This window comes from Paenibacillus sp. GSMTC-2017, from assembly GCF_016019935.1.
Classification (GTDB): domain Bacteria; phylum Bacillota; class Bacilli; order Paenibacillales; family Paenibacillaceae; genus Pristimantibacillus.
The window spans coordinates 1-57,671 of record NZ_JAECMT010000010.1; the positions used below are offsets into that span (position 1 = coordinate 1).

Annotated in this window: 49 protein-coding genes, 7 tRNA genes, 1 rRNA gene and 1 other RNA gene (1 of these 58 running past the window's edge); 49 read left to right on the plus strand and 9 right to left on the minus strand. The window is 42.5% G+C overall.

The window, feature by feature from the left end:
- The 31 genes from I6N90_RS23925 to I6N90_RS24075 form a co-directional block, all read left to right on the plus strand.
- Positions 1-463, plus strand: a 23S ribosomal RNA gene (locus I6N90_RS23925); the annotation flags it as partial.
- A 212-nt stretch (positions 464-675) separates the two neighbouring features.
- Positions 676-752: transfer RNA gene (locus I6N90_RS23930), tRNA-Met, on the plus strand.
- A gap of 3 nt (positions 753-755) precedes the next feature.
- Positions 756-831: transfer RNA gene (locus tag I6N90_RS23935), tRNA-Val, on the plus strand.
- Positions 832-843: 12 nt separating this feature from the next.
- Positions 844-920 (plus strand) — tRNA-Asp (locus I6N90_RS23940).
- Positions 921-938: 18 nt separating this feature from the next.
- Positions 939-1,014: transfer RNA gene (locus I6N90_RS23945), tRNA-Phe, on the plus strand.
- A 35-nt stretch (positions 1,015-1,049) separates the two neighbouring features.
- A tRNA-Tyr gene (locus tag I6N90_RS23950) sits at positions 1,050-1,134 on the plus strand.
- A 12-nt stretch (positions 1,135-1,146) separates the two neighbouring features.
- Positions 1,147-1,222 (plus strand) — tRNA-Lys (locus tag I6N90_RS23955).
- Between the two features lie 512 nt (positions 1,223-1,734).
- Positions 1,735-3,969, plus strand: a complete 2,235-nt coding sequence (locus tag I6N90_RS23960) for a DUF4434 domain-containing protein (protein WP_197938398.1) — start codon at positions 1,735-1,737, stop codon at positions 3,967-3,969.
- 176 nt (positions 3,970-4,145) lie between these two features.
- Positions 4,146-5,288, plus strand: coding sequence for a PucR family transcriptional regulator (locus tag I6N90_RS23965; protein ID WP_197938399.1), 1,143 nt, complete (start codon positions 4,146-4,148; stop codon positions 5,286-5,288).
- 91 nt (positions 5,289-5,379) lie between these two features.
- Positions 5,380-6,501 carry an ABC transporter ATP-binding protein gene (locus I6N90_RS23970; RefSeq protein ID WP_197938400.1) on the plus strand — a complete coding sequence of 374 codons (1,122 nt, stop codon included), beginning with the start codon at positions 5,380-5,382 and terminating at the stop codon, positions 6,499-6,501.
- Positions 6,502-6,642: 141 nt separating this feature from the next.
- A complete protein-coding gene (locus I6N90_RS23975) occupies positions 6,643-7,212 on the plus strand; it encodes a sigma-70 family RNA polymerase sigma factor (RefSeq protein WP_197938402.1) in 570 nt (189 codons plus the stop codon).
- On the plus strand, positions 7,175-8,644 hold the full coding sequence (locus tag I6N90_RS23980; RefSeq protein WP_197938404.1) for a DUF4179 domain-containing protein: 1,470 nt from the start codon (positions 7,175-7,177) through the stop codon (positions 8,642-8,644). Before I6N90_RS23975 ends, I6N90_RS23980 begins: the two co-directional genes overlap by 38 nt.
- A 121-nt stretch (positions 8,645-8,765) precedes the next feature.
- The gene (gene hprK / locus I6N90_RS23985; protein ID WP_332262511.1) at positions 8,766-9,704 is read left to right on the plus strand and encodes an HPr(Ser) kinase/phosphatase; all 939 of its coding nucleotides are present in this window, start codon (positions 8,766-8,768) and stop codon (positions 9,702-9,704) included.
- A 57-nt stretch (positions 9,705-9,761) separates the two neighbouring features.
- A complete protein-coding gene (gene lgt / locus I6N90_RS23990) occupies positions 9,762-10,769 on the plus strand; it encodes a prolipoprotein diacylglyceryl transferase (protein ID WP_197938408.1) in 1,008 nt (335 codons plus the stop codon).
- A gap of 132 nt (positions 10,770-10,901) precedes the next feature.
- A complete protein-coding gene (gene ppaX, locus I6N90_RS23995; RefSeq protein ID WP_197938409.1) occupies positions 10,902-11,540 on the plus strand; it encodes a pyrophosphatase PpaX in 639 nt (212 codons plus the stop codon).
- Between the two features lie 15 nt (positions 11,541-11,555).
- Positions 11,556-12,059 (plus strand): acyltransferase, encoded by a 504-nt coding sequence (locus I6N90_RS24000; protein WP_197938411.1) that lies wholly within the window; start codon positions 11,556-11,558, stop codon positions 12,057-12,059.
- 215 nt (positions 12,060-12,274) lie between these two features.
- Positions 12,275-13,501 (plus strand): ATP phosphoribosyltransferase regulatory subunit, encoded by a 1,227-nt coding sequence (locus I6N90_RS24005; protein WP_197938413.1) that lies wholly within the window; start codon positions 12,275-12,277, stop codon positions 13,499-13,501.
- Positions 13,498-14,148, plus strand: coding sequence for an ATP phosphoribosyltransferase (gene hisG, locus I6N90_RS24010; protein ID WP_197938415.1), 651 nt, complete (start codon positions 13,498-13,500; stop codon positions 14,146-14,148). The genes I6N90_RS24005 and hisG overlap by 4 nt, the downstream gene beginning before the upstream one ends.
- A gap of 34 nt (positions 14,149-14,182) precedes the next feature.
- Positions 14,183-15,490 (plus strand): histidinol dehydrogenase, encoded by a 1,308-nt coding sequence (hisD, locus tag I6N90_RS24015; RefSeq protein WP_232243311.1) that lies wholly within the window; start codon positions 14,183-14,185, stop codon positions 15,488-15,490.
- Positions 15,491-15,577: 87 nt separating this feature from the next.
- Positions 15,578-16,177: an imidazoleglycerol-phosphate dehydratase HisB gene (hisB, locus tag I6N90_RS24020; RefSeq protein WP_197938419.1), complete on the plus strand. Its 600-nt coding sequence runs from the start codon at positions 15,578-15,580 to the stop codon at positions 16,175-16,177.
- Between the two features lies 1 nt (position 16,178).
- Positions 16,179-16,817 (plus strand): imidazole glycerol phosphate synthase subunit HisH, encoded by a 639-nt coding sequence (hisH, locus tag I6N90_RS24025; RefSeq protein WP_197938421.1) that lies wholly within the window; start codon positions 16,179-16,181, stop codon positions 16,815-16,817.
- Positions 16,818-16,845: 28 nt separating this feature from the next.
- Positions 16,846-17,604 (plus strand): imidazole glycerol phosphate synthase subunit HisF, encoded by a 759-nt coding sequence (gene hisF, locus I6N90_RS24030; RefSeq protein WP_197938423.1) that lies wholly within the window; start codon positions 16,846-16,848, stop codon positions 17,602-17,604.
- Complete coding sequence (hisIE, locus tag I6N90_RS24035) at positions 17,601-18,296, plus strand: bifunctional phosphoribosyl-AMP cyclohydrolase/phosphoribosyl-ATP diphosphatase HisIE (protein ID WP_332262512.1); 696 nt, start codon at positions 17,601-17,603, stop codon at positions 18,294-18,296. Before hisF ends, hisIE begins: the two co-directional genes overlap by 4 nt.
- Before the next feature lie 135 nt (positions 18,297-18,431).
- On the plus strand, positions 18,432-19,382 hold the full coding sequence (locus tag I6N90_RS24040) for a ribose-phosphate diphosphokinase (protein ID WP_197938425.1): 951 nt from the start codon (positions 18,432-18,434) through the stop codon (positions 19,380-19,382).
- 165 nt (positions 19,383-19,547) lie between these two features.
- The gene (locus I6N90_RS24045; protein ID WP_197938426.1) at positions 19,548-21,299 is read left to right on the plus strand and encodes a tetratricopeptide repeat protein; all 1,752 of its coding nucleotides are present in this window, start codon (positions 19,548-19,550) and stop codon (positions 21,297-21,299) included.
- Between the two features lie 20 nt (positions 21,300-21,319).
- Positions 21,320-22,267, plus strand: coding sequence for a thioredoxin-disulfide reductase (gene trxB / locus I6N90_RS24050; protein WP_197938503.1), 948 nt, complete (start codon positions 21,320-21,322; stop codon positions 22,265-22,267).
- Between the two features lie 211 nt (positions 22,268-22,478).
- Positions 22,479-23,429: an ROK family glucokinase gene (locus I6N90_RS24055; RefSeq protein WP_197938429.1), complete on the plus strand. Its 951-nt coding sequence runs from the start codon at positions 22,479-22,481 to the stop codon at positions 23,427-23,429.
- A gap of 14 nt (positions 23,430-23,443) precedes the next feature.
- On the plus strand, positions 23,444-24,331 hold the full coding sequence (gene rapZ / locus I6N90_RS24060; RefSeq protein WP_197938431.1) for an RNase adapter RapZ: 888 nt from the start codon (positions 23,444-23,446) through the stop codon (positions 24,329-24,331).
- 14 nt (positions 24,332-24,345) lie between these two features.
- Positions 24,346-25,332: a gluconeogenesis factor YvcK family protein gene (locus I6N90_RS24065; RefSeq protein ID WP_197938433.1), complete on the plus strand. Its 987-nt coding sequence runs from the start codon at positions 24,346-24,348 to the stop codon at positions 25,330-25,332.
- 6 nt (positions 25,333-25,338) lie between these two features.
- Positions 25,339-26,280, plus strand: coding sequence for a DNA-binding protein WhiA (gene whiA, locus I6N90_RS24070; protein ID WP_197938435.1), 942 nt, complete (start codon positions 25,339-25,341; stop codon positions 26,278-26,280).
- A 94-nt stretch (positions 26,281-26,374) separates the two neighbouring features.
- The gene (locus I6N90_RS24075) at positions 26,375-26,644 is read left to right on the plus strand and encodes an HPr family phosphocarrier protein (protein ID WP_197938437.1); all 270 of its coding nucleotides are present in this window, start codon (positions 26,375-26,377) and stop codon (positions 26,642-26,644) included.
- A gap of 481 nt (positions 26,645-27,125) precedes the next feature.
- Here the strand turns inward: I6N90_RS24075 and I6N90_RS24080 are convergent, their stop codons facing one another.
- The 6 genes from I6N90_RS24080 to I6N90_RS24105 form a co-directional block, all read right to left on the minus strand.
- Positions 27,126-28,094, minus strand: coding sequence for an ABC transporter ATP-binding protein (locus I6N90_RS24080; protein WP_197938438.1), 969 nt, complete (start codon positions 28,092-28,094; stop codon positions 27,126-27,128).
- Between the two features lie 4 nt (positions 28,095-28,098).
- Positions 28,099-29,079: an ABC transporter ATP-binding protein gene (locus I6N90_RS24085; RefSeq protein WP_197938439.1), complete on the minus strand. Its 981-nt coding sequence runs from the start codon at positions 29,077-29,079 to the stop codon at positions 28,099-28,101.
- A gap of 16 nt (positions 29,080-29,095) precedes the next feature.
- Positions 29,096-30,022, minus strand: a complete 927-nt coding sequence (gene opp4C, locus I6N90_RS24090) for an oligopeptide ABC transporter permease (RefSeq protein WP_197938440.1) — start codon at positions 30,020-30,022, stop codon at positions 29,096-29,098.
- Positions 30,023-30,033: 11 nt separating this feature from the next.
- Positions 30,034-30,990: an ABC transporter permease gene (locus tag I6N90_RS24095; RefSeq protein ID WP_197938441.1), complete on the minus strand. Its 957-nt coding sequence runs from the start codon at positions 30,988-30,990 to the stop codon at positions 30,034-30,036.
- 56 nt (positions 30,991-31,046) lie between these two features.
- Positions 31,047-32,786 carry an ABC transporter substrate-binding protein gene (locus I6N90_RS24100; RefSeq protein ID WP_197938442.1) on the minus strand — a complete coding sequence of 580 codons (1,740 nt, stop codon included), beginning with the start codon at positions 32,784-32,786 and terminating at the stop codon, positions 31,047-31,049.
- 232 nt (positions 32,787-33,018) lie between these two features.
- Complete coding sequence (locus tag I6N90_RS24105) at positions 33,019-33,930, minus strand: ArsR/SmtB family transcription factor (protein ID WP_197938443.1); 912 nt, start codon at positions 33,928-33,930, stop codon at positions 33,019-33,021.
- Between the two features lie 177 nt (positions 33,931-34,107).
- Here I6N90_RS24105 and I6N90_RS24110 point away from each other — a divergent pair, with 177 nt between their 5' ends.
- Entirely contained in the window at positions 34,108-36,768 is a 2,661-nt protein-coding gene (locus I6N90_RS24110; RefSeq protein WP_197938444.1) for a hypothetical protein, read from the plus strand.
- Positions 36,769-36,832: 64 nt separating this feature from the next.
- On the opposite strand, the gene clpP is transcribed toward I6N90_RS24110, so the two are convergent.
- Positions 36,833-37,414: an ATP-dependent Clp endopeptidase proteolytic subunit ClpP gene (clpP, locus tag I6N90_RS24115; RefSeq protein WP_197938446.1), complete on the minus strand. Its 582-nt coding sequence runs from the start codon at positions 37,412-37,414 to the stop codon at positions 36,833-36,835.
- A gap of 807 nt (positions 37,415-38,221) precedes the next feature.
- A tRNA-Arg gene (locus I6N90_RS24120) sits at positions 38,222-38,296 on the minus strand.
- 349 nt (positions 38,297-38,645) lie between these two features.
- On the opposite strand from I6N90_RS24120, the gene I6N90_RS24125 reads away from it, so the two are divergent.
- The 13 genes from I6N90_RS24125 (at position 38,646) to ssrA (ending at position 52,820) form a co-directional block, all read left to right on the plus strand.
- Positions 38,646-39,680: a sugar-binding transcriptional regulator gene (locus I6N90_RS24125; protein ID WP_197938448.1), complete on the plus strand. Its 1,035-nt coding sequence runs from the start codon at positions 38,646-38,648 to the stop codon at positions 39,678-39,680.
- Between the two features lie 129 nt (positions 39,681-39,809).
- The gene (gene gap, locus I6N90_RS24130) at positions 39,810-40,814 is read left to right on the plus strand and encodes a type I glyceraldehyde-3-phosphate dehydrogenase (protein WP_197938450.1); all 1,005 of its coding nucleotides are present in this window, start codon (positions 39,810-39,812) and stop codon (positions 40,812-40,814) included.
- 179 nt (positions 40,815-40,993) lie between these two features.
- Complete coding sequence (locus tag I6N90_RS24135; RefSeq protein WP_197938452.1) at positions 40,994-42,178, plus strand: phosphoglycerate kinase; 1,185 nt, start codon at positions 40,994-40,996, stop codon at positions 42,176-42,178.
- Positions 42,179-42,234: 56 nt separating this feature from the next.
- Entirely contained in the window at positions 42,235-42,990 is a 756-nt protein-coding gene (gene tpiA / locus I6N90_RS24140; protein WP_197938454.1) for a triose-phosphate isomerase, read from the plus strand.
- 1 nt (position 42,991) lies between these two features.
- Entirely contained in the window at positions 42,992-44,533 is a 1,542-nt protein-coding gene (gene gpmI, locus I6N90_RS24145; RefSeq protein ID WP_197938455.1) for a 2,3-bisphosphoglycerate-independent phosphoglycerate mutase, read from the plus strand.
- A gap of 52 nt (positions 44,534-44,585) precedes the next feature.
- Complete coding sequence (gene eno, locus I6N90_RS24150) at positions 44,586-45,878, plus strand: phosphopyruvate hydratase (RefSeq protein WP_197938456.1); 1,293 nt, start codon at positions 44,586-44,588, stop codon at positions 45,876-45,878.
- A gap of 172 nt (positions 45,879-46,050) precedes the next feature.
- Positions 46,051-46,743: a copper homeostasis protein CutC gene (locus I6N90_RS24155; RefSeq protein WP_197938457.1), complete on the plus strand. Its 693-nt coding sequence runs from the start codon at positions 46,051-46,053 to the stop codon at positions 46,741-46,743.
- A gap of 88 nt (positions 46,744-46,831) precedes the next feature.
- The gene (locus I6N90_RS24160; protein WP_197938458.1) at positions 46,832-47,602 is read left to right on the plus strand and encodes a sugar phosphate isomerase/epimerase family protein; all 771 of its coding nucleotides are present in this window, start codon (positions 46,832-46,834) and stop codon (positions 47,600-47,602) included.
- A gap of 96 nt (positions 47,603-47,698) precedes the next feature.
- Positions 47,699-47,935 (plus strand): preprotein translocase subunit SecG, encoded by a 237-nt coding sequence (gene secG, locus I6N90_RS24165; RefSeq protein WP_197938459.1) that lies wholly within the window; start codon positions 47,699-47,701, stop codon positions 47,933-47,935.
- Positions 47,936-48,105: 170 nt separating this feature from the next.
- Positions 48,106-51,024, plus strand: coding sequence for a ribonuclease R (gene rnr / locus I6N90_RS24170; protein ID WP_197938504.1), 2,919 nt, complete (start codon positions 48,106-48,108; stop codon positions 51,022-51,024).
- Between the two features lie 286 nt (positions 51,025-51,310).
- On the plus strand, positions 51,311-51,511 hold the full coding sequence (locus I6N90_RS24175; protein ID WP_197938460.1) for a cold-shock protein: 201 nt from the start codon (positions 51,311-51,313) through the stop codon (positions 51,509-51,511).
- Positions 51,512-51,692: 181 nt separating this feature from the next.
- A complete protein-coding gene (gene smpB, locus I6N90_RS24180; protein ID WP_197938462.1) occupies positions 51,693-52,175 on the plus strand; it encodes an SsrA-binding protein SmpB in 483 nt (160 codons plus the stop codon).
- 279 nt (positions 52,176-52,454) lie between these two features.
- Positions 52,455-52,820: a transfer-messenger RNA gene (ssrA, locus tag I6N90_RS24185) on the plus strand.
- A 192-nt stretch (positions 52,821-53,012) separates the two neighbouring features.
- On the opposite strand, the gene I6N90_RS24190 is transcribed toward ssrA, so the two are convergent.
- Complete coding sequence (locus tag I6N90_RS24190; protein ID WP_197938464.1) at positions 53,013-53,717, minus strand: hypothetical protein; 705 nt, start codon at positions 53,715-53,717, stop codon at positions 53,013-53,015.
- A 937-nt stretch (positions 53,718-54,654) separates the two neighbouring features.
- Here I6N90_RS24190 and I6N90_RS24195 point away from each other — a divergent pair.
- The 4 genes from I6N90_RS24195 to I6N90_RS24215 all read left to right on the plus strand — a co-directional run.
- Positions 54,655-55,476 carry a hypothetical protein gene (locus tag I6N90_RS24195; RefSeq protein ID WP_197938466.1) on the plus strand — a complete coding sequence of 274 codons (822 nt, stop codon included), beginning with the start codon at positions 54,655-54,657 and terminating at the stop codon, positions 55,474-55,476.
- Positions 55,477-55,533: 57 nt separating this feature from the next.
- Positions 55,534-55,926, plus strand: a complete 393-nt coding sequence (locus tag I6N90_RS24200) for a hypothetical protein (protein WP_197938468.1) — start codon at positions 55,534-55,536, stop codon at positions 55,924-55,926.
- 3 nt (positions 55,927-55,929) lie between these two features.
- Entirely contained in the window at positions 55,930-56,436 is a 507-nt protein-coding gene (locus tag I6N90_RS24205) for a hypothetical protein (protein WP_197938470.1), read from the plus strand.
- Positions 56,437-56,849: 413 nt separating this feature from the next.
- Positions 56,850-57,671: the beginning of an MrcB family domain-containing protein gene (locus tag I6N90_RS24215; protein WP_232243312.1), read on the plus strand. Its footprint extends 1,935 nt past the window's final position; the window shows 822 of its 2,757 coding nt (coding positions 1-822); its start codon is at positions 56,850-56,852; its stop codon lies beyond the right edge, outside the window.

The window sequence follows — 57,671 nt, forward strand, 5'->3', positions numbered from 1 at the left end:
GATAAAAGCTACCCTGTGGATAACAGGCTTATCTCCCCCAAGAGTCCACATCGACGGGGAGGTTTGGCACCTCGATGTCGGCTCATCGCATCCTGGGGCTGAAGTAGGTCCCAAGGGTTGGGCTGTTCGCCCATTAAAGCGGTACGCGAGCTGGGTTCAGAACGTCGTGAGACAGTTCGGTCCCTATCTGTCGCGGGCGTAGGAAATTTGAGAGGAGCTGTCCTTAGTACGAGAGGACCGGGATGGACGTACCGCTGGTGTACCAGTTGTTCCGCCAGGAGCACCGCTGGGTAGCCAAGTACGGACGGGATAAGCGCTGAAAGCATCTAAGCGTGAAGCCCCCCTCAAGATGAGATTTCCCAGTATGTAAGACCCCTTGAAGACGACGAGGTTGATAGGTTCGGGGTGGAAGTGCAGTAATGTACGGAGCTGACGAATACTAATCGGTCGAGGGCTTATCCTAATACGCTTATATAGGTCATACAACTTATAAGCAAACAGCTAAAGACATTCAAGCAATCTTTCGTATCCAGTTTTCAGGGCGCAATCTCAATGTTAGTACGGACAAGCTTCGTAATAACAAAGTGATTTGCACATGACATTTGGTTATGTCATTTCTTGACCTTGATAGCGACCCCGAGCGCTTCAAGTGACACTTATCGGGGTGCAAAATGTGGCGGTGTAGCTCAGCTGGCTAGAGCGTACGGTTCATACCCGTGAGGTCGGGGGTTCGATCCCCTTCGCCGCTACCATATGGAGGATTAGCTCAGCTGGGAGAGCATCTGCCTTACAAGCAGAGGGTCGGCGGTTCGATCCCGTCATCCTCCACCATCTTTACAATGCGGAGCTGTGGTGTAGTGGCCTAACATGCCTGCCTGTCACGCAGGAGACCGCGGGTTCGAATCCCGTCAGCTCCGCCATTTTTATCTTGAATGTAAGGCTCGGTAGCTCAGTCGGTAGAGCAGAGGACTGAAAATCCTCGTGTCGGCGGTTCGATTCCGTCCCGAGCCACCATATTTTCTTTCTGCTTTTGGCAGTCAGACATACGTGGAGGATTAGTGAAGTGGCTAAACACGGCAGACTGTAAATCTGCTCTCTCCGAGTTCGGTGGTTCGAATCCATCATCCTCCACCACTTTTACATCAAGAGCCATTAGCTCAGTTGGTAGAGCACCTGACTTTTAATCAGGGTGTCGAAGGTTCGAGTCCTTCATGGCTCACCAGTATTTTAATCCATGAACGTTTAATAAAAGAGAGGCGCTGCCTCTCTTTTTTGTTTTCTAAATAATTATATTAAACAATCCACTATCGACGTGAACTGCAAACCAATTGTCTGACACCACTAACAATTGTAGAGCTATTCGCTATAGGTAGTGGATTTTTTAGTTTATTATACTGTTCAAAAATAGTGTTAATTACTGCTAATAATGATTGCTAACTGATTGGAATAATAGTAAACCAATATTATAATTGTTTGTGGGGTTATTTTCCAATTAACCTACATGAAAATATTACAAGTCATTTCAAAATCAGATGGGAAAAGGAGCGGATGTGACATGAAATAGAAACAATAAGTAGTCTAAGGAAGACTTGGAAAAAGAAAATGTATCACTTAATTGAAGCATAATTGAAAAAGTAGCAGCGGATCTTTGCCTGAGAATCAGAACATACTTCATGACTAGTCTAGCGTATTTTCTCGCAAGATCGTAAATCCTAATCCGAAGGAGAAATCGATATGAGAAATACAATATTATGGGGAAGAATTCAAATTCAGACGTGCAAGGTATTATGTATATTAATAGCAATGACATGCCTTATTCCGCTCGTTCCGACCCAGGTGAATGCGAATGCAGTAAATCTGCTTACTGGCAGAAGCTACACGTCAAGCGTGACAGCAGATGCTTCCTATACAGATAATGGGGGAAAAGAGTTGACGGACGGTATAACAGCTTCACCATTTCTTGCAGATGCAGCTTGGCAGGGGCGATTTAATCAAACTAATTATACGATCACAGTAGACCTAGGCAGCGCAAAGACATTTCAACAATTCGATGCTGGATTTTACAAATATACCGGGGCTGGGATTCAAACACCTACAGGTGTAACATTTAACTATTCCACTGACAATGTCACGTTTACTCCTGCTTGTTCATTGGCAGAGCAAGGACAGAACAATGATATCGTTCGTGTCTCTTATCAATGTACTGCGGCTTCACCCGTTACGGCTCAGTATGTGCAAATGAAAGTTATCGGTACTCCTAGCACATGGTCATTTCTTGATGAGTGGACTGTTTTGCAAGCGATTCCAACGTCAAATGGAGCTATTCAGCTAAGTGGAACTTTTGTACAACCACAACTTGCTGATAAATGGAGTCCAGCAGAATGGGATAAGGAATTTCAATATATGAAAAGTGTCGGAATGGATCACCTTATATTACAGTGGTCTGCAGATACTAAACGTGGAACAGCTGTCTATCCGACCTCGGTACCGGGATTAACACAGAATACATCTAACGATCTTGTAACAAAGCTACTCCAAAAGGGAGCCCAATATGGAATCGATATATACATTGGTTTACAGGTTAATGATGATTGGTTTAACCAATATGCCAATAATGTAGCCTGGCTTAACAATGAATCGGGATTGGCTGGACAATTGGTAGGAGATTTGTGGACCCAATATGGAAGTTACACCTCCTTCAAAGGTTGGTATCTGAGTTTTGAGGTAGATAATTGGCATTTACCTTCTGCCACAGAATGGCAGAGATTAGTTGACTTTTATAACAGTGTAACAACTGCGGCAAGTGCAATAACTCCTGGACTACCTGTTATGATTGCACCATTCTATAATGTATCTGGCGGTTTGAATCCTGCTGCATGGGAAACGATGTGGAACTACATATTAAGTCGAACGAATATCGATATTATTGCATTGCAAGATGGAGTAGGTGCAGGAAATGCAAATACATCAGACTTGGCAAGTTGGTTTGCAGCGACCAAAAACGCAATACTCACATCCAGTCCAAACACCTCTCTATGGGCAGATACTGAAACATTCAGAACGGGCAATAATCCGATGGATATGAAGTTAATGATCGATAATATGGTGGCAGTAAAACCATACGTCAGTAAATATACGAGTTTCAGTTTTAATCATTACATGAGTCCTCAAGAAGTGAATCCGTTATATTTTGAAACGTATACTAACTACCTTGCAACAGGATTAATGGATGCTCTTGTTCCAACAGTACCAGTAGGATTGACAGCGACGACAGTAGATTCTAAAACGGTGAATGTTAACTGGTCAGCATCGTTCGATAATTCAGGCGTCGTAGGCTATCATGTCTATCGTGATGGAGTTATTATTCATACTAGTTATAATGGAGCTACAGGCTACACTGACAAATCTTTGTTACCGAGTACTTCATATACGTATGCCGTAAGAGCATTCGATGCTGCAGGCAACCAGTCACCTATGTCAGTTGCGACATCTGTAACGACGCCATCAGTTGCTTATCCTAATATTTTGTCGGTAAACAAATCCTATACATCATTGACTCTAGCGGACGTTTCATACCCGGATACGGCTGTCACAGAGCTGACGAATGGAATATTTGGCACAACAGATTACGGGCATGTAGCTTGGCAAGGTCGAAATACGGCTACGCCATACAGCTTTGTCATTGATTTAGGACAAGTACGACCAGTTGCTGAAATGACTGCAAACTTTCTGCAAGTCGAATCCGTCTTTATTTTCTTACCTCATGAAGTTCGATTTGCGGTATCTTCAGACAATAGCAGTTTTACAGACGTAGGAACGGTATTGAAACCTGCGCATAGTAACAATGATTTGACACATACGTTTCGTTTAACCGATTTAACCGGGATAGCAGGTCGTTATGTTAAAGTAGAAGTCATTCCTGCTAACGGAGCATGGACGTTTATTGATGAAATAGAGGCAAGAAACTAGAAATCAACAACTTTAAAAAGCTGTATGTAGAGTTTTACGACTCCCATGCAGCTTTTATTATAAAAGAGTATCATGAGTACTTATCTGACTAAACGTTTCATCTAAAGCTGATTAAGATGAGCTCTTGTGGTACAATGTCGGAAAAGAGCGCCTTTCATGGAGAGTGGAGCACAAATATGAGTACGACAGACTGGTTAAAGCCGCTGGAGCATATATTAAACTGTCCAATTCAAGTCACCACAAAAGACGTATCCGAATGGAAATCATTTATTGAAGAGGCAGATTCGGTGTCGAATCAAGGTGATTCGAGTAACATTTTGACTGCTGGTGTGTGGGCATTGAAGTTGAACTGTCTATGGTTTATTACTGAAGTTGATCGAAATACATTAACGGTACTGGAAGTAAGTAATAATGCAATCAACGAAAAAGAAAAAGAACTGATTAGTTGGACATTACAGCTTACGAACAAACATAAATTGCACAAGCTCGCAACCTCGATGTCGGATTCTGAGCGTTTAGCGATGAAACTTAGTGAATGGATAGAAAAACAACTGGAGTCTGATGAACCTATTTATTCATTGCCGGATCATCTTGTTGCTGGAAGCCGATTTTATCAAGAAATGATACCTTTCCTACTTATAACAGAGCAAGCAGGCACGAAACAGGCATCCTATTTAGAGTTAGAAAAGCTTCTGAAATCTTTCCTATCGGATGATATATTGTTAATTCCGCTCAAAAGCCAAGAATGGCTTATATGGGGACCTCTCACATTACTTAAAGATGCTGATGCAGATTTGTACGATCAATCCGAAGAAGAATCAGTTGAAGATAGTTTGTCCTCAATTGCGCTTGGTTTGCATGAAATGTTAGCGAGCGAATGGCTTGGGGAATGTCATCTTGCAGTTATTCATCCCGTATCACCAGCGAGAGCTATTATAGAGACGACATTAACACTTAGAGAAACGATTAATTTAGGTCGTAAGTTTCACGTTGGTACAAACATTCATCTCCCTTGGAAGATGCAATTGGAACGATTGTTAAACGCTATCCCAGAGATGCATCGATCCAAATATTTAGAACAATCTCTTAAACGAACGGATCTATTCGTAGAGGTAGAGATGCTTGCTACGTTAGAAACATTTTTCTCGCTGGACTGCAATGTCAGTGAAACAGCTAAGAAACTATACATACATCGAAATACACTGTTGTACCGCTTGGACAAGCTGAAGCAAGAAACGGGGCTTGATGTTAGGCTGTTTAGAGATGCAGTTTTGGTAAAGATTATATTACTATTGTACAAAGTTACGAAAAGGAATTAATTTTTTTGTAAAGTATGTGCATAGTCATACATCTTCCTGTGGGATAAGATAGATCCATAAACGAAATTTCTTTTTAGGGGGAAAACATATCATGGCAGGCGTACGCTTAGAAGGCATTTACAAAAAATATCCGGGATCAGACAAGGCATCAGTAACGGATGTAAACCTAGACATCAAGGACAAAGAATTTCTCGTATTGGTCGGACCGTCCGGCTGCGGTAAATCCACTACTCTCCGTATGATTGCAGGTCTTGAGGAAATTTCGGAAGGTAAATTGTTCATCGGCGACCGTCTCGTGAATGATGTAGCTCCTAAAGATCGCGATATCGCGATGGTATTCCAATCTTATGCTCTTTACCCGCATATGAACGTGTACCAAAACATGGCGTTTGGTCTTAAACTTCGTAAATTCAAAAAAGCAGACATCGACAAACGTGTTCGTGAAGCTGCTAAAATTCTAGATATCGAGCATTTGCTTGACCGTAAGCCAAAAGCACTTTCTGGTGGTCAACGTCAGCGTGTTGCACTAGGTCGTGCGATCGTTCGTGAACCGCAAGTATTCTTGATGGATGAGCCTCTTTCCAACTTGGATGCAAAACTTCGTGGACAAATGCGTGCTGAGATCAGCAAACTGACAAAACGTCTTGAAACAACTACTATCTACGTTACGCATGACCAAATCGAAGCAATGACGATGGGTGACCGTATCGTTGTAATGAAGGATGGTTTCATTCAACAAACGGCTTCTCCAGAAGAGCTTTATAACAACCCAGTAAACATTTTCGTGGCAGGCTTCATTGGAGCTCCTTCCATGAACTTCATTACAGGTTCGCTTGCTGAGCAAGGCGGCGTAGTTCGTATCAAAGCTTCAGGCGTTGACGTTGTCGTTCCTGAAGGTAAAGCTGCGATTCTTCGTTCTAAAGGATACATCGGCAAAGAAGTTATCCTAGGCATTCGCCCAGAAGATATTCATGAAGAGCCAGTATTCCTTGAAGCATCCCCTAACACAATCGTTAATGCGATTGTAGAGGTTGCAGAAAACCTTGGTCACGAAATGTACCTATACCTTAACGGTATCGGCACAGAAACAGTAATCGCACGTGTTGATGGTCGTTCAGGCCTTCGCGATGGCGCAACTGTTAAACTAGCTCTTGATATGAACAAGGTTCACTTGTTCGACAAAGAGACTGAACTTAACATTTTTGAGGGCTAATACCTCTTACAACAAAGAGTCTTCGGTTAATTCCGAAGGCTCTTTTTTTGTTTTTTTCTAAATAAGAGAAAACCGTTTGATGGCTACGAACGTCTAATGAATAACAACCGCAAGCTAGCTGCTAGGGCCGGGAGGGAAGGCATGAACGGGATGGATGAAAACGAGTTAACCGTTAGTGGCATACGCGGAGATGACGAAGCGCTCTTAAGGCGAATAGAGCAGGAGAAAAGCAAGATGTACGGTATCGCTTTTTCATATATGAGAAATGAATCAGATGCACTAGAAGCCATTCAAGAGACAGTATGTCGAGTATGGATGAAACGAAAGAGTTTGCGGCAAGAGAGATTATTTACTACTTGGATGATAAGGATTTTAATAAATGTATGTATGGACGAACGGAAAAAAAGGAAGCGAGAAAAGCCGATACCTTCTGAACAATTAGATTTAAAAGTGACGAGAAACGAGTCGATCGAAAAATTAAGTATGGCGGAAGAGATCATGAAACTGTCACCAAACCTCAGAATGGTCATTGTACTAAAATATTATCGAGATATGACAATAACAGAAATTGCAGACTTGCTTGAAAAACCGGATGGAACGATTAGGACATGGTTGCATAAAGCATTGAAGCAGATGAGGAAGGATATGAAGAGCGGAGAGGAGGTAACGCTTCATGAACAAATGGTGGAAGAAGGATGGGGAAGAGGGTAATAAGCTTTTACATCGAGAGGGAATTAGTGTAATGGATATAAGTGAGAGTGAGCTCGAAATAGAGAATAAGTTAGTGATAGATCGATTGATGAAAGATAAAACGGAGAGTAATCTATCGATTAAAGTCGAAAAAGGAGAGAAGTTAGATCAAAAGCTGGATGAAGCAATTTTACAAGGAATAAAAGAGGGACGTAGAAGGTCTATAAAACAAGCAAGAAAGCGTAAAAGTTTGTTGCTGGGAACTACGGCTGTATGTATGTTGTTGATGCTGACAGCATTTGTTCGAATTTCTCCTACCTTTGCCGCTATGATTAAAGAGATTCCAGGTTTAAGTGGTTTTGTTGAGTTAGTCAGACATGACAAAACATTAATGTCAGCAGTAGATAATGAGTTCATCCAGCCTGTGAATCGCTCAGATGAAAGGAATGGATATAAACTGACCGTCAACGGGGTAATTGCTGATTCACAAAGGGCAGTTCTACTATATACGGTAGCGGGACCCGGGATAAATGAGAAAAAGGTAAGGTCAATCCCCAAATTAAGTGACGAAAATGGTGGTGAAGTGACCGCGACTATCGTATCCGCCCACTACCCGAACGAAGAAGAAAAAGAACAGAGTAAGGTTCAAGATTATTTAGATATTGTAATGAGTACTGGAGTTCCAGTTCCACAAAAAATTGGAGTGAAGATGAAGGTAGGAACTGAGTGGCTAGAAGTTCAAGTTCCAATTGATCATGCAAAATTTGCTGAACTTAGAGAAGAAATTGAACTAAATGAAACGATAGAGGTTGCAGACCATCGTATTCACATCAAAAAAGCAGTAATTACCCCACTTCAAGTATCGATCACATTCGAAGGTGATGCAACAAATGTGAAACGGGTCAACGACTTTATCGATTTGGAGTTGGTTGATGACCGAGGGAGAACATATAAAACCAATATGGGAAGTGGGTATTTGGATACGGGTATTACGAGACATTTCCAGAGCGCTTATTTCCATAAACCTAAATCACTGAAACTAATTGCAAAAGGGGTCAAGTTATCGGAGCGGGACTTAACGGTGGTCATTGATACTGAGAAAAAGGTGGCACTTTCTGTTCCTGATTCGAAGCTTCAACTATCTAATATATATACATCGGATCAATATATCGATTTGGAATTTAAACTGCTCCAAAACGATGAACCGAGTGAACAAATTAGGCAATATTTGATTTTTAATTTTGATGCTATGTTTCGTGATGCTAGTGGTAAAACATATCCAATTGAACGCGGAGATAGAAAGGATAATGTAGCCACTTATGTTGGTGGAGATGAATTAACAGGAACATACTATTACCATATTGCAAACAAAGATTATGTTCAACCGCTAACTTTTGAGATATACGAGTATCCAGGCTACATACTCGAAGATATTTCTGTCGATATAAAATAAGAGTAGGCGCCATGCAATGGGAAACGTTGCGTTTGGCGCCTATTTGCATTACGATGAAGACATTGGAAATATCAACTACATTATATTGGTAACACATTGTTATACGAAGGAGGTCCATTTCGTGCCCAAAAAAGTAAAGGTGTCTGAACTCGTGAAACATTTCCAACTGGAAATTGTGGCAGGAGAGGACGGACTGAAGCGTAATATTCTTACTGATGATCTATATCGGCCTGGTCTTGAAATGGCTGGATACTTTCATTACCATCCAAGTGAGCGGGTACAATTGCTTGGAAGAACAGAAGTTTCGTTCCTAAACATGCTCGACAGTGAAGAACGGAAAAATCGGATGGAGCGTCTTTGTCATGAGGAGACTCCATGCATTATTTTGACTAGAGGGTTAGATGCACCTAAGGAATTGATCGAGCAATCTAATGAGACGAACATTCCAGTTCTTCGAAGCAATGTAGCGACTACGATTCTATCCAGTAGAATTACCGACTTTCTAGAGCGCAAGCTTGCTCCGACTGCTACTATCCATGGCGTTCTTGTTGATGTATATGGCGTTGGTATGCTTATAACTGGTGGAAGCGGGATTGGTAAAAGTGAAACTGCGCTGGAATTAGTGAAACGAAGCCATCGCTTAATAGCAGATGATGCGGTAGAAATTCGCCAAACGTCAGATGGGCAGCTACATGGAACTGCACCGGAACTTATTCGTCATTTGCTCGAAATTCGAGGTCTTGGCATTATAAACGTGATGACGTTATTTGGTGCGGGTGCTGTACGGACTCAGAAGAGGATTGGACTTGTTATTAAGCTTGAAAATTGGCAACAGGATAAACAATACGACCGGCTTGGCCTTGATGAAGAGACGACACGTATTATTGACACAGACGTTCCACTAGTGACTATTCCTGTTCGTCCAGGCCGTAACTTAGCTGTCATTATTGAAGTTGCAGCTATGAACTTCCGACTCAAACGAATGGGATACAATGCAGCATTACAGTTTACGAACAAGCTAACTGAAACGATTGCTGATGATGCAGATGACTTCGATTGATCGTAAAAAGATCGTAGAGGATAAGCTCAAAAAATGATAAAGGAGTAGGTTGAAGTAATGAATACACTCGCAATAGATCCAGTATTTTTCGAAATTGGATCGTTTCAAGTACATTGGTACGGCTTAATTTTGGGATTAGGCGCTTTAGTAGGTTTGGTATTGGCGATACAAGAAGGTAAACGGTTCAATATTAAACCTGACTTTTTTATGGATTTACTACTTATCGGTGCCCCATCTGCCATCATCGTAGCTCGTATTTATTATGTAGCCTTTATGTGGGATGAATATAAGGATAATCCGCTTGATGTATTTAAAATATGGCAAGGCGGTATTGCGATTTATGGTGCGATTATCGGTGCTTTTATTTGTGGAATTATTTACTCTAGATATAAAGGTTACAGTTTCTGGCGAATCGTAGATATTTGTGTACCTGGGTTACTTGTCGGTCAATTGATTGGTCGCTGGGGAAATTTCACGAATCAAGAAGCTTATGGTGGTCCTGTAAGTGAAGAGTTTCTAAGAAATACATTACATATCCCGCAATTTATTGTTGATCATATGTTTATTACAGATACTGCTTTCCCAGAAGGCGCGTTCCGTCATCCGGCATTTCTGTATGAGTCAGTATGGTGTTTAATCGGTTTAGTTGTTCTGTTCATTTTGCGTCGTCAGAAGTTTTTACGTGCAGGCGAGCTAATGGCAACTTACTTCATCTGGTATTCAATCGGTAGATTTTTCATTGAAGCGTTAAGAACGGACAGCTTGGCGTTTATGGGTCCTAGCTGGCTTGCGAATGTTGTCAATGGGCTTTGGTCACCGATGAGTACAGTATTCGATCAGGGTTACTTGGATCCTGCTTACGGAAATATCCGTATATCTCAGGCGATAGCACTGCTTCTCGTAATAGGGGCTATTATATTTATTATTGTAAGACGTCTAACGGTCAAAGTTCCTGTTTACTATTCTGACCCTATCATTACCACTCGACCTGATCGTAATGGTGAGAAGATTGAAAATGGTGAAAAAACGACGAATAATAAGTCTACAGAGAAACAAGATAAGTAAGTTAAGCAAGTCTAATAGATGAAATGATTGAACTGAAATGTGCAAGCCTCGAAAGTGGGTAAATCCATAAAAAGGTCACACATACTTGAGGTTAAAAAAGTGGATGAACGTATCTAGGAGGCAAGTACAGCGATGAGTAAAGTACGTACGATGTTATTTGATTTAGACGGCACAATATTGGATACAAACGAGTTAATTATTCAATCGTTTCTGGAATCATTGAAAGGTACGGTTCCAGAAGGATTTAATCGAGAGCATATTATTCCGAGCATGGGTCAACCACTGACTGATCAAATGAAGTTGTTCTCAGGACTTCAAGAAGTAGATCATCTTGTTGCTTCTTACCGAGAAATTAATCTTCGTTTGCATGACGAGATGGTCAAACCCTTCGAGCATGTTGTTGAGGTAATAGAAAAGCTTCATAGCCAAGGGATACAAGTTGGGATTGTAACTACTAAAATGAGGCTTACGACAGAGCGAGGCCTTAAGTTTGTTGGCATCTATGATTATGTAGACGCAATTGTATCGATTGATGATGTTACACATCCGAAGCCGCATCCAGAACCTGTGAGCAAAGCCATCAAGTTGCTTGAAGCCGATCCGGCAACAACAATAATGGTCGGTGACAGTACTGTCGATATGCAATCAGCTGTTGCTGCTGGAGCTATTGCTGTAGGTGTTGCTTGGTCGCTTAAGGGCGGACAAGTGTTAAGAGATGCAGGAGCTACGTATGTTATCGATGATATGAAGGAATTGTATTCATTCATTTAGATGGGGTGAGCCCACGTGAGAGATGTTGAACGGTATCCTGTGGAGGGGCCTAATTCATTATGGCAAATCTACTCGACAGTAAGCAGAGTAAAGGGTATCTGTAATTTTATAGTTATCCAAATTACTCGTTATTGTCCTTCTCTTTCGTTGAAAAATTGGATATATCGTCATTTACTGGGGATGAAGGTAGGGGAACATGCTGCCTTCGCCCTCATGGTGATGGTAGACGTATTTTTCCCTGAACGGATTAGCGTAGGAAAGAACACGATCATTGGCTACAATACGACTATTTTAACGCATGAGTATTTAATTAATGAGTACCGACTTGGTAATGTAACGATTGGCGATCATGTGATGATTGGTGCAAATACAACGATTTTACCTGGTGTCACTATTGGGGATTATGCAATAATTGCGGCTGGTTCAGTTGTACATAAGGATGTAGCTCCGCATACATTTGTCGGAGGCAACCCAATGCAGGTTATTGAGAAGAAAATCAAAGAAACAGATACAGCATAATGACAGCGTTTACGAGGAAGGTTCTGTAAAGCGGTTTATTTCGTTTGTACCGTACAATGGATGCCTGAGGGCATCCTTTTTTTTAGACAAGATGAGTCATTAGCGGCTTGACGAGTAAGTAATAAGCGTGCTAAGATTACGACTAATTCTTTATTTTGTTAGCATGGTAACATGGTAGCACTTTAATGTATAAAAGCGTTATAAGGAGATTGCCAATGTCTAAACCAAAAATGTTTGAAAAGCCAATTGGCGTTAAAGATTATTTGCCTGCTGCAGTTAAAAAACTGCGTCAAATAGAGCAATCAGTACTGGCCTGTATGAGGGGCTGGGGCTATGAGCAAATCATAACACCAACGATGGAATATTACGATACGGTAGGCGTTGCAAGCTCAACGTCAGACCAAAAATTATATAAGTTGCTTAATAATCGTGGTACTACACTTGTTCTACGTTCAGATATGACCGCTCCTATCGCGCGAGTTGTTTCTTCTTTATTAAAAGAAGAGAAGTATCCGATACGTTTGTCCTATCATTCTAATGTATTTCGTTCTATTGAAGAAGAGGCAGGACGTGAAGCTGAGTTTTTCCAAACGGGTGTTGAGCTCGTAGGAGATCATTCAGCTGAAGCGGATGCGGAAGTTATTGCACTTGCGATTGCATCGCTTAAAGCTGCTGGTGTAGATCGATTCAAAATTGCGATAGGCCATATTGGGTTTTTAAATGGGCTATTAGGAGAGACGTTGAATGGTCGGGAAGAGGAACAAATGCTTCTGAAGGCCTGTCTACTTGGTAGGGATTATGTTGGTTATCGAGAGCAATTAAGCAAGTTATCGCTTGATGAGCCTGTACGACGTGAACTGGAAGGTGTTTTGCGCTTACGCGGCGGGCAAGAAATGTGTAATCAAGCTATTCTATTAAGCTCCGATGTGAGAGCACAACAATCGATTCATCATTTGTGCGAAATATGGGATGTTCTAGATGCATACGGTGTAAGCGAGCATGTACTGATAGATCTGACTATGATCGGGGATTTCTCTTATTATACAGGAATGACTTTTGAAGGTTATGCAGCAGATATGGGTTCCCCTGTAGTAAGTGGGGGACGTTATGATAATCTAATTTCACAATTCGGCAGGTCGGCTCCTGCAACAGGTTTTGCGTTAAAGACGACGCGAATTCTCGAGCTTCTAGGAGCTGAAGTGGATAACGAAGAAGAGCAAACGCTTATTGTTTACGATTCTACGGGGAGAAATGAAGCTTTGTCCTCAGCACAGCTGCTTAGAAGCCAAGGGAAGAGCGTACTAACAGAGCGTGTGACTAGCTTGAGCGAAGAGCTTAACGTTGTGTCCCAATCGGGCGAAGCTTTTACTTACAAGGGGAGACGGTATACAACTCTGCAATCCTATGTCACTTCAGCGGTAGGAGGGAGTAACAAGATATGAGTAAAGATATCCAAAAAGAAATATTGAAAGTTGCAATGCCAAAGGGTCGAATTTATAAGCAAGCATCGAAGTTGTTTCGCGAGGCTGGTCTTCCGATTCCAAGTGATTTTGACGATACACGCAAACTAATTATCGACTTACCTGAAGCGAAAATGGAATTCATTATGGCTAAACCTGTAGATGTCCCAACATACGTAGAATATGGTGTCGCGGACATCGGGATCGTAGGTAAAGACGTTTTGATGGAGGAAAATAAAGACGTCTACGAACTGCTTGATCTTGGTATTGCGAAATGCCGGATGTCTGTTATAGCGCTTCCTGATTGGAAGCCAACTATTCAGCCGCGTGTTGCGACCAAGTACCCCAATATAGCATCGGCTTACTTCCGTGAGAGAGGCCAACAGGTAGAAGTTATTAAGTTAAACGGCTCAATTGAACTAGCGCCGCTTATTGGCTTAGCCGATAGAATTGTAGATATGGTAGAGACCGGAGAGACGCTTCGAGAGAATGGGCTTGTGGAGATGGAATCCATCTTCGGCATTACGAGCCGACTTATTGCGAACCGGGTGAGCTATCGGATGAAAAATGAGTTCATTCAGAGCTTATGTGACAGGTTGCAGGATGTTATTGCTGGTGTGAACAAGTGAACGGCTAGAAGACCGATTGTAGAGTAGAGCATATATGAAGGGGGCGGTGCGAGTGCGTATTATGCGAGCGGAGCAATTTGGGTTAAAACGTGAGGTGGAATACGGGACACCAGAGCAAAATGAAGCAGCCTTGCGGATCGTCGGTGACGTCAAGGCGGAGGGTGATGCGGCGCTGCTCAGGTATACGGAGCAGCACGATAGGGTGAAACTTGATGCGTCAGAGCTGCGCGTGACGCAAGAGGAAATCCACGCGGCATATGATCGCGTGGACGAAGCATTCCTCACAGCCATCCGCGAGGCGGCTGTGAACATTCGAAAATTCCACGAGAAGCAATTGCGCAATTCGTGGATGGACCTGCAGCCGGACGGTACGATGCTGGGCCAAATTATGCGACCGCTGAAGCGGGTCGGCGTATATGTGCCCGGCGGCAAAGCCGCGTACCCTTCGTCCGTGCTGATGAATGTGATTCCGGCACAAGTGGCTGGAGTGCCGGAGATCGTTATGGTAACGCCGCCAGCGACCGGCGGCAAGGAAGGTATCGACCCGTATATTCTCGTTGCCGCCGCGGAAGCGGGCGTCAAGGAGTTGTATCGGGTCGGTGGAGCTCAAGCCATCGCGGCACTTGCGTATGGCACAGCAACGATTGCACCGGTCGATAAGATTACTGGACCGGGCAATATTTATGTCGCGCTGGCGAAGCGCGCGGTATACGGCGCTGTTGATATTGACAGCATCGCAGGGCCAAGTGAAATTGTAGTGCTCGCTGATGAAGGGGCAGAGCCTTCCTACATAGCGGCTGATCTACTCTCACAGGCTGAACACGACGAGATGTCTTCAGCGATACTGATCACGCCGTCAGAGACACTTGCAGAAGCCGTTGCCGCTGAAGTGGAACGTCAACTGAAGGAGCTGCCGAGAGAAGTCATTGCAAGAAGCTCAATCGACAATTATGGCGCTGTGTTGCTTGTGGATTCGATAGAAAAGGGAATAGAGGTCGTAAACCAGCTGGCGCCAGAACATCTTGAGATTTTGACGGCAGATCCGATGAAGTTGTTAGGCTACATCGAGAATGCTGGGGCGATATTCCTCGGTCCGTACAGCTCGGAGCCTGTAGGCGATTATTTCGCCGGACCGAACCATATCATTCCGACTAACGGAACGGCGAGATTCTCCTCGCCCGTTAATGTGGATGATTTTATGAAAAAGTCGAGCTTAATTTATTATAGCAAGGAAGCATTATTTGCTAATGGGGACAAAATTTTGACGCTTGCGCGGCATGAAGGACTTGAGGGCCATGCAAGAGCGATCGAAATAAGGCTAGAGAAGGAACGCGATATTTAGTAGTAGTGAGAATTGATGACAGATAGAGTACCAAACGTTCAAGCACTCTTTTAACGACATTATTATTCGAAGAAAGCAGGGATATATATGACAGATAAACTAGTACGTGAATCATCAATTACTCGGAAAACAAATGAAACGGACATTACATTGTCGTTTGGAGTAGATGGTACGGGTCAAACAACATTGGAGACTGACGTACCATTTCTAAACCATATGCTTGATTTATTTGCGAAGCATGGTCAATTTGATCTGAATGTAGACGCTAAGGGTGACATCGACATCGATGACCACCACACCGTTGAAGATATCGGTATCTGTTTAGGGCAGACGCTACGTGAAGCACTTGGCGACAAACGAGGCATTAAACGTTATGCTAGTGTGTTTGTTCCGATGGATGAGGCATTGGCACAAGTTGTTATCGACGTGAGCAACCGTCCGCATTTTGAATATAGAGCGCAATACCCATCGTCTCAGGTTGGTAGTTTCTCTACTGAGCTCGTACATGAGTTCCTTTGGAAATTTGCTCTTGAAGCACGAATAACACTACATGTTATCGTTCACTACGGTCAAAATACGCATCACATGATAGAAGCGGTATTCAAAGCGCTTGGAAGAGCGCTTGATGAAGCAACAAGTATTGATCCACGTGTGCAAGGAGTGCCTTCGACGAAGGGAGTGCTCTAGGATGATCGCCATTATCGATTATGGGATGGGTAATCTGCACAGCGTTAGTAAAGCGGTTGAGCGTCTTGGTTACGAAGCTGTTGTAGCAGCTGATCCGCAAACGATTATGGAAGCTGACGGTGCTATATTGCCAGGAGTCGGGGCATATGGCGATGCTATGGATAATCTTCGTGAAACGGGCTTGAATGAAGTAGCTAAAAGCTATGCGGCTTCTGGGAAGCCGATATTGGGTATCTGTTTAGGGATGCAGCTTTTGTTCAGTGGAAGTGCGGAATATGGGCAGAACGAGGGGCTTAATTTGTTGCCAGGAGAAGTGATTCGGTTTAGCGGAAAATTCAAAATTCCTCATATGGGCTGGAATAAGCTATCCTTCCATGAGCAGAACTCTCCACTATTCAAAGGATTAACAGAAGGACATGTTTACTTCGTGCATTCCTTTCATGCGAAGCCTGAAGTAGCCTCGGATTTACTGGCTACAACAGACTATTATGGGCCGGTTACAGCGATTGTTGGACGTAATAACGTATATGGAATGCAATTTCATCCAGAGAAGAGTGGAGCGCTCGGTATGGCACTACTGGGTAATTTCCTTGAGTTAACGGGAAGCTTGAAGCAACAAGTACAAGTAGCTACTTCTTGATAATAAATAGATAAAAGGAGAGGACAACATGCTAGCGAAACGAATTATCCCTTGCCTTGATGTGAAGGACGGACGGGTCGTGAAGGGCGTTAACTTCGTAAATCTTCGTGATGCGGGCGATCCTGTTGAGCTTGCGGCAACGTACGATCAAGAGGGCGCTGATGAACTCGTCTTTTTGGATATATCGGCATCTGTTGAAGGACGTGCCACTATGATCGAAGTTGTGAAGCGTACAGCAGGTGAAATTACGATTCCGTTCACTGTAGGCGGGGGCATCTCCCATGTGGATGATATGAAACGGTTGCTCCGTGCAGGAGCAGACAAGATCGGCATTAATACGGCTGCTGTCAAAAATCCAACACTCGTATCTGATGGAGCACGCAAGTTCGGATCACAATGTATCGTTGTTGCTATCGATGCCAAGTTCAATCCTGTATGGGGAGAATGGGAAGTATATACGCATGGCGGACGCCAGACAACCGGAATACGAGCTTTGGAATGGGCGCGTGAGATGGAACGTATGGGAGCGGGTGAGCTTTTATTGACGAGTATGGATGCAGACGGTACGAAGGATGGATTTGATGTTCGTCTGACTGCGGCAGTTTCCGACTCTGTAGGCATTCCTGTTATCGCTTCCGGCGGTGCAGGACGAATTGAACATTTTAATGATGTATTCCAAAATGCTCGTGCAGACGCAGCGTTAGCTGCTACCATTTTCCATTATAAAGAGATGACCATACAGGAAGTGAAGGACGATTTGCGCAAGAGGGGAGTCGAAGTTAGGTGACAGACAACAATTTAAATGAACTTATACAATCAATCAAATGGGATGCTAACGGATTAGTACCAGCTGTTGTTCAAGATGCACAAAGTAAAGAAGTGCTAATGCTAGCTTATATGAATAAAGAGTCATTATTGCGATCAATTCAGTCTAGTGTAACTTGGTTTTGGAGCCGCTCCAGAAATGAACTTTGGAACAAAGGAGCAACTAGCGGCCATACTCAGCGTATCGTATCAATGGCGTATGATTGTGATGGCGACACATTGCTTGTACGTGTGGAACAACAAGGCCCTGCTTGTCATACAGGTAGTTATAGCTGCTTCACCAATGGGATTGCACTTGCCGATCATAACAGCGAGCGTCAAGAAACAGAGGTATTTGATCCATCGAATCGTTTCAACATCATTAGCCGTTTAGAGGGCATCATTGCTGAGCGGTATGCCGAAAGGCCTGAGGGTGCTTATACGACATATTTATTCGACAAAGGAGTCGACAAAATACTGAAAAAAATCGGTGAGGAATCTTCAGAAGTGATTATTGCTGCTAAAAATAAGGACAATATTGAGCTGCGCAGCGAAGCTGGGGATTTACTTTTCCATCTAATGGTATTGCTACGTGAGAGAGGCCTTCCGTTAGATGACGTTTTGTCAGAACTTACAAGCAGGCATGGTAAAATCACAACCAATAAAATGCGATAAGGGTACATTTTCATAACTTTGTCGAAAAATAGTATGAATACCTTTTTGAAATATCGAAAAATCAATGTATAATAGGACAAGTAAGATTTTCGGTGGGGTTCTAAATTAATTGGTTGAAACGCTCAGGAGGGTATCATGTTAAGCGACAAGGTGCGTATTTTTTCGGGTTCGTCTAATCCGGTATTGGCTCAGAAAATAAGTAGAGAGCTTGGCCAGAACCTAGGTTCCATCAAATTGTCCCGTTTCAAGAGCGGTGAAATTTACGTTCATTATGAAGAAACGATTCGGAACTGTGATGTTTTTCTTGTTCAATCGTTCTCGCATCCCGTTAACGAGCATTTTGTCGAATTGCTTGTTATGATTGATGCGGCAAAGCGCGCTTCTGCAAGAACTGTAAATATTATTATGCCTTATTACGGTTATGCGCGTCAGGAACGCAAAGCTGCGCCAAGGGAGCCTATCTCGGCTAAGATGCTTGCTGATGTACTAACGACGGTTGGTGCAACACGTGTCATCACAATCGATCTTCATGCTCCTGCTATACAAGGATTCTTTAATATTCCAGTCGATCATATGACAGCGCTCGATTTAATCAGCGACTATCTCAAATCGAAAAATATTAAAAATCCTGTCGTAGTATCGCCAGACGCAGGTCGTGCATCTACAGCAGAGAAACTAGCCAATTATTTGGATACTTCGTTTGCTATTATGATCAAGAAACGTCCAGCTCATAATGAATCGTCCATTACACATGTGATCGGGGACGTAGCGGGCCAGACACCGATTATTATCGAAGACATGATCGATACTGGAAGCACGATTGTGAACGTTGTCGAAGGATTGAAGGAACGTGGCGCAGAAGATGTATATGTTTGTGCAACGCACCCATTATTCTCTGGAAATGCCATTGAGCGTTTGGATCATCCCAATATTAAAGAAGTCATTGTAACGGATTCCATTTTGTTACCGGAATCCACGCCTGAACGATTTAAAGTATTGTCTGTGGCTCCGCTTCTTGCGGAAGCAACTCGCATTATTTTGGACGGCGGATCGATCAGCACCCTGTTCAAAAACAAAGGTGTATAACGAACGGAACAGATTCGCAAGGCGTGTAATTGAATAAGACGACAACGGAGAAATCGCGGGTGGCCTATATGCTGTCCGCGATTTTCCCACATATTCTTTCGTGTTGAGTTCAGAGGGCTATGGTATAATCGTAAAAAACGGAATACAGAAGGAGGTGCCTTGCTGGTGAAGAGAAAAAAGCAGGTGGCTGTTAATGAGGAAACTAAAATAATACCTATTCAATGGGATGCAACGTTTTTTTTCGAAAGGGCAGTCCGTTCACTAGACCGATACCATTATGACAAGGCACTCAAATACTTCCGCAGAGCCGTTGAATACGAGCCAGAAAATCCTGTGAATCATTGTAATATGGCTGGCATTCTATCTGAGATGGGCAATTACGAGAAATCTAATGAAATATTAACTTGGATTATCGATGAGCTCGATCCTACTATGACGGAATGTCATTTCTACATGGCGAACAATTATGCCAATATGGAAAATTATGAAGCGGCGGAACGGTCGCTTATTCAATATTTACAGGAAGATGCGGATGGTCAGTATCTAGATGAAGCTGAAGAGATGATGGATTTGCTCCATTTTGAGCTTGAACGACCTACACAACTTACGAACATTAAGTCTCGTCAAGGTTTGGTTGAACATGATCAAGCTCGAGCGCTCCTTGAAGAAGGCAAGTTTACAGAGGCAGTTCGTATTCTTGAGGAAATTGCAGTGGAACAACCTGATTTTCTCGCAGCTCGGAACAATCTTGCTCTTGCCTATTATTATATGGGAATATTCGAGAAAGCAATGGAAGCTATTCAAGGTGTACTTAAGCATGAACCCGGAAATCTTCATGCGCTTTGTAACCTCGCTATCTTCTATCAGCATGAGGGAGACAAGGACAATTTGGTGCTTCTAGTAGACCAGTTGACCAAGACAGTTCCATTCCATCAAGAGCATGTGTTTAAACTCGCTACAACAATGGGTATCTTAGGAGAACACGGCGTCGCTTATCGACATTTCATTCGGCTACTCAAAGATAGTGAAGTGAATCAAGATCCATGTGTTCATCATTATGCTGCTGTGGCTGCTTTCAACATTGGGAAATTACAGGAAGCTGAGCGACTGTGGAAGCAAACGATTAAGCTGGATCCGAAATCAGGTATACCTGATTATTACATGGATCAATTGGTCCACGTTCAAAATGGTGAGACGGCTAGCCCAATCAGTTACCATTATCATTTGCCATTTGAGGAGCAGTTCAAGCTATGGGAGAAGACGACTGGTGGTATTCCAGATCATTTAAAGCGTGATCCACTAGTCCGCTCATCGTTTTTCTGGGCGCTGCGACATGGCGACCATCATACGAAGTTGCAGGTTATACAAGCATTTGGCATGATAGCTGACAATGAAGTGAAGGATGTACTAAGAGCATTTTTACTCGAGCCGGACGAAGATGACTATTTGAAGAAGATTGCGGTGTTCGTTCTTCGGACGATAGGCGTACAGGAGCCGCTTCATGTGATGCTTGAAGGTAAAACAACTGTCATAGAACCTAACAGAGTCCCGTCAAGGTTACCGGAGTGGGATGAGAAGTGGGAAGCTGTTGCTCAAGCTGCTATTAGTCGAATGAGTAAACATTATGATCTCGTTCAGCAGCATGATATGATGACGTTATGGGTTGAATTTCTAACACGTATGTATCCAAGTGTACCGAAGCTGACTAAGCCGGAAGGCTGGGCTGCTGCACTAGAATACTTGACAGCTAAGATGCATCGCAGAGCAATATCTTATCATGAAGTGTCTTTGCGTTACGGAACTTCGATTGCTACTGTTAGCAAACATGTAAAGCTAATAGATGAAGCATGTGGAATCAAGGAGAAGATGAAATCGATCAACTCCGTATTCTCTGCTCATGATTTGAAAGAAGATTAATTTGTTACGAGGTGAAAGAATTGTACAAATCCATTATTATTGGAACAGGTCCGGCAGGACTAACAGCAGCAATCTATCTGGCCCGCGCAAATATGAATCCTCTTATTATCGAAGGACCAGAGCCAGGTGGACAGCTTACAACTACAACAGAAGTTGAAAATTTCCCGGGATTTCCTGAAGGTATTATGGGTCCTGAGCTTATGGAAAATATGCGCAAGCAAGCAGAACGCTTCGGCGCGAAGTTTCTGACTGGTTGGGTTAATAGTGTAGACATGTCTCAGCGTCCTTTCAAACTTCAAGTTGAAGGGCACGGTGAAATCGTTGGTGAAAGCTTGATCATTTCAACTGGCGCATCCGCTAAATATTTGGGCATTCCAGGAGAGAGAGAAAACGTAGGCAATGGTGTAAGTACTTGTGCTACTTGCGATGGATTCTTCTTCCGCGGCAAAAAGATTATCGTAGTAGGCGGCGGCGACTCTGCAATGGAGGAGGCAAACTTCCTTACTCGTTTCGCAACGAATGTAGAGCTTGTTAACCGTAGAGATGAACTTCGTGCATCCAAAATCATGCAAGATCGTGCTCGTGGCAACGAAAAAATTAGTTGGAGCCTAAACCGTACTCCAGTTGAAGTTGTTGCTACTGGAATGGGCGTAAAAGGTCTTAAAGTACGGAATAATGAATCCGGCGAAGAAGAGGTTATCGAGACAGATGGTATCTTCATCGCTATTGGACATACACCTAACACGAAGTTCCTTGACGGACAAATTGATACGGATGAGAATGGTTACATTGTTGTGAAACCTGGCACTTCCGAAACGAATATCCCTGGTGTTTTTGCATGTGGCGACGTTCAAGATCATAAATATCGACAAGCCATTACAGCAGCGGGTAGCGGCTGTATGGCAGCACTCGATTGTGAGAGATTTCTTGAAGGCAGCATCACACATGATTGGAGCCAATCATTGTAAATCCAAAATGGGCGGATTGTTATTAAATAATGAAGGGCTTCACCTTAAGAGCAGAGTGCTTGCGGGTGTAGTCCTTTTTTATAGGGCAAAAGCAGTAAGGAATACAAGCTCGACAAGGGTGCAAAGACCCTTGTTTGCGCTTGACCAGAGCAGGAACAGGGCTTATAGTTGGAACAGAGAATGTTAACTTTATGAACGAGGTGGCTTAGTAATGTCTGAGAAGATTTACGTTGGAGTCGATGTCGGTGGTACTACAATTAAGGTAGGCATTTGCGATGCGGAGGGACAATTGCTCCACACGTTTGAAGGACCGACAGAAACGAGTAAAGGAACGGACGCTATCCTTCATAATATTGCAAGCTACTCGCGGAAGGTAGTAGCTGATTCCTCGTATCAGTGGGAGCAGGTTGATGGGGTAGGAGTTGGTATTGCAGGTTTTCTTGATATTCCTAAGGGGTTTGTAAAGTTTTCTGCCAATTTAAATATTAGAGACACAGATCTTAAAGGGTTCCTGGAGCAAGAGCTTCAGAAAACGATTAAAGTGAATAACGACGCCAACGTAGCAGCACTTGGTGAAGCATGGGCTGGAGCAGGTAAAGGCATCGCCAATTGTGTATGTTACACGCTAGGTACTGGCGTGGGCGGTGGTATTATTATAGATGGAAAGATTGTAGAAGGTTTCGCAAGCATGGCTGGTGAGCTAGGACATGTTTCTATCGTTCCTGATCTAGAAGCGATTCAATGTGGCTGCGGCATGATGGGTTGTTTAGAAACTGTATCATCAGCAACGGGCATTATTCGTATGGCAAAAGATGCTGTTGCTCGCGGAGACCGTACTACCTTATCGTTAGTAGAAGATATTATGGCGAAGGATGTTATTGATGCGGCTAAAGCTGGGGATGAGGTTGCAGCACGTATCGTAAGCCGTGCGGCACATTATCTTGGCAAGTCGATGTCAATGGTCGCGATATTGCTAAACCCTGAGTATTTTATTATTGGTGGCGGCGTGTCCAAAGCTGGTGACTTCCTATTCGATCAGATTCGTGAAGTGTTTGAGAAGTATACACTTGAACAAGCGAAGGAAGGCGTGAAGATTGTTCCTGCTACACTTGGCAATAATGCTGGAGTGGTAGGCGCAGCAGGACTAATTCTAAGAGGATAGTAGGTGTAGAACTCATGGAAACGACAGCAACAATGGCTAAGCTTGTCATTATAACGGGCATGTCGGGTGCAGGGAAAACAATTGCTGTTCAGAGCCTTGAGGATCTTGGCTTCTTCTGTGTCGATAATTTACCTCCGGTTCTTATTCCGAAGTTTGCGGAATTAATTGAGCAGTCGAATGGCAAGATTGGAAAAGTAGCGTTAGTTATCGATCTGCGAGGCAGAGAGTTTTTCACTGCACTATCAGAATCGCTAGCATATATTAAAGATCATCATACGATAAGTTGCGAGATTCTATTCCTTGATGCAACGGACGAAGTGCTTGTTCAGCGTTATAAGGAAAGTCGTCGTCGTCATCCGCTTGCGCCGCAAGGGATGCCGCTCGAAGGCATTCATAATGAACGTCGTTTGCTTGAAGACTTGAAAGGGTCAGCGTCTCAAGTTATCGATACGAGCAATTTGAAGCCATTACATTTGAAAGAAAAGATCATCTCTCATTTTACAAATTTGGAGCAGAGTAATCTCTCTGTAAACGTTACTTCATTTGGTTTCAAATACGGTATTCCGATTGATGCTGATTTAATTTTCGATGTGCGGTTTCTTCCCAACCCACATTATGTCGAAAATTTACGTCCAAATACAGGGCAGACGCCAGAAGTGTATGATTATGTTATGAAGTGGCCTGAAACGCAACAATTTTTGACTAAGCTGCTTGATATGCTGCAGTTTCTTATTCCGCAATATCGTAAGGAAGGGAAAAGTCAGGTTGTGATTGGAATCGGCTGTACTGGAGGCAAACATCGTTCTGTCGCTATTGCGGAATATTTGGGAAGGATACTCGGAAGTAGTGATACGGAGCGAGTACGGGTCAGCCATCGTGATTCCGAGCGCGATAAGCATTGACACGGGGTGAGGGATTGAAAACAATTCAAAAGGTAGCAAGACGCCCCAAAATCGTTGTTATCGGCGGTGGCACAGGCCTGTCTGTTATGTTACGTGGTCTGAAAGAGAAGCCGCTAGATATAACAGCTATTGTCACAGTAGCTGACGACGGGGGAAGCTCCGGTATACTTCGAAATGAGCTAAATATTCCACCACCAGGCGATATTCGTAGTGTATTAACAGCGCTTGCGGATGCAGAGCCGCTTCTAACTGAAGTGCTCCGGTATCGTTTCCACAGCGGGACAGGACTTGCGGGACATAGTTTAGGTAATCTAATGCTTGCTGCGATGACGGATATTTCAGGTGACTTCGTAACGGGTGTTCGTCAGCTTAGTCAGGTTCTAGCAGTTAGAGGACGGGTACTACCGGCTGCTAATCGTGCGATCGTTTTGAAAGCTGAAATGGCAGATGGCACCATTATTACCGGCGAGTCTATGATTCCGAAAGCAGGTCAAGCGATTAAACGTGTGTTCCTTGAACCAGCAGATGTTGAGCCACTTGCGGAAGCAGTAGAAGCTATCGAAGGTGCAGACGCTATTCTTATTGGGCCGGGAAGTCTCTACACAAGTATTATGCCCAATTTATTGGTGCCTAAGCTTGCTCAGGCAATTGTGGAATCGGAAGCTGTGAAGTTGTTTGTTTGTAATGTGATGACACAGCCTGGAGAAACTGATAATTATTCAGTTAGTGATCACCTGGATGCGATTCACGCGCATATTGGCCATCATTTATTCGATTATGTTATAGTAAACGATGGAGAAATTCCACCGCAGGTGGAAAGTAAGTACGCCGAGATGGGTTCGAAAGCTGTCCATTTAGATATTGATGAAGTAACAAAACGAGGATACGAAGTCATTGCCGATAGGTTAGTGCTTTTCCGTACATTCCTTAGACATGATGCTGAACGTTTAAGCCATCATATATATAAGTTAGTGGAGAATTGGATGATAAGAAAGAGGTGAGGAAGAATGTCTTTTGCGGCACAAACAAAAAAGGAACTGACTTTAATCGAGGCGGACAGCTGCTGTGAGCTTGCCGAATTATCGGCACTTATACGGATGAATGGTTCGGTTAGTCTATCCAGCCGCAAGGTCGTTCTGGACATCTCGACAGAAAATGCAGCGATTGCCAGAAGAATCTATTCCCTAATCAAGAAACACTTTGACGTGCATGTGGAGCTTCTTGTCCGCAAAAAAATGCGACTTAAGAAAAATAATGTTTACATTGTACGTATGCCATCAATGGTACAGGAGATATTAAGCAAATTAACCATCGTGTCAGAGGGTTTCATGTTCAATAATACGATTAATAAGGATTTAATTCGCAAGCCATGCTGTAAACGTTCTTACTTACGCGGAGCGTTTCTAGCCGGTGGATCTGTGAACAATCCAGAGGGATCGTCGTATCATCTTGAGATTTCGTCCATGTACGAGGAACATTGCGAGTCACTTGTAGATCTTGCGAATAAGTTTGATTTAAATGCGAGATGTATCGAGCGGAAAAAAGGATTTATTTTTTATATAAAAGAAGGCGAAAAAATTATCGAGCTCCTCAATATTATCGGGGCACATCAAGCGTTGTTCAAGTTTGAGGATGTTCGTATTATGCGCGATATGCGTAATTCTGTTAACCGGATCGTCAACTGTGAGACTGCTAACTTGAATAAAACGATCGGAGCAGCCGTTCGCCAGATCGAAAATATAAAGCTTTTGCAAAAGGAAATAGGTCTTGAGAGTTTGCCTGATAAGCTAAGAGAGGTCGCTGTTATTCGGCTTCAACACCCTGATCTTAACTTAACAGAAGTTGGAGAAATGCTAATAAGTCGGGTTAGTAAGTCAGGTGTTAACCATAGACTTCGCAAAATTGACGAATTAGCTGAAAAAATACGTGGTGGTACAACATTTGCCTAGTGCAACTGCTTGTATAATGATATAATAACTTGTAATTGACTAGTTTTTTCTTACATGATAATGTTTTTTAGAAAATATAGGGGGTATGATTTCCATGACAAGACTTCCAGTTGTCGTACGTCTAAAGACGGGGCTTCATGCGAGACCTGCAGCTTTATTCGTGCAAGAAGCAAACAAATTTTCCTCCGAGGTTTTTGTTGAGAAGGATGACAAGAAAGTAAACGCAAAATCGATTATGGGCATTATGAGCTTGGCAATCAGCTCTGGTACAGAGATTTCCATAAGTGCTGATGGTTCAGATTCCGAACAGGCTGTAAACGCTTTAGTAGCACTTGTCAGCAAGGAAGAGTTGGAGAATCAATAAAAAGTAAAAGGGAAGATTCCTTCGCGCGGTTGAAAGATGCGGCAGGCTAGCTTCCTTTTTAATTTCAAAAAAACACGCCATTAATTGGCGTGTTTTTTTGTTTGCTATGTTGGTGGACTAATGTGAGGGGAGAAGCGCTTTAACCCGACAAAGTCGGGTTAGCGCCCCGCGCGCCGCTGCGACAAGCGGTCTAACCCGACATTGTCGGGTTAGATGTCGTGCATGCTATGATGCAACGATCTACGTGTAAAAATGCACTTAGTTGATGGATAAATTCGAGGAATGTAGGAATTAAGCGTAATAATGCATTAAATTATTGTTACAGCTCGAGAAAGTCAGAAGCTAAACGCAAAAATACACTTATTTGTTCAGTTTGAGAAAGGTAAGGTTTACTCTGAGAAAATGAGTGAAATGGAAACAAATGAAAAATAAAGCTCCCATTAATGGGTTATTAATCCAAAGGTATGCAACTAAATAATATTCAAACCAAATGACAGGCAACATAATGATCACTGCCTACGTTACGAAGTTCGGGTATCTGTTGTTTACAGAGCTCCAGAGCATACGGGCAGCGAGTATGAAACTTACAGCCGGAGGGAGGGTTCGCTGGATTAGGGATATCTCCCCTTAAGACGATTCGTTCCCGCTTTAGCTTTGGAATCGGAATAGGAATGGCGGATAATAGCGCTTTTGTGTATGGATGTTGTGGATTGCGGAATAGATCATCCCGCGATGCTGTTTCCATCATGGAGCCTAAATACATGACGCCGATACGAGAACAAAGATGCTCGACAACGCTGAGATCATGCGAAATAAATAAATACGTCAATCCCCGCTCTTCCTGCAGGCTGCGAAATAAGTTAATGATTTGAGCCTGTATAGATACATCAAGCGCAGATACAGGTTCATCAGCAATGATAAGCTCTGGCTTTAGAATGAGCGCCCGGGCGATACCAATTCTTTGCCTTTGCCCACCAGAAAATTCATGGGGAAATTTATCGATATGATAAGACGATAATCCGCATAAAGCCAATGTTTCAAGTACACTGTCTCTCACTTCCGATTTATGTACTAGCCCGTGATCAAGCAACGCTTCACCAATGGCATCACCAACTCGAACACGTGGATTAAGCGAACTATAAGGGTCTTGAAAAATTAATTGCATCTTCGGTCTTAGCTCACGTAGCTCAGCATGTGAAGTGTTGTACAAATCAATCCCTTTAAACTTTATTTCTCCATCGGTTTTGTCTGTTAGGCGGACCATCGTACGACCTACCGTACTTTTTCCACTTCCTGACTCACCAACCAAACCGAACGTTTCTCCCGCACGAATGCGGAAACTAATATTATCGACTGCTTTAACTTGACCGATCGTGCGAGTAAATAACCCGGTTGTCGTAATCGGGAAGTATTTTTTTAGATGGTTTACTTCCACGAGTGCTTCACTCATTCTCTTAATCGCCCTCTCTCTCATACAGTAAGCAAGCAACTCGTTGTTTGTAAGCAGCTTCGATTAGCCTCGGTTGTCGAATTAGGCAAGTCGGTTTACTATGTTCGCAGCGATCATAGAAGTAGCACGATTGCTCATTCAGCTCTAGTGGATTCGGCACCTGACCGGGAATCGAATATAGCTGGTCCTGTCTATGGTTCAATATAGGCTTTGATCTAAGCAGTCCTTGCGTATAAGGATGAAGGGGCCTCTCGAACAGTTCTACAACGCCACCCTCCTCAACCACTTTCCCTGCGTACATCACAATAACGTAATCCGCCATTTCAGCAACGACGCCAAGATCATGAGTAATAAGCAAAATGGACATGTTAGCATCGGACTTGATTTGCCGGAGTTTATCTAAAATTTGCGCTTGAATCGTCACATCGAGTGCGGTTGTTGGTTCATCAGCGATTAATAACTTCGGATTGCAAGAAATAGCGATAGCAATCATGATCCGCTGCAGCATCCCGCCACTTAACTCGTGGGGATAACTATTAGCTATTTGTTCAGGACGAGGGATGTCGACCATCTCAATGAGCTCAATTGCTCGCACCCTGGCCTCTTTTTTACTTAGTCTAAGGTGCTCCATTAGTGGTTCCATTAACTGCTGTCCAATCGTAAGTACTGGATTGAGAGAGGACATCGGTTCTTGAAAAATGATTGAGATATCGTTACCTCTTATGATGCGCTGTTCGTTTTTACTTAGCTTAAGCAAGTTGTTCCCTTCAAAGTGAATAGCACCATTCACTACTTTGCCGCTCGGCTCTTCTAAAAGACCCATAATCGACATTGCCGTTACACTTTTTCCACAACCAGACTCTCCAACGATACAAACGGTTTCAGCTTCTCCAACGCGAAAACTGATACCATCAACGGCTTTTACTTCCCCATCTTCCGTAAAAAAATGTGTACTCAGCTCGTCTATTTCTAATACAGATTTCATCGTTTGATTTCACCTACTACTTTTGTTTTGGGTCAAGCGCGTCTCGTAATCCATCTCCAAACAAGTTAATGGCGATTACCGTCAAAAAAATAGCCATTCCCGGTGGTATCCATAACCAAGGACGTTTTTCAAAATCCATTAAATTGTTAGCGGAATCAATCATATTGCCCCAAGTTGCAGTTGGCGGCATAACGCCAAGACCAAAGAAACTAAGAATCGATTCCAATAATATCGCTCCCCCTACATTAATAGTAGCGATAACAATAAGTAGAGGGACTATATTCGGCAACAAGTGGTGGAATAACTTCCGACGATCACGAAGGCCAAGAACGATCGTTGCTTGCATAAATTCACGTTCCCGCAGGCTTAGTAGTTGACCGCGAACGAGCCTAGCAAGACCCGGCCAACCGATAAAGCTAAGCATAATCATTACGACATATAACCGATATTCGGTCGGTACTTTCCAGTCGGACAAGAGAGCTCCTGCTATGAACAAAATGGGCAAACCCGGAACAGTAAGCAGCAGATCAGCAAATCTCATAATGATTTGATCAACAATACCTCTGTAGTAGCCGGCAAGTGCACCAAGGACAAAGCCGATGATGACGGACAACACCATTGAAGCGATACCAACCGTTAGCGAAATTCGGCCAGCTTGCAATAGCCGTGTTAGCACATCCCTGCCAAGCATATCTGTACCAAGCCAGTGGCTAAAGCTAGGTGCTGTATTCATGATCGTCGTATTAATCTTGTTGTCAGCATAAGGAGAAAATAAGGGGCCGATAAAACATGCGGCAAACATAAATACGATGAACCAAAAGCACGATACGGCGAGCCTGTTCTTATGAATGCGGCGCAATGACTGGCTCCACAATGATGATTTGGCGGAAGTGAGTGTATCCTTTTGCGCATTCGTTACCGCTTTCGCGGTCAGCGTCGACATATTCATTCCTCCTATTGCAATTTCACACGCGGATCAGCGACTCGGTACAGCAAATCAGAGATGAATGTACCGATTACTGTTAATATCGCGATAAGCATCGTAAAGCCCATTAATAAAGGGTAATCTCGTACCGAAAATGATTGCATGAACAAATAACCGATACCTGGCCAGTTAAAAATGGTTTCGATAATAAGCGACCCGCCGAACAAAGAGGGTAGCTCAAAGCCAATCATTGTGATGGCAGGCAACATTGCATTCCTTAGCGCATGTCGGAATAAAACGGTGTGTTCCTTTAAACCTTTTGCACGAGCTGTTCGAATATAATCCTGACGAATAACATCAAGTACATTGCTGCGGAAATAACGAGTGAGTGAACCAACGCCAAGCAACGTCATAACAGCAACTGGGAGTATCATATGGTGAATAACTTCTTTCACATATGCGAGCCCTGTCGCATCACTCCCAGTCGTAATGATCCCACCTGGTGGCAGAAATTTCAAATCAACGGCAAACAGTTTAATAAAGAATAGCCCAATGAAAAAGGAAGGAATCGACATCGCCGCAAAAACAAATATAACGATAAGTGTATCAAACCAAGAATATTGTTTGTAAGCAGCTATAACACCAACGACGATGGCAATGAACCACGTGAGCAAGGTGGATACAATTGCTAACAAAAAAGAGTTCCATATGTACTCGTTGAACAGTGTGAGTACTGGTTTTTGCTGTTGCAGTGAATAGCCGAAATCACCTTGAATCGCATTTTTCATCCAATTGACATAACGTTCAAGAACGGGATCACTGAGGCCAAATATTTCTCGCAACTCGGCTTTACGCTCATCAGATAACTTCACATTGCTCGTTACGAAATCACCTGGTGTTAAGGCGTACAGCAGAAATATAAATAACGATGCGACTAGCAATATAAGCGTCGTATAGGTCAATCTTCGCAATAAAAATGTTTTCATGATCGGCTCCTTGATTTGGCTGGCTGAAGCTTTATGCCTCAGCCAGCCAAACATGTTTATTGCGCTAACTTCCAGTCAGGCAAGCCTACGCTTATGCCGCGGAAAGGATTAACGGTTAATCCTTCGATACGTCCGTTATAGCCGTAAACCATTTTGTTGTAGCTGGTAAAGATGTAAGGAAGATCGTCATTGAGAACTTGATAAAGTTCCCTGTACACTTTTTTGCGCTCTTCGATGTCAAGCGTTGCAAGTCCCTTTGCATACAGTTCTTTTACTTTTGCATTATCATAGCCTTTGACATCGCCGTTAACGAATGAGCTTACACCGTCAGATGGGTCGTTAAGTAGTGGTGTAGAGAATGATACGAGATCGAAGTCTCCGCTTTCAAATTTAGCAATTTGCGCATTAAAGTCGGCAAATTGTTCAGCTTCAAATTTAATCCCAATCGCTTCATAATTTTCTTTTGCTACTGCGATAAAGATATCTGTTCCTTTTTTCTTCGAGCCGATAAAATGAATCGTTAGTGGTTTGCCATCTTTCTCACGAATACCATCTGTTCCCCGCTTCCAGCCTGCTTCATCAAGTAATTGTTTCGCTTTTTCTGGATCATATGCATACGGATTAATTCCTTCTTCTGTATATGCCCATGAGATCGGAGGTGCAGGAATGTTGGCTATCGTAGCTGCGCCTTGATTGGAGTCAACATAAATTGTTTTTCGATCCAGACCATACGTAAGCGCCTGGCGGACTTTCTTATCTTTCAAATGTTCTTTCTCAAAGTTGAATTGAATATAGCCATAATTGCTCGCCGTATATTTTTGTAGATTCAAATAGCCAAGTTTTTGCAATTTATCGAGGTTTTCTTGGGTAGCGGTGAAGCCGCCGAAATCTTGTTCTCCTGTCTCAATAAATTGCCATGTGTCTCCTTCAGTGGTCTTATAAATAAAATTAGGGATGCCTACTGTACCGCGATAATAATGTTCATTGGCTACGAAACGAACCTCTTGACCGGGAATAAATTTATCAAGTTTGTAAGGACCATTACCGACAGGCTTCGCATGCAAATCTTTTATATGATCCAAATTTCCGAATATGTAGTCTTTTCCGTAATACGCTTTAGATAATATTTTACCGCCTAATGTTAGAACAGCCGCAGCATTAACCTGCTCTATTGTAGCGGAGATGGTTAGTGGGTCAATAACTTTAATTCCTTCGATTGATGTTGCTTTTCCATCCTTGTAGGCTTGTGCTCCTTTAATGCCGAGCGATAACAAATCACTATCTCCGTCATACGATTTATCGAAAACGAGTGACCACGTAAAGGCAACATCGTCTGCTGTTAGAGGTGAGCCGTCACTAAACTTTGAATCTTTGCGAAGATGGAAGGTATAAGTTAAATTGTCTGGTGTCACTTCAAACTTTTCTGCAAGATCAGGAACTGGAATGCCTTTACTGTCGACAGTGACGAGTGAAGAGAATAAGACGGACGAAACATTTCCGTCATAGCCGCTTTGATGGAAGTAAGGTGTAAATGCACCGCTTGGGTCGGTAAGTCCTACGATTACCGTATCGGTCCGTTTTTTTGCCGATTCTGGAAGTTTGGATAAATCACTAGCTAATATTAAATCAGGATTTGTATTCGTAGTTGCTGTTGTAGTCGGTGTTGCTGTTGCTGTCGTTGTTGTATCTACTTTCGGTTCGCTTTCAACCTTTGGCTCAGTTTTATTAGAGCAAGCAGCTAATAAAACCGCACCTACAACCGTCACTGCAAGCATTACAACGATCTTTTTTTTCATAATTCGTATCATCTCCTTTAATTTATATTATTCCGATAAGATAAGTATGATATCGGCTAATAGTTTATATTATAGGAACCAATTACAGTTCTGTAAAGAGAGAACAAATAAAAAAATGTAAATTATATATAGTCGATGGATACTAAATGCAAAAAAAACCATATTTGCTCCGGCTTATCGGTGCGAAATTGGTTTCGGTCTATAGGAGTATGATCGAATGTTAAACGGAGATTTAGCCCTCTATGTATTGGTTTAGCTTACTTTGGATTTTCTGTAAAGCGTGTGATCGTAAGCTGTATTCAGTAAGAGTGTCACCATCGATATGGGCACATATTAGTCCAGCGCTGCGAAGCTTCGATATATGATCATGTGTAATCCCTTTTGACAAATTGAGATGACGGACGATTTCACTAAAGCTGCGAGGACCTTGATGGAGGTAACGTAATATTTTCAAACGACTTTTTTCACCAATACTTCGGATAACTCTAAATTCGTGCGGTGAAAGGAAATCTTCTTGATCTAAGTAGATTCTTGCTGAATAGTGGCATACGGTAGTGTCACCAAATTGATAGACGATATTAATCGGCTGAAAATGATATTGCGGAATTAAGAGAAGTTTGTTAAGACCGACGCGAGGTGTAAACAATAGCCCATTGGTAGTTTCATCAATGAATTGTTCTTGACTCATCTCGGACATCGCTTTTTTTCGATCATCACGTTCGTTGTACAAAGCATCTAGAATAGTAGGATCAATATGACGGAAATATTGCTCATTCCAACCATCGAATATCGTTAATGTACGGGAACGAAACTCATTCATATTTTCCGGGAATTGCTCGCCAGAATTAAAGACAAGTTCATTTAAGTCGCTTACAGTAAGTCCATCCAACCAGGTTAAAAAACTTTCCACATCTACTGCAGACGGACATAGGTAAAGAAGCAAATTTGTTAATTTCCACTCTCCATTAATGCCTGTCGAATTGAGCAGTGAATCAAGTTCAGGTGAAAGTTGCTGGCGGACTGCATTCGGCCATATCGATGGAAGATCCAATTTCTTGTGTGATTTTCTGCAAAAATAGGTATGAAGGCTCGCCACAAATTCATGTAAAGGCTCGAACGTTACATCTATTTGATAATTCGTCATAGATAGGCTCCTTTCAATTCCTTTTATTATAACGTGAACGGGTTAATGTATTCTAGCAATAAGACATCGACTTTTGCTAGATTTGCATGGAAAATAACGATAGAAACAATTTCCAAATTTTGTTCGTCTAGTTAATTGAAAGTAATCTTCACCTATTATGGGGAGGTACTGTAACGGATGACTAAACGAACAAGATTTATTGTATTTATATTAATTGCGATAGTAGCGCTAATTTTTTCTTTGATCTTATCTAGAGGAGTATCTAACGAAAAAAGTTCCGTTCCACTCGAAATGCCTAATAGGAACCCAATAGACAACATTATCGCAAACAGCCCAGCACCTAAAGTTACTGCTCTAGTGGGAACGGATAAGGAGCAAAAAACAGCAGGGAAGCTTTGCAGAGATGATGAGATGATAATGGGGGTTTGCAATCTTGAAATTAGAGTAGGCGCTAAACCTTTAGGGAGTGACGCATTTGGAAGTACAATTGTACATCTTGTAGAATATCGAGGCGACCAGAGATTGGGAGAAGTAAATAGGCTATATTATGAACTGCTTGTTGTGAAGCCGGATCATAATAGTGTGAAGAAATATACATTGTACGAGACGGGGAAGGAGGAGTCACCAAGATATTCTGGCATCAAAATGATTAATGAAAAAGATGTCATAATCATGAGTCAAATTGTTGAACAAGATCGGTTAGTCTATGAAATTGCGAAGCTGGACATAAACAGTGGAAAATTAACATCATCAGTCCCATATCGTGAAGTATTAAAGGATTCGGAAGAGTATGATGATGATTCGATTTTAAGTCAATTTTTTGATGAAGATGAGTATGGGAAAGTTTCTAAAATGATGCTAACTACATTGAAGGGGAAGATGTGGCTGATTGACCTACATACATTGGAAGTGATGAGCCCGCGTCATAAGTTGTATCCTTCTTATGGTGATCCAGGTAGTGCACCCTCTCGTAATTTAATATTCCCTGATCCTAAATTAGAGAGGTTTGTTTACTCTGTATTAATAGGAGATAATCGGATTACTAACGACTATCTCATTGCAAATGCGAAGAATGGTAATGTAATTACACGATTTAGTATAGATGAGTCATTGCAAGCGAGCCCAGAGGTAGCCTGGAACAAGGGCGGAAGTCTATTCGCTTTGGAATATGCAAAGAAGGGAGATGAGTTAGGGTCACGTACAGATAACGCAATCATTGTGTTTGCACATAGCATTTCAGTTTATAACCGCGATGGAAAAATAGTGGCTACGATTGATGCTCCTTCAGAAGAACGAATTAGTATCGTCAATTGGTTGGATGAAGAACGGTTGCTCATTGAATCCTACAAAACAAATTACAAAGGGATGGGGGAAGGCGAAAAGAAGGATATCACTTATAAAACATTTCACGTTCAAACAGGCGAGCTTTCGACTTATCAAAGAGTTAAAGATGGTTCATTGCTAGATAATGCTGAGCTCATTTTTGGCTACGCAGAGCTAGGATATGGCTTTAGCACACAAGTCTATATTGAACGATCTGGAAATCAAATTTGGGTGCCAGATATGGGGGGAGATTTGAAGCGTATTGGTGATGAGGTATATGTGAGCCGTAGGAACGGGGATTGGCAAAATATTTTCAGATTAGATGATGACTTACGTTCGCTCAAATGGGTTGGCGGCTGGGAAGGTAATGAATGGAGAAAAATTATTCCCGGTTGGTTAGTCAGTAGTGATCTTACATATAAGAAGATAGATCTAACAACTCCACTTAACGGTGAGGGGCTTCCTGTTTTAGGAAGTGATTTTGACATTGTAGATAACAATACGTCAATTATGAAAGAAAATGAGAGGACTGAACATATAACGCTGGATGGAGGAGATGTTCGCGCAGTTGGTAAGAGTCGTTATGGGGTATTGAAGATGCGATCGATGCCTGAAGAGAAATATTGGGATCGATGGTCGGAATCTCATTACTTTGGGAACTATCAGATAGAGTTTACAGATGCAGCTGGCGGGAGATCAATACTCCCAGAGTTAAAGGAAGTAGCATTCATGGAAGGGATGGAGCAAGGGGAAATAAAGGTTTACCCTTTTGAAGGGTTCGATCTGCTATTGCTACATACGGATCAATATAAGTTTAATGACAGAAATCTAAACGTTTATGCATATGTAATTACCGAGGATGGTCAGGCATTTCCGCTCGATTACCGTTATGTAATTCCGAGCGGCGAAGTGAAACGGAATGCCATTCCCTTTGGTAGATTGCCTGTTGAAGTTGAAAATGGGAAACTTGTATATCAATCCTGGCAAGGTTATGTATGGACACCGGACTTAGAGGCAAAAACGTTGAAATTAACGGAAGTACGTCATCGTTCGGAAGAGTATGAGAGTATTTGGCAGGTCGTTGTACGCTATAAGTACCGACTTGAGCAAGCGCTAGGCTTGACGGAATCTGATTTTCCTGAGGGGAAGCTTGAGGAAGAAGAACTGCGCAGTCTATTTGCAGATGATGCATGGAACAATCCCGGCTTCCAATGGTTTAAGGATGAAATAGCTCGGATTGATGAAGCGGGTGATCCAACAAGAGCTTTTGCTTCGCCGAACATTATTGGGCATTATGATCGTTTCGGAAATATTATTGTGAATTTCGAGTTTATACTTGCTTACTCAATCGGCTGGCTAGCTCACTTAGAAGCTGTATTGCAATTCAAGGATGGTCGATGGATATTCCGGGACTTTGGAACATTTGAGACGGAGAAAGTTAAGCAGAAATATTATAAATCATCATTAGATGCAGGTTACTACATCAAACATATTGAAGATGAGCTAGTACATTAAGCAAAAAAAGCTTCCTGTATGATCCATTGGATCAGCAGGAAGCTTCTTTGTATGTTAGATGTGATTAAACCTTCTCGATTACTTTATCGACGAGGCCGTATTCTTTTGCTTCAACAGCGCTCATAAAGTAGTCGCGATCTGTATCCACTTCGATCTTGCTAAGCGGTTGACCAGAGCGATCTGCTAAAATGTTGTTCAACTTGTCGCGCATCTTGAGGATGCGACGAGCGCGAATTTCGATATCGCTCGCTTGACCTTCTGCACCGCCTAGAGGTTGATGGATCATAACTTCACTGTTTGGCAGGGCGTAACGTTTGCCTTTTGCTCCAGCTGTTAGTAGGAAAGCACCCATTGAAGCGGCCATACCTACGCAGATAGTGGATACATCAGGTTTTATGTATTGCATCGTATCGTAAATAGCCATGCCGGAAGTGATAGAGCCACCGGGGCTGTTTATGTATAAAGATATATCTTTTTCAGGATCCTCAGCTGCAAGGAAAAGCATTTGCGCGATGATGGAATTGGCCACCACGTCATTCACACCAGATCCAAGAAAAATAATGCGATCCTTCAGCAGGCGAGAGTAAATGTCATAAGAGCGTTCCCCTCGATTGCTTTGCTCAATTACCATAGGCACAAAATTCATCTCTAACCAATCCTCCTTCGTCAACGAAAAGCTTAAATATTGGAATCGTATTCCTATAATAACGGATTGATTTGTAAAAGTCAAAGATAGTCAGAGGGGCAACTGTAGCTCTTTATAAGAGATTTCGAACCCACCCAAGCCCTCCCTTCCAAGGGAGGGTTCCGAGACGCTGCACCCTCTGGACACCCACGTAGTATAACGATTGATTGACAAGGAGCGATTGTGTGTGAATGAATGCGTGCTTTGAGCGCTTTGTCCATTCTGGTCACGCTTTACCTACTAATATAAGAAGAAACAATTAGTAGATGAGCTATATGAAAAACGGAAATGAATATTAAACCGACTCAATCTCAACACCAGTGCTTAATGTGATTTAATAAGGACGTACATTTGGTTAACGGGCCAGCACACTTTAATGGTAACGAACGTTTCCGAGCTTATCGCTAACGAACTCAGTACCTTTTATTTGACCAATTTGCACCGTTCAAAACATTTAACGAACTCAACAATGCTTATTCCGAGCAAAATGGCTTTATTTCGTGCAAAAACTAAGCGATAACGACTTTGGAGTTCGTTAGACTAAATCACAACTTATTTTATTCGATATAAGCACAATACGATTCGTTAGCGGATCAGCATTCTAGTTAGTAGTAGTGCGCATTATACCGAACATACCGTAACTGTTAGCAAGTCCGAAGTTAACATACTCAAGCGCTAGTGTTTTTGCTGAGCCGTTAAGCCTCTAAATACTAAAAAACAAAAAAGCTGCTCCGCGGTAATCGCAGAACAGCTTGTCTAATGTATGGTTGGCGCGCCCGCTAGGAATCGAACCTAGATCTCAGGCTCCGGAGGCCTACGTCATATCCATTGGACCACGGGCGCGTATTGCAAAAAAACAGTAGCAAAAATGATTATATGTTATTAATGAAGCGAAAGCAAGGGAAATAGGCAAATTAAATATTTTGTAAATATCAATAGTAATCGTTTTCATTCCAAATTCACCCCTTGCATAGGACGTGTATTTTAGTTAAACTAGAGGTGGGACTAAAAAAGTTCATGCGGGACGAAAACAGTCCAACGCTAATGTAGCAAATGCTAGTATAGCCAGTGCCAATGTGGCCAGCGCTAACATGGCCAACGCATAATTTTCAATTAATGAAGTCCCGATGCTCGTGGCACTATATAAGTTCAGGGCTGAATAAGCTCAGACCGATGGAGTGAAGGATAAGAGATGCGTAAGATCATTGAACTGCAGCAGCAGCTTGTACCAGATCTTCTAGAAGTAATGAAGAAACGGTATTTGATCCTGCATCAAGTTATGCTATCGGATACCATTGGCCGTCGAACACTTGCGAATACGCTAGAGATGACGGAACGGGTACTGCGAGCAGAAACGGATTTTTTGAAAGAACAAGGCTTGCTTGAGATTCATACAGCAGGCATGCGAATCAGCGAGCTGGGCAAGACGATGCTGGAACAGCTAGAACCATTTTACAAGTCGATGTTCGGGTTGTCGGAGATGGAAGAGAGGCTTAGAGCTTACTTCGGTCTAACACAAGTTATCATCGTACCAGGTGATTCGGAATCTTCTGTTCAAACAAAGCGAGAGCTTGGAAGAGCAGGTTGTCAGGTGCTTAGACAAGTGATGAAGCCGACCGATGTAGTAGCGGTGACTGGTGGATCAACCATCGCGCAAGTTGCTAATCAACTAACGACTCCAAATGTAATGAAGGAAATGTGGTTCGTGCCAGCACGAGGCGGCTTAGGTGAAAGTCTTGATTATCAGGCGAACACTTTAGCATCCACGATGGCGAAGCGAACAGGCGGTCAATATCGCTTGCTGCATGTACCGGATCATTTGGGTGAAGAAGCTTTTGCTTCATTAATGCAGGAACCTAATATTCGAGAAATTGTGGAAGTAATCCGCAATGCCCGAATTGTCGTACACGGCATAGGTGATGCAATGGTGATGGCAAGACGCAGAAAACTCGATCGTGACATTGTTGAAGCTATTGCAGCAGAAGGTGCACTTGCAGAAGCATTCGGTTATTACTTCGACCGGAGCGGCGCAGTCGTACACAAAATGAAAACAGTAGGGTTACGGCTCGAGGATATTGTTAAAACTGAAGTTGTTATAGCAGTAGCCGGAGGTACGGGAAAAGGCGAGGCGATTGAAGCAGTTATGCGTTTCGGACATAATGACGTGCTCATTACGGATGAAGCGGCTGCACACGAAATCATTACTCTGCTGGAGAACAAATCGTAATCGTACTATCAATGAATGAACGATCCAATGTTTGGCATCATGACGAATAACGGCCACCTGCATGGTGATTACCGCGATTTCGTCTTGAAATAAATTTATTATTTTAAAATCGCTTAGGAGGAATTACAAATGGTTAAAGTTGGTATCAATGGTTTTGGACGTATTGGTCGTAACGTATTCCGCGCAGCACTAAACAATTCAGAGGTTGAAATTGTAGCAGTAAACGATTTGACAGACGTTCACACGCTTGCTCACCTTCTAAAATACGATACAACTCATGGCACGCTTGATGCTACAGTTGAAGCAAAAGAAGGCGCTTTGATCGTTAACGGCAAAGAAGTTAAAGTATTTGCTGAGCGTAACCCTGCTGATCTTCCTTGGGGTTCTGTAGGCGCTGAAATCGTAGTTGAGTCTACTGGTATCTTTACTTCCAAAGAAAAAGCTGAGCTTCACCTTCAAGGTGGCGCGAAAAAAGTTATTATCTCCGCTCCAGCTACTAACGAAGACATCACAATCGTTATCGGCGTAAACGAAGATAAATACGATGCTGCTAACCACAACATCATTTCCAACGCTTCTTGCACGACTAACTGTCTTGCGCCATTTGCAAAAGTTCTTAACGACAAGTTCGGTATCGTAAAAGGTATGATGAACACAATTCACTCATACACAAATGACCAATCCGTACTTGATGTTCCACATAAAGATTTGCGCCGCGCTCGCGCTGCTGCAGAAAACATCATCCCTTCATCCACTGGCGCTGCAAAAGCAGTTTCCCTAGTGTTGCCTGAACTTAAAGGTAAATTGAACGGTATGGCTATGCGTGTTCCTACACCTAACGTTTCTGTAACTGATCTAGTTGCTGAATTGAAAGTTAACGTTACAGTTGAAGAAGTAAACGCAGCATTCAAAGAAGCTTCCGAAGGCGCTTTGAAAGGTATCTTGAACTACAACGAATTGCCGCTTGTATCAAGCGACTACAACAGTGACCCAGCTTCTTCCACAATTGACGGTTTGTCAACAATGGTAGTTGAAGGCAACATGGTTAAAGTTATTTCTTGGTACGACAACGAGTGGGGCTATTCTAACCGCGTAGTTGATCTTGCTGCATATATCGCAAAAAAAGGTCTGTAAGGAAAGAAAGCTGACGGGTCGTAGCTCCTTATAGCGAGCTTGGCCCTAGGTCTATCGCCCTCGCAGGTTCTGACCATGAGGGCGTTCCTTCCATAATAGAAGGAGCGCCCTTATCTGTTTTTCTACTAACTTTACAAGGTCATATACGGTCTACCACATATTCAGGGAGGGTTTCATACATGAACAAAAAAAGTGTACGTGACGTAACAGAACTACAAGGAAAACGCGTATTTGTACGCGTAGACTTCAACGTGCCGCTCGAAAACGGCAACATTACAGATGACAAGCGTATTCGTGAGACGCTGCCGACGATTAACTTCCTAATCGAAAAAGGTGCAAAAGTTATTTTGGCATCACATCTAGGCCGTCCAAACGGACAAGTGGTAGAAGAGCTTCGCCATACAGCTTCTGCAGCTCGCCTTGCTGAACTACTTGGCAAACCAGTTATGAAAGCAAACGAAGCAATTGGACCAGCTGTTGAAGCTCAAGTAAATGCTTTGGAAAATGGCGACGTATTGTTGCTTGAAAATGTGCGTTTCTACCCTGGTGAAGAGAAAAACGATCCGGAGCTAGCGCAATCTTTTGCTAAACTGGCTGACTTGTTCGTAAATGATGCTTTCGGTGCTGCTCACCGTGCACATGCTTCAACAGAAGGTATCGCTCATATCCTTCCTGCAGTATCTGGTCTTCTTATGGAGAGAGAGCTTGAAGTTCTTGGTAAAGCCCTTAACAACCCTGAGCGTCCATTCACAGCAATTGTTGGTGGTTCTAAAGTAAAGGACAAAATTGCTGTTATTGACAAAATGCTTGAAATTGCCGATAACATCATTATCGGTGGCGGTCTATCTTACACGTTCTTCAAGGCACAAGGCCATGAAATCGGTAAGTCACTAGTAGACAACAGCAAACTTGATCTAGCTCTTGAGTTTATCGAAAAAGCGAAAAAGCTAGGCAAAAACTTCTTAATTCCAGTAGATATCGTAGTAACTGACGATTTCAGTGCAACTGCGAACACGCAAATCGTAGACGTTGACAGCATTCCTGCTGAATGGGAAGGTATCGACATCGGACCGAAAACTCGTGAGCTTTATGCTGACGTTATTAAAAACTCCAAATTGGTTGTTTGGAACGGACCGATGGGCGTATTTGAAATCGAACCATTCTCACACGGTACACGTGCAGTAGCTCAAGCAACTGCTGAAACTTCAGGTTACACAGTAATCGGCGGTGGCGACTCCGCAGCAGCAGCAGAGAAGTTTGGTCTTGCTGATCAAATGAACTTTATCTCCACTGGCGGCGGTGCATCCTTGGAGTTTATGGAAGGCAAAGTGCTTCCAGGTGTAGTTGCTCTAAACGATAAGTAAGTTCTAAACTAGCGGTAACATCCAATAAAAATCATATTTTGTGCGGAGGTATAGAGATGAGCAGAACACCAATCATTGCAGGTAACTGGAAAATGTTCAAAACCGTTTCTGAAGCTGTATCATTCTTTTCAGAAATTAAAGGTAAAGCTGAAGTAGCAGGCGTAGAAAGCGTAATTTGCGCACCTTACACAACACTTCCAGCACTTGTTGAAGCTGCTAAAGGTACAACAATTGCAATTGGCGCACAAAACCTACATTTCGAAGATAATGGCGCATTCACTGGCGAGATCAGCGGACTAATGCTAAAAGATCTTGGCGTGAAATACGTAATTATTGGTCATTCCGAGCGTCGTGCATACTTCCTTGAGTCAGATGAGATCGTAAACAAGAAAACTCATGCTGCATTCAAGCATGGTTTGACGCCTATCGTATGTGTTGGCGAGAAGCTTGAAGAGCGTGAAGCTGGCCAAACAAAGGAAGTTTGCAAAGTACAAACAGAAGCAGCATTCCAAGGTCTATCCTCAGAGCAAGCGGCTGAAGTTGTTGTTGCTTATGAGCCAATCTGGGCGATTGGTACAGGCAAATCTTCTACTTCTGAAGATGCACAAGATGTTATCGGTTATATCCGCAACGTTATCGCTGGTCTATATGACGAAGCGGTTGCAGCAAAAGTTCGTATTCAATACGGCGGCAGCGTGAAACCTAATAACGTAGCTGAGTATTTGGGCCAAACGGACATCGACGGAGCGCTAGTAGGCGGAGCAAGCTTAGAACCAGCTTCCTACATCGCATTGATCGAGGGGGCCAAGTAATATGGCCTCTCGCAAACCTGTAGCATTAATTATTATGGACGGCTTCGGACTTCGTGACGATGTAACGGGCAATGCAGTTGCACAAGCGAACAAACCGAACTACGACCGCTACTTGAAGCAATATCCGAACACTACGCTAGTAGCATGTGGTGAAGCGGTTGGCTTGCCGGAAGGTCAGATGGGCAATTCCGAAGTTGGTCATCTGAACATTGGCGCAGGACGTACTGTTTATCAGGATTTGACTCGGATTAGCAAGTCGATTCGCGAAGGCGAATTTTACGATAACGAAACGCTTCTAGGAGCGGTTCGTCATGCAAAAGAAAATGGTAAAAAGCTACATCTTTATGGTCTTCTCTCAGATGGCGGCGTTCATAGCCATATTGCACATTTGTTCGCATTGCTTGACCTTGCGAAGAAGGAAGAACTAGAGGAAGTTTACATCCATGCCTTCTTGGATGGACGCGATGTTTCTCCTGACAGTGCAAAAGGTTATGTTGAGCAACTTCAAGCGAAGATTAAAGAGGTTGGTGTAGGTACGATTGCAACGGTTCAAGGTCGTTATTATGCGATGGACCGTGACAAACGTTGGGAGCGTACTGAGAAATCGTATAACGCTATGGTTTATGGCGAAGGTCCTAAATATACCGACGCTCTAGATGCCGTAGTTGAATCATACGCAAAATCAGTTTATGATGAATTCGTTATGCCAACTGTAATCGTTGGTGAAGATGGCGAGCCTGTAGGTCTAGTAGAAACTGGAGATGCCATTGTATTCTTCAACTTCCGCCCAGATCGTGCAATTCAGCTTTCACAAGTATTTACAAATGAAGACTTCCGTGGTTTTGATCGTGGCGAGAAACATCCTGTAAGTTTGTACTTTGTCTGCTTAACATTATTCAGTGAATCAGTGGATGGTTATGTTGCTTATTCACCTAAAAACTTGGATAATACGCTCGGCGAGGTTCTAGCTCAGAATGGCAAAACACAGCTTCGTACTGCGGAGACTGAGAAGTATCCACATGTGACGTTCTTCTTCAGCGGCGGACGCGAAGCGGAACTTCCTGGCGAGACGCGCGTACTAATTAATTCGCCGAAGGTTGCTACTTACGATCTTCAGCCGGAGATGAGTGCGTACGAGCTTGCGGAATCAACCGTTCGTGAAATTGAAGCAGATAAACATGATGTTATTATTCTCAACTTTGCTAATCCGGATATGGTTGGGCATTCTGGTATGCTTGAGCCAACGATCAAAGCAGTTGAAGTAACGGACGAATGTTTGGGTAAGGTAGTTGAAGCTGTTCTTGCAAAAGGCGGCGTATGCCTGATTACAGCGGATCATGGTAATGCGGATATGGTGTTCGATGAGAATGGCAAGCCGCACACAGCGCATACAACAAATCCAGTTCCTTTTATCGTAACGAAAGAAGGAAATTCGCTTCGTAATGACGGCATTCTTGCTGACATTGCACCAACAATGCTCGATTTGCTGGGCGTTTCGAAACCGGCTGAGATGACAGGCTCGACATTACTGGGCTCTAAATAGTAGACTTAGTGTATTGGTTTAATATTTTTAAATTAAAAGGAGTGTTTACAACATGTCGATTATCGTTGACGTATATGCACGCGAAGTATTGGATTCCCGCGGAAATCCAACAGTAGAAGTAGAAGTAACTCTTGAGTCTGGTGGCAAAGGTAGTGCAATCGTTCCATCTGGCGCATCCACAGGCGCATACGAAGCTGTTGAGCTTCGTGATGGTGACAAATCTCGTTACCTAGGCAAAGGCGTACTCAAAGCTGTTGAGAACGTTAATGCAATTATCGCACCTGAAATCATCGGTCTTGACGCTCTTGATCAAGTAGCTATCGATCGCAAAATGATTCAAATCGACGGTACGCCTAACAAAGCTAAGCTTGGTGCTAACGCAATTCTAGCTGTTTCTATGGCTGTTGCTCGCGCTGCTGCTGACGCACTTGATGTACCTCTTTACACATACCTTGGCGGATTCAACGCTAAGACGCTTCCAGTTCCAATGATGAACATCATCAATGGCGGCGAGCATGCTGACAACAACATCGACGTTCAAGAGTTTATGGTTCTTCCAGTTGGCGCTGCTGACTTCAAAGAAGCTCTTCGCATCGGTGCGGAAATCTTCCACAACCTTAAAGCTGTATTGCATGACAAAGGTCTTAACACTGCAGTTGGCGACGAAGGCGGCTTCGCTCCTAACCTTGGTTCCAACGAAGAAGCAATTACAACAATTATCTCTGCAATCGAGCGCGCAGGCTACAAGCCAGGCGTTGACGTATTCCTAGGTATGGACGTTGCTTCTACTGAGTTCTTCAAAGATGGCAAATACGTTCTTGCTGGCGAAGGCAAATCCTTCACGCCTGCTGAGTTCGTTGACCTTCTAGCTTCATGGGTAGACAAGTATCCGATCATTTCGATCGAAGATGGCTGTTCTGAAGATGACTGGGATGGTTGGAAATTGCTAACTGAGAAACTTGGCAGCAAAGTACAACTTGTTGGTGACGATCTGTTCGTAACGAACACTGAGCGTCTATACGACGGTATCGAAAAAGGTGTAGGTAACTCCATCTTGGTTAAAGTTAACCAAATCGGTACGTTGACTGAAACTTTCGATGCAATCGAAATGGCTAAGCGCGCTGGTTACACAGCAGTTATCTCCCATCGTTCAGGCGAAAGCGAAGACAGCACAATTGCTGACATCGCAGTTGCTACAAACGCTGGTCAGATCAAAACTGGTGCACCTTCCCGTACTGACCGTGTAGCTAAATACAACCAATTGCTTCGTATTGAAGATCAATTGGGTTCAACTGCTCAATACGGCGGTAAAACAGCATTCTACAACTTGAAAAACTTTAAATAAGGTTATTAGCAGTTAGTTGCTAATAAACATAGATAAAGAGCACGCCCGAACAGGGTGTGCTCTTTTTTTGCGTATGGTCATGGACTGTCAATGGGTTTGGTTAGTGATACAATTAAAAATAGATGTAAGTATAATTATTGGTTTTATAGTTTGTTGATAGGGGGGATTCCTGATGATCATAGAAGTAATAGCTATTCGTACAGAAGATATAGTAATGGCGGCTGCTGGTGGTGCAGATCGGATTGAGCTTGTCACTAGTATTGCGGAAGGTGGCCTTACACCAAGTGCGGGTTTAATAGAAGCGGCTGTGAAAGCATCTTCGTTACCAGTTAACGTAATGGTAAGGCCACATAGTCAATCGTTCTGCTATAGCGAAAGTGACATGTCGATTATGCTCAGAGATATAGAAATTATTCGAAACGCTGGAGCTACAGGAATCGTCGTAGGAGCGTTGAACGCAGAGGGAGAAGTTGATACAGGACAATTAGAGCGATTCATTCATGCGGCGGATGGACTTGATATTACCTTTCACCGTGCTTTTGACGAGGTGAGGGATCAACATGTTGCACTGCGCGTGCTTACTCAATATCCGGCAATTAGTCGCATCTTAACTTCGGGGGGAACGTTGCCTGCCTCACAAGCTACAAAGCAATTGCGTGAGCTTCAAGTGGCTTCACTTCCTTTAGGGATTAACATAATGGGCGGATACGGACTGAATGGAGACAATATAAGTAACTTCGTTAAGGAAACACGTGTACCTGAAGTGCACTTTGGTTCTGGTGTACGGCATAATGGAAGCTATAATGAAGCGATAGATGTGGGGCGGATTGCCCGTATTCGTACTATTTTGCAAGAAGAGTTGTAGAGTTAGTAGTATAAAGTATTCCTCAGCTTCACGAAGCGCATAATGAAAGTAGTATGTTGCTGAATGTGGAGAGGGGATATAAGGATCTATGGGTAAACCGATCGTCGGAATTCAAATGTATTCCCTAAGGGATGAGGCGGAACGGGATTTATTTGGCACGCTAGAGAAAGTGGCTGAGATGGGTTATAAGGCTGTTGAGCTAATCGGGTACTTTAATGCGAAGGCAGAGAAGTTGAAAGAAAGGGCTGAACAAGCAGGCTTACGTATTCCTTCCACTTTCATTTCATTGAATTTTAAAGTAATAGGGAAGCTGCAAAATGATTTTGCTAAGGAATTAGACTATGCAGGTGTGCTTGGTGTCAAATATATCGTCACGCCTTGGATTCCTGTACAGGAACAACCTACGATGGATGATGTGAAGTTTTTGGCTAACGTGCTTACGAAATGCGGACAACAAGCGAAGGATGCGGGTATTCAGTTCGGTATCCATAATCATGACACTGATTTTAAGCTCGTCGACGGGAAGCCATTATTTGATCATCTGCTTGAACGAGTACCACAGGAATTGATGATGGCTGAGCTTGATTTGGGCTGGATCTACATGGCGGGATATCGTCCCGCTGACTATCTTCGTAAGTACAGAGGACGTGTACCTTTAGTTCATCTTAGAGACTTTGTGAAAGGGCGAAAAGATACAGAGCTCGGCAAAGGTGTTGTCGGCTGCGAAGAGTTGCTTGGGGAGCTTGCTCCTGCAGAGGTGGAATGCGTATTTGTAGAGCAAGAGCATTTCTTGGAGAGCTCTCTATTGTCAGCTAAGGCGAATATGGAATACTTGAGAAAAATAGGATACGTTAACTAGATTCTAATATAGGGTTGTACTATTGTAAATCACGAATGGCTATGGTACAATCGGCTTATGTGTTTTTAGGGATCGGCAACGCTGGAGGTGGATTGAATGGAAATCACATTGAAGATCTTACTAGTATTGTTTTCAATCGGCTTGATTGCAGTAGTATTACTGCAGAAGGGTAAGAGTGCTGGATTGTCTGGTGCGATTACTGGTGGTGCAGAGCACTTATTCGGTAAGCAAAAAGCTCGTGGTTTGGACCTGTTTCTACAGCGTTTAACAGTAGCGTTTGCAGTTGGATTTTTTGTTTTGTCACTTGTTGTTTCATATTTCGTTCAAAAATAATAAGACTTCTGTAAAAAGCGAGGATTTTCCTCGCTTTTTTTGTTTTTTGTAGGCATTTGGAGGATGCACGACTTCCATATCGTGTATACTACATGATATATGACATTCTATAAACCGTTAGCACAGGTATTGCTGTTGCGGCGGTTCCTTGAGGAGAACAATTATTGATGATGGATAAAGAGCAGGAATTGCTTGAATTTATGAGGGAAACAGCCTATAAGCCGATGACATACCAAGAGCTTGAGGTTCATTTTCGTATAGAGGGTGCAGCAGAGTTTAAAGAGTTTTTGAAGCTGCTTAACAAGCTTGAAGAAGAGGGGAAAGTAGTCCGCACACGTACAGAACGTTATGGTGTGCCGGAAAGAATGAATTTGCTGCGGGGCAAAGTTCAAGCTCATGCGAAGGGTTTCGCTTTCCTAATACCGGATGAGAAGGATCATCCTGATGTGTATATTCATGCTAATGATTTGAAAAGTGCGATGAACGGAGATATCGTGCTTGTTCGCATTACGTCGCAGAGCGAAGGCGGCGGACGGATGGAGGGCGAAGTCGTTCGTGTCGTTCAACGTGCCGTTACACAGATCGTAGGAACATTTGAAAATCATGAAGTATATGGTTTCGTCATACCGGATGACAAAAGGATTAATCGGGATATTTTTATAGCGAAGGGTCGCTTCCAAGGAGCAGTAACAGGTCAGAAGGTTGTTGTACGCATTGTAACTTATCCAGAGGGTCGTTCGGCTGCTGAAGGCGAAATTTTGGAAGTGTTAGGTCACAAAAACGATCCTGGCGTGGACATTCTTTCGATCATTCGCAAACATCAACTGCCTGAAGGGTTCCCTGAAGAGGTCATGGCTGAAGCTGAAGCTGCGCCTGACGTTATTACGGAAGAAGAGATTGTTTCACAGGGCCGCCGAGATTTGAGAAATGAAATCATCGTTACAATTGATGGTGAAGATGCAAAGGATCTTGATGATGCTGTTCATGTAAAGCTGCTCGAAAACGGCAATTATTTGTTAGGCGTTCATATCGCAGATGTTGGCTACTACGTGAAGGAGAGATCCGAGCTCGATCAAGAAGCGTTCCGCAGAGGATGCAGTGTGTACCTCGTAGATCGGGTTATCCCCATGTTGCCGCATCGTCTGTCGAACGGGATATGCTCACTTAATCCACAAGTGGATAGACTTACGCTGTCATGTGAGATGGAGTTTGACTTCAATACGCTGAAACGGGTTCGTCACGACGTCTTTACAAGTGTGATTCGTACGAAAGAACGTATGACATATACGAATGTAAAACGCATTCTGACTGCAACTGAAGAAGAACCTGAGACGGAATTAAAAGAGCGTTACGCAGATTTGCTTGAAATGTTTGGAAATATGGAGAGCCTTGCAATGCGTCTTCGTTCGAAGCGTATGAAACGTGGTGCGATTGACTTTGACTTTGTGGAGTCGAAAGTGATTGTAGATGAGGTAGGTAAGGCTGTCGATATCGTAAAACGTGAACGTTCCGTTGCTGAACAAATTATTGAAGAGTTTATGCTCGTTGCGAATGAGACGGTTGCGGAACATTTCCACTGGCTACGTGTGCCGTTCCTTTACCGTATTCACGAAGATCCTGACCAAGAGAAGTTGCTTAAGTTCATGCAGTTTGCAGCGAATTTCGGCTATGTGGTGAAAGGAAAAGGGAATTCTGTTCATCCACGTGCACTTCAAACGTTGCTCGAAGAAATTCAAGGAAAGAAAGAAGCAACCGTTATCTCTACGATGATGCTGAGATCGATGAAGCAGGCGAAATACGATGCTGAGAGCTTAGGTCACTTTGGACTTGCAGCGGAGTTTTATTCTCACTTCACATCGCCGATTAGACGTTATCCCGATCTAGCGATTCATCGCGTTATTCGTGAAGTACTGGATGGTAATGGTGCGCTTACTGAATCTAGACATGCCAATTTGACGGCACGTATGCCGGAAATTGCACAGCACTCGTCCGAGCGTGAGCGTGTGGCGGTTGATGCGGAGCGGGATACAGATAAGCTCAAAAAATGTGAGTTCATGTTAGATAAAGTCGGAGAAGAATTCGACGGTATTATTAGTAGCGTAACGAGCTTTGGTATGTTTATTGAGCTGGATAATACAGTTGAAGGCTTGATTAGACTAAGTGATATGTCCGATGACTATTACCATTTCCACGAGCTCCATATGGTGCTTATAGGGGAGCGTACGTCGAAAGTATATCGTATAGGTGACGAAGTGAAGATCCGGGTTTCACGCGTCGATATGGAAGAGTTTAATATCGATTTCGAGATGGTTGATATGAAGCCACGTGGCAACTACAAAGGTGTCGCAGATGCAGGCTTTGGCGCAGGCGGTGGACGCAAGCGCGGAGGCTATGGCAATCGAGGTGGATCCGGCGGTGGCAGACAAGGCGGCGGAAATCGTGGTGGTTCTGGTGGCGATCGCGGTGCAGGAGGCCAAGGTGGATCTGGTCGCGAGCGCACAGGTTCAGGCCGTGGCGGTCGAGGTGGCGGAGGCCAAGGTGGTACTGGTCGTCCAAGTGGCCCAGCTGGCGGTGGCGGCAATGCTAATGGAGCACAACGTCGCATAGCTGGTAATGCAACCGGTGGCAAAGGAAGCGAACGTGGGAAGTTTAAGCAGGGCCGCCCAGGCGGCAGACCACAAGGTGGCGGTAACCCGTGGGGAGACAACGGCGGCATAAGCGATCCCGATAGCCCGAAGATTAAGGGAGTAGCTGGAGGCGTTGCAGCAGAGGGTGAAGCTCGGACGAACGCTGGTGATACTGGCACACAAATTCGTAAAGATTCACGAAAAGATATGTGGGGTCTTCCAATTCGCGAAGGCGGCGGTGGACGTAACGGTGACGCTGGCAGAGGCGATAACAATGGTTACAGAGGCAAGGATGGCAAAGGTGGACGTCGACACACCACTACAAGTAGTGGTGTGTTCAAAGCAAAGTCCAACTCGGAAACCGTTCCAGTGGATGTAACCATCGTGAAAAAGAAGAAACGTAAAAACAAAGGCGGCGCAAATAATGCGACTGCTGCCTTCGTAAGGAAGAATCGCAAGTAATCCGAGTTCTATAATGGAAAATTCAAGGATATTTTCTGAGGCGGCATTTCTTTTTCTTAAAGTGGGAATAGAAGTGCCGTCAACTGGACATAATGGGAAAATATATTTAAGCTTGTCACTTGCTTTTTGTTTGCTGGTATAGTAAACTCAAGGCAATCGATGATATGAACCTGAATTCACATATTGAAAAGGGTGTCATTAGAGTCATGAAACCCTTTTCAATGTGTGAATTTTTTGTTTAAAGACGAAACAGGCGCATATTAATAAATTTTTGGAGGTTTTACACATGCAACAAGGTACAGTAAAATGGTTTAACGCTGAAAAAGGTTTCGGTTTCATCGAAGTTGAAGGCGGAAACGATGTTTTCGTTCACTTCTCAGCAATCTCTGGCGACGGCTTCAAGACTCTTGAAGAAGGCCAACGCGTTGAGTTCAACGTTGTTCAAGGCAACCGTGGACCACAAGCAGAAAACGTAGTTAAGCTTTAATAGCTTAATCTCGGTGAGACCGTTCTCGACCTTTGGTTGAGGCGGTCTTTCGTATTTGTAGGGCGAATATTGTTATAAGAAAAGTGTACCGCTTCCGGTTGTTGATTTTCAAGTGCAAAGTTGCTACAATGAACCAACAGAGTCGCTGATCTTGAAGGCAACAGAAACGAGGTGAACTAGCATGGGCGCTAAGAAAAATGATGGTAAGCAGCTCGCACAGAACAAGAAGGCATCCCATGACTATTTCATTGAGGAAACCTTCGAGGCGGGTATGGTACTAATGGGTACGGAGATTAAGTCGCTACGAAATGGTAGAGCGAACATAGGCGATGCGTTCGCGACGATTCGAAATGGCGAAATCTTTATTCACAACATGCACATCAGTCCATTCGACCAAGGTAACATTCATAACCCAACCGATCCAACACGTACAAGAAAGCTACTGCTGCACAAGGCGCAGATAAGCAAGCTGCTGGGACTATCGAAGCAGGAAGGCTACTCTATCGTGCCACTCAAGATTTATGTGCGTAACGGCTACGCTAAGCTACTGATTGGACTTGGTAAAGGTAAGAAGCAATTCGACAAGCGCGATACTGCCGCTAAGCGTGATGCTCAGCGCGATATCCAACGTGCATTAAGGGAAAAGCAGAAGGTGGCTAGATAATCCAGTATTTCCATGGATACAATGAGCCAGAGATGCCAGTAACAACCCTGAGCAATTTTGACGAGTTCGTGGTATACTAAGTGTACGGCAACGACGACGTATGTTGCCAGCACGAAAAGTGTAAGCTACGAATTAAGAAGTAACAAATAGAAGTACTGATATGTGCAGTCAGTTGATTGCCATTGATCCAGAAGTCCCGTTTTGTTAGCTAGACGTTTGGTTGTCCGTTAGTCGCTTCGAGAGATCGGAGTAGGACATACGCAGCGTTTATGCCCAATCGGGGGCGTTTATGGATTCGACGGGGATTGGACGAGCGCGTGTTAGCGGGTAGCAGGGAGTCGTCTGCTTCATCAACGCTAAAGCCTATTAAATGGCAAAACTCAAAACAACTACGCTTTAGCAGCCTAAGAAACTGTTGGCGTGCTTCTACCCAGCATCGTCCATGTGACTGGGATAGGGGCTAACATATAGTGGAATACGCTGTCACATCTCCGCCTGGGGTGTGCTGAAGAAGATAATCAGGCTGACCCAACGCAGAGCAGGTTACAGTGCGCTGCTCGGGTGACATCAAATCTGTAACTACACCCGTAGAAAGCCGTGTGGCGTGATCTTCGGACAGGGGTTCAAATCCCCTCGCCTCCACCAATACCATGAAAAAAGCGACCTCGTGAGGTCGCTTTTTTGTGTTTTCATATGTGTTACGGTTATTAATAGTATAGATGTGGTGGGTTCTGGCGATGAAGCTGATGTATTTCCGATCGTTATAGAATTAGTACTTTGAATTTCATTGTTAATCCAATCGATATACCTTATCAGGACAAGTACTTATACCACATGCTATTCTAAAGGTGCTTCAACAAGAATTTGTTCCAAATGCTCTATCAAACCTTTTTTCACTATATTTTCATTTAAACTTACAGTTTCAAAGAATTCGATAGAGAACCATTTGATTGCGTTAACCAGAAGAATTATGAATGCTATCAATCCAAACATATTTACCATAAAGAATGATGCCTCATTTATATCAAGCTCTTTAAAGCTCAGAGTCATAAATTGATTCCACATTGGCACAAATAAAGTGAGCAGTATCCCAGGTGCTAGTAGTTTCGGTAGCTTCTTACGCTCTATCTCTTTATTGAGTGATTCAATAATTAACTTTATCTTACCTTCGTTATAAAGTTTATTTGTGACCAAGAAATCAATCAAAAGCTTATGTTGCTTATTTGTGTATTCAATCGTATGCCATGGCCGTCTTTTGGAATATATACCGTGTTTATTCTTTAAAATTGATTTTGCATTTTTATTAAAGATAGGTGCGGTCACGATTGCGACTATTAGAGTTCCTAGGAAGAAAGATGTAGGGTACCAATAATTTATGTTAAAAAGTGAGGAAAAAGGAATTGAAGCTATAAGAACAAGTGTTGATGCGCAAATGAAAAAAAAGATTAAACCAAATGTAAAATGAAGAAATCGCATGTACTTGAAAACAAGTGCATAAGTTGTGACATTATCTTTATAGTATTTTACAAGCCTATCAATCATGAAGTTTTTCCTCCCTATTTCTCGAAATCTCAAGTTTAACAGCTAGCAATAGACTGCTCTGATACATTGTATCTAAATCAAATAATATATGTAAGATGTTAAAGTGATAAATATGTATTTGGTCCAACCTAAGATAGGAAGGAGAACATCCTATAAGAAAGGATGTACGAGCAAGGCTTTCGTGGATTTGTTTAAGAGGGAATGGTTTAAGGGGTAATAGAAGGCATATATTTTCAAGTTTATATGAGGAAATTACAGTATTAATATGGATCAAAAGGAGATCAGAATCAATACTACAGAAGGCTTTGAATACAGTGGAACACAGTAAAAAAATTCGCGGTTAAAATGAATGGCACGCATACGCTATCACGTAGCAGAATTCAATATTATTTATAATTTTATTGAGTAGTGATTATTAAGGATAAAACACCTGTGGGTATTTTTTTATTTCATCCAAAATAAGGAATATAATTACATCAAGTCGAATTATGAACGTTATTGGTACATTGTAAAATTAGATAGATATATCGAATAAAACGAAGATGAAAACGTCAAACATAACATTAAAGATAGGAGTGGAAATGCTCCAAAATGGTAGTAGGGAGAACAAAAGCGTTATTACTATTAATTTAAAAGTAAATACAGAAAACAGTGGGTAGCAAAGCTTGTGCGTGAATTAGAGTTCTAATGTTTCAGTCCGCTATCATAAATACCATATATGGTATAATGTGTTATTAAAGGTGTTGTGTAAGCAGTAGTAGGATGAGCTAGATAGTTTACTAAGTTGCTATTAGTCTATTCTTTACGGGATATTTGCAAGATGATCTAGGTAGTTGCTGACTTAGAAGTAACTATTCCAAGTATGGAGTAGTTTAAAAGTTCTCAATAAAATAATCAACAGATAGTGAGCAAAATAATAAATTTTACTGGAGACGTAATGAACGAAAAAATCCATGAATTGTTAAAAGAGGGCACAGTAAGTTCTATTAAAAAGCTCGTTTCAATTCTTATTGATAGAGCGGGGAAAAAGCAGAGCAACAAAGTGTTCTACAGCATATTCCAAGAATATCTTATTAATTCAAAAGTGAGTGTTTCAAATTCATTTGTAATGGTAGGACCCAAAAGAGGATTATCATGCTTTGTCTCCGATCTTTTGTCGTTATATGTAACCGTTAGTGCTTACGATGAGCAGTCAGAACTATTAAAGAACCTGTTACAGGATATAGATGATCTTAAGGATTCTTTGAGACCGATGTTAAAAATGACAATTGCTCGAAAATTGCTACAAATACTTGAACAGTATGGAGCTAATCATTTTTTTGCGTATAATCATAATGGCATACCATTGCGTTTTTATTTCGTTCCCTATGGAAATAAAACTATGAATGCTGGTTACTTTCCACATCTTCATTTAGTAGTTATATATAAAAACGAACTTGATAGCCACGCTAATTCAGAGTACATTTTTATGCATGAACTCGGGCATGTGGTTCAACTTTATATGACTAAGAGTCTGTTGATCGTACCAGACTCCTTCAAGGAAGCAACAACTAGAATGTTCAAACCTTGCTCAGACGAAGTGTTAGCCGAGGTGTTCGCAGATTGTTTCACTATAGCAGTTATGAAGGGGACATTTTTCGAAGTGAAGAACCCCTTTTGTACAATATTTTTACCAGAGCATCAGATTCGAATTAAAGAATATTTCTTATCTGTGTTTACTGGTCAGCAACAGAGGCTAGACGAAAGGAGAGACCGATAATGGAAGCACATATTTCATAACACGGCGATAATACATTAGTATTGGCTACTGTTAATTGTGACTATTGAATTGAAGTCATCAAATAAAGACGTGATATATAGAGGTAGCTTAGCAAGAGAACAGATTATCAATATGTTGGGTAATCTCCATGAACTTCTTCTTGAGACCAATGGAGAAATGAAGCAATGTGATGTTATAATAATCGGGCATATACGTGCATCTGATGGTATTTTAATTGACTACTCGGATAAAGTTGGACTTAGGGTAGTAGTTGTAGAGCCAAAAGCTCTATGGTATGCAGATGAAGATGGAAATCAGGTTCATTTCGTTTGGGCTGCATTGGAGGGTAGTAAGAAAAGAAATAAATTTGTAGACATTCATATTAAAGATGCGATTCGTTGTACAAGTAAAGATGTAAATTGTTTGCGAGATACAACTCTAGGAGGTTAGCCTATGAGGAAGACAAACAAAGAGTATCAAGAAGAGGTAGAAAAGAAATATGGAAAGCCAATAAAAGAAATTATGAATGAACTTGTTATTAAGCGTCATATGGATCAATGGGATGGAGCAACCGAACTGGGAGTGCCAAAAGAAACGTTTGTAACCTGGAGAACTAAATTTCGTTTAGGTCCTGATCAAAGAAGAGAAGATTTTGCTGAACGAATGAGAAATAAAACATTAGAGTCATATAAAAAAGAACTAGAAAATGTTGACTTTGAAAGGTCATTTGATTTCAAGGATGAAAAGTCGTTGAGGGGATTTAAAGAGATTATTGAAAGAATGATAGAGTTGGAAAAGAAGCGAAGATTACTACATGATTTTGACAACAGGATGGATATTGTACATTCGATGAGAGTATCTACACTGGAGAGTATAATTCTATATCTTAACCAATATCATCTGTCGGAGCTACATGAAACATTTAATTATGACTTAAAGAATTTAAAGCCAAAGATATAATAATATAATATAATATAATATCTTATTTTATGCTCATGATATGAGTGACTGAGTGACTATTAATTGTAATGGATCATGAAAATATTATGTATTTAGTAGGAGTCGATTGCCTCGCTTCCACCAATATGAAAAAGGACATCTAATAGGTGTCCTCAAGCTGTCTAGAAGATCTCGGCAGTCTGAGCCCGACCACAAGAGGTCGGGCTTTTTGTTACATCCTATTCTATGAGGATAGTTGAACAGTGCGATTACTAATTTCTTCATCATATCAATATTCCTCTGTTAATAAAGTGGATCTTCTTTTGTAAATAACAAGAAAATACCAGATGTTAATAATACAACAAATCCCAAGTAAATTCCCTTTTATAGTATAATAGGATTAAATACGATTCTTAGTTCTGGAGGAAACAAACATGACACTTCCTGGCGAGTTATCCTCAATATTTAGAAATAAACAAAAATCCTATAAAATGGTTCTTATTCTTTCCATAATAGACGAGTATCAAGTTACTCATAATCAAAATATTTTGCTAGATAGCGTAAGTAGACGCTTCTTGTCGTATTATCAGAACAGCATCGTAGATGGAAAAAGGGTGGATAACCCGCCGAGCGGAGTAGCTGTAAGCTGGTCTGAATTTACTCAGAGTCAAACTAAATCTTTACTCTACACACCGATAAAAGCTTTATCATCAATAATTGAGGAAAGTAACAAAGGACAAATAATCTCTTTTAAGTCGATGATCTGGGACAAGTTAAACGAGCATATGATGGATGAGTTACAAAGATATGCCTTAACTGAATTGGAAAACTATAATAACAATTTAGCTGCACCCATATCCCTTAAAAAGTCTATAACTCAAATTATGAATAATTACGTAAGTGCGAAGACTCAATCGTTCTCCAGTCATCCACTGGGTGCTTTGCTCAGACAGACCCTCCCAATAAATCTAAAGAAACTATCCTTCATTGATGAGAAGTATAAAGTACAAGGCTCAATCGGACAGGGGAACTGGGCGAATATCCCATGGCTTGCGATTCTGGATAAACGAATCACTGAAACTACGCAGTATGGTGAATATGTGGTGTATTTGTTTGCCGAGGATATGAGCTCGGTCTATTTGACATTGGCACAAGGGGTTACCCTTCCACTTAGGGAGCGGGGAAGAAGAGAGGGGTATCAATACCTCGAACAGAAAGGAAGGGAAATACGAGAGATACTCCCGCTTGAAAACATG

What these genes read in the sequence shown, in the direction of transcription:
- I6N90_RS24040 (WP_197938425.1), top strand. Translation starts at nt 18,432, where the DNA reads ATGTTAAGCGACAAGGTGCGTATTTTTTCGGGTTCGTCTAATCCGGTA.
- I6N90_RS24195 (WP_197938466.1), top strand. Translation starts at nt 54,655, where the DNA reads ATGAACGAAAAAATCCATGAATTGTTAAAAGAGGGCACAGTAAGTTCT.
- I6N90_RS24110 (WP_197938444.1), top strand. Translation starts at nt 34,108, where the DNA reads ATGACTAAACGAACAAGATTTATTGTATTTATATTAATTGCGATAGTA.
- rapZ (WP_197938431.1), top strand. Translation starts at nt 23,444, where the DNA reads ATGGAAACGACAGCAACAATGGCTAAGCTTGTCATTATAACGGGCATG.
- opp4C (WP_197938440.1), bottom strand. Translation starts at nt 30,022, where the DNA reads ATGTCGACGCTGACCGCGAAAGCGGTAACGAATGCGCAAAAGGATACA.
- I6N90_RS24175 (WP_197938460.1), top strand. Translation starts at nt 51,311, where the DNA reads ATGCAACAAGGTACAGTAAAATGGTTTAACGCTGAAAAAGGTTTCGGT.
- I6N90_RS24160 (WP_197938458.1), top strand. Translation starts at nt 46,832, where the DNA reads ATGGGTAAACCGATCGTCGGAATTCAAATGTATTCCCTAAGGGATGAG.
- I6N90_RS24135 (WP_197938452.1), top strand. Translation starts at nt 40,994, where the DNA reads ATGAACAAAAAAAGTGTACGTGACGTAACAGAACTACAAGGAAAACGC.
- I6N90_RS23975 (WP_197938402.1), top strand. Translation starts at nt 6,643, where the DNA reads ATGAACGGGATGGATGAAAACGAGTTAACCGTTAGTGGCATACGCGGA.
- I6N90_RS23970 (WP_197938400.1), top strand. Translation starts at nt 5,380, where the DNA reads ATGGCAGGCGTACGCTTAGAAGGCATTTACAAAAAATATCCGGGATCA.
- I6N90_RS23960 (WP_197938398.1), top strand. Translation starts at nt 1,735, where the DNA reads ATGAGAAATACAATATTATGGGGAAGAATTCAAATTCAGACGTGCAAG.
- I6N90_RS24155 (WP_197938457.1), top strand. Translation starts at nt 46,051, where the DNA reads ATGATCATAGAAGTAATAGCTATTCGTACAGAAGATATAGTAATGGCG.
- I6N90_RS24095 (WP_197938441.1), bottom strand. Translation starts at nt 30,990, where the DNA reads ATGAAAACATTTTTATTGCGAAGATTGACCTATACGACGCTTATATTG.
- I6N90_RS24190 (WP_197938464.1), bottom strand. Translation starts at nt 53,717, where the DNA reads ATGATTGATAGGCTTGTAAAATACTATAAAGATAATGTCACAACTTAT.
- secG (WP_197938459.1), top strand. Translation starts at nt 47,699, where the DNA reads ATGGAAATCACATTGAAGATCTTACTAGTATTGTTTTCAATCGGCTTG.
- hisH (WP_197938421.1), top strand. Translation starts at nt 16,179, where the DNA reads ATGATCGCCATTATCGATTATGGGATGGGTAATCTGCACAGCGTTAGT.
- hisF (WP_197938423.1), top strand. Translation starts at nt 16,846, where the DNA reads ATGCTAGCGAAACGAATTATCCCTTGCCTTGATGTGAAGGACGGACGG.
- gap (WP_197938450.1), top strand. Translation starts at nt 39,810, where the DNA reads ATGGTTAAAGTTGGTATCAATGGTTTTGGACGTATTGGTCGTAACGTA.
- I6N90_RS24205 (WP_197938470.1), top strand. Translation starts at nt 55,930, where the DNA reads ATGAGGAAGACAAACAAAGAGTATCAAGAAGAGGTAGAAAAGAAATAT.
- lgt (WP_197938408.1), top strand. Translation starts at nt 9,762, where the DNA reads ATGAATACACTCGCAATAGATCCAGTATTTTTCGAAATTGGATCGTTT.
- gpmI (WP_197938455.1), top strand. Translation starts at nt 42,992, where the DNA reads ATGGCCTCTCGCAAACCTGTAGCATTAATTATTATGGACGGCTTCGGA.
- whiA (WP_197938435.1), top strand. Translation starts at nt 25,339, where the DNA reads ATGTCTTTTGCGGCACAAACAAAAAAGGAACTGACTTTAATCGAGGCG.
- rnr (WP_197938504.1), top strand. Translation starts at nt 48,106, where the DNA reads ATGGATAAAGAGCAGGAATTGCTTGAATTTATGAGGGAAACAGCCTAT.
- I6N90_RS24080 (WP_197938438.1), bottom strand. Translation starts at nt 28,094, where the DNA reads ATGAGTGAAGCACTCGTGGAAGTAAACCATCTAAAAAAATACTTCCCG.
- I6N90_RS24005 (WP_197938413.1), top strand. Translation starts at nt 12,275, where the DNA reads ATGTCTAAACCAAAAATGTTTGAAAAGCCAATTGGCGTTAAAGATTAT.
- I6N90_RS24075 (WP_197938437.1), top strand. Translation starts at nt 26,375, where the DNA reads ATGACAAGACTTCCAGTTGTCGTACGTCTAAAGACGGGGCTTCATGCG.
- eno (WP_197938456.1), top strand. Translation starts at nt 44,586, where the DNA reads ATGTCGATTATCGTTGACGTATATGCACGCGAAGTATTGGATTCCCGC.
- tpiA (WP_197938454.1), top strand. Translation starts at nt 42,235, where the DNA reads ATGAGCAGAACACCAATCATTGCAGGTAACTGGAAAATGTTCAAAACC.
- I6N90_RS23980 (WP_197938404.1), top strand. Translation starts at nt 7,175, where the DNA reads ATGAACAAATGGTGGAAGAAGGATGGGGAAGAGGGTAATAAGCTTTTA.
- clpP (WP_197938446.1), bottom strand. Translation starts at nt 37,414, where the DNA reads ATGAATTTTGTGCCTATGGTAATTGAGCAAAGCAATCGAGGGGAACGC.
- ppaX (WP_197938409.1), top strand. Translation starts at nt 10,902, where the DNA reads ATGAGTAAAGTACGTACGATGTTATTTGATTTAGACGGCACAATATTG.
- hisD (WP_232243311.1), top strand. Translation starts at nt 14,183, where the DNA reads ATGAAGGGGGCGGTGCGAGTGCGTATTATGCGAGCGGAGCAATTTGGG.
- I6N90_RS24125 (WP_197938448.1), top strand. Translation starts at nt 38,646, where the DNA reads ATGCGTAAGATCATTGAACTGCAGCAGCAGCTTGTACCAGATCTTCTA.
- hisB (WP_197938419.1), top strand. Translation starts at nt 15,578, where the DNA reads ATGACAGATAAACTAGTACGTGAATCATCAATTACTCGGAAAACAAAT.
- hisG (WP_197938415.1), top strand. Translation starts at nt 13,498, where the DNA reads ATGAGTAAAGATATCCAAAAAGAAATATTGAAAGTTGCAATGCCAAAG.
- I6N90_RS23965 (WP_197938399.1), top strand. Translation starts at nt 4,146, where the DNA reads ATGAGTACGACAGACTGGTTAAAGCCGCTGGAGCATATATTAAACTGT.
- I6N90_RS24105 (WP_197938443.1), bottom strand. Translation starts at nt 33,930, where the DNA reads ATGACGAATTATCAAATAGATGTAACGTTCGAGCCTTTACATGAATTT.
- I6N90_RS24085 (WP_197938439.1), bottom strand. Translation starts at nt 29,079, where the DNA reads ATGAAATCTGTATTAGAAATAGACGAGCTGAGTACACATTTTTTTACG.
- I6N90_RS24100 (WP_197938442.1), bottom strand. Translation starts at nt 32,786, where the DNA reads ATGAAAAAAAAGATCGTTGTAATGCTTGCAGTGACGGTTGTAGGTGCG.
- smpB (WP_197938462.1), top strand. Translation starts at nt 51,693, where the DNA reads ATGGGCGCTAAGAAAAATGATGGTAAGCAGCTCGCACAGAACAAGAAG.
- I6N90_RS24055 (WP_197938429.1), top strand. Translation starts at nt 22,479, where the DNA reads ATGTCTGAGAAGATTTACGTTGGAGTCGATGTCGGTGGTACTACAATT.